Annotated in this window: 51 protein-coding genes (2 of these 51 only partly in view); 26 read left to right on the top strand and 25 right to left on the bottom strand. The window is 66.8% G+C overall.

Going from position 1 to position 55,906, the window contains the following annotated elements:
* On the bottom strand, positions 1–117 hold the 5' end (the start) of the coding sequence (locus J2852_RS10470) for a hypothetical protein (protein ID WP_209874971.1). The gene continues 381 nt to the left of window position 1, outside the view; 117 of the gene's 498 nt are visible here — the first part of the coding sequence; its start codon is at positions 115–117; the stop codon falls past the left edge of the window.
* 201 nt (positions 118–318) lie between these two features.
* Complete coding sequence (locus tag J2852_RS10465) at positions 319–816, bottom strand: helix-turn-helix domain-containing protein (RefSeq protein WP_246499474.1); 498 nt, start codon at positions 814–816, stop codon at positions 319–321.
* A gap of 557 nt (positions 817–1,373) precedes the next feature.
* On the opposite strand from J2852_RS10465, the gene bfr reads away from it, so the two are divergent.
* Positions 1,374–1,850, top strand: a complete 477-nt coding sequence (bfr, locus tag J2852_RS10460) for a bacterioferritin (protein WP_209874965.1) — start codon at positions 1,374–1,376, stop codon at positions 1,848–1,850.
* 43 nt (positions 1,851–1,893) lie between these two features.
* On the opposite strand, the gene dgcN is transcribed toward bfr, so the two are convergent.
* The 3 genes from dgcN to J2852_RS10445 form a co-directional block, all read right to left on the bottom strand.
* Complete coding sequence (gene dgcN / locus J2852_RS10455) at positions 1,894–2,910, bottom strand: N-acetyltransferase DgcN (protein ID WP_209874962.1); 1,017 nt, start codon at positions 2,908–2,910, stop codon at positions 1,894–1,896.
* A 13-nt stretch (positions 2,911–2,923) separates the two neighbouring features.
* On the bottom strand, positions 2,924–5,008 hold the full coding sequence (locus J2852_RS10450) for a TRAP transporter permease (RefSeq protein WP_209874960.1): 2,085 nt from the start codon (positions 5,006–5,008) through the stop codon (positions 2,924–2,926).
* A gap of 69 nt (positions 5,009–5,077) precedes the next feature.
* The gene (locus J2852_RS10445; RefSeq protein WP_246499498.1) at positions 5,078–6,055 is read right to left on the bottom strand and encodes a TAXI family TRAP transporter solute-binding subunit; all 978 of its coding nucleotides are present in this window, start codon (positions 6,053–6,055) and stop codon (positions 5,078–5,080) included.
* 284 nt (positions 6,056–6,339) lie between these two features.
* On the opposite strand from J2852_RS10445, the gene J2852_RS10440 reads away from it, so the two are divergent.
* Positions 6,340–7,380: a hypothetical protein gene (locus tag J2852_RS10440; RefSeq protein WP_209874953.1), complete on the top strand. Its 1,041-nt coding sequence runs from the start codon at positions 6,340–6,342 to the stop codon at positions 7,378–7,380.
* 91 nt (positions 7,381–7,471) lie between these two features.
* Here J2852_RS10440 and J2852_RS10435 read toward each other — a convergent pair whose 3' ends face one another.
* From J2852_RS10435 to J2852_RS10420, 4 genes are all read right to left on the bottom strand, one after another.
* Positions 7,472–8,755 carry a TRAP transporter large permease gene (locus J2852_RS10435; protein WP_209874949.1) on the bottom strand — a complete coding sequence of 428 codons (1,284 nt, stop codon included), beginning with the start codon at positions 8,753–8,755 and terminating at the stop codon, positions 7,472–7,474.
* Positions 8,746–9,285 carry a TRAP transporter small permease gene (locus J2852_RS10430; protein WP_209874947.1) on the bottom strand — a complete coding sequence of 180 codons (540 nt, stop codon included), beginning with the start codon at positions 9,283–9,285 and terminating at the stop codon, positions 8,746–8,748. Before J2852_RS10430 ends, J2852_RS10435 begins: the two co-directional genes overlap by 10 nt.
* A 60-nt stretch (positions 9,286–9,345) precedes the next feature.
* A complete protein-coding gene (locus J2852_RS10425) occupies positions 9,346–10,335 on the bottom strand; it encodes a TRAP transporter substrate-binding protein (protein WP_209874944.1) in 990 nt (329 codons plus the stop codon).
* A 148-nt stretch (positions 10,336–10,483) separates the two neighbouring features.
* On the bottom strand, positions 10,484–10,918 hold the full coding sequence (locus tag J2852_RS10420) for a methylglyoxal synthase (RefSeq protein ID WP_209874941.1): 435 nt from the start codon (positions 10,916–10,918) through the stop codon (positions 10,484–10,486).
* A gap of 57 nt (positions 10,919–10,975) precedes the next feature.
* On the opposite strand from J2852_RS10420, the gene J2852_RS10415 reads away from it, so the two are divergent.
* On the top strand, positions 10,976–11,791 hold the full coding sequence (locus J2852_RS10415; RefSeq protein WP_209874937.1) for a GntR family transcriptional regulator: 816 nt from the start codon (positions 10,976–10,978) through the stop codon (positions 11,789–11,791).
* A gap of 16 nt (positions 11,792–11,807) precedes the next feature.
* Here the strand turns inward: J2852_RS10415 and J2852_RS10410 are convergent, their stop codons facing one another.
* From J2852_RS10410 to J2852_RS10400, 3 genes are all read right to left on the bottom strand, one after another.
* Entirely contained in the window at positions 11,808–12,881 is a 1,074-nt protein-coding gene (locus J2852_RS10410) for an aldose epimerase family protein (protein WP_209874934.1), read from the bottom strand.
* A gap of 101 nt (positions 12,882–12,982) precedes the next feature.
* On the bottom strand, positions 12,983–14,206 hold the full coding sequence (locus J2852_RS10405; RefSeq protein ID WP_209874931.1) for an ATP-dependent DNA helicase: 1,224 nt from the start codon (positions 14,204–14,206) through the stop codon (positions 12,983–12,985).
* Positions 14,207–14,623: 417 nt separating this feature from the next.
* The gene (locus J2852_RS10400) at positions 14,624–15,274 is read right to left on the bottom strand and encodes a MarC family protein (RefSeq protein WP_209874928.1); all 651 of its coding nucleotides are present in this window, start codon (positions 15,272–15,274) and stop codon (positions 14,624–14,626) included.
* Positions 15,275–15,458: 184 nt separating this feature from the next.
* On the opposite strand from J2852_RS10400, the gene J2852_RS10395 reads away from it, so the two are divergent.
* Positions 15,459–15,860, top strand: a complete 402-nt coding sequence (locus tag J2852_RS10395) for a 6,7-dimethyl-8-ribityllumazine synthase (RefSeq protein WP_209874925.1) — start codon at positions 15,459–15,461, stop codon at positions 15,858–15,860.
* A gap of 169 nt (positions 15,861–16,029) precedes the next feature.
* On the opposite strand, the gene J2852_RS10390 is transcribed toward J2852_RS10395, so the two are convergent.
* On the bottom strand, positions 16,030–17,049 hold the full coding sequence (locus J2852_RS10390) for an alcohol dehydrogenase (RefSeq protein WP_209874922.1): 1,020 nt from the start codon (positions 17,047–17,049) through the stop codon (positions 16,030–16,032).
* 136 nt (positions 17,050–17,185) lie between these two features.
* On the opposite strand from J2852_RS10390, the gene J2852_RS10385 reads away from it, so the two are divergent.
* Together J2852_RS10385 and J2852_RS10380 are read left to right on the top strand one after the other, a co-directional pair.
* Positions 17,186–17,656, top strand: a complete 471-nt coding sequence (locus tag J2852_RS10385) for a MarR family winged helix-turn-helix transcriptional regulator (protein ID WP_246499471.1) — start codon at positions 17,186–17,188, stop codon at positions 17,654–17,656.
* The gene (locus J2852_RS10380) at positions 17,653–19,602 is read left to right on the top strand and encodes an FUSC family protein (RefSeq protein ID WP_209874919.1); all 1,950 of its coding nucleotides are present in this window, start codon (positions 17,653–17,655) and stop codon (positions 19,600–19,602) included. The genes J2852_RS10385 and J2852_RS10380 overlap by 4 nt, the downstream gene beginning before the upstream one ends.
* 67 nt (positions 19,603–19,669) lie before the next feature.
* Here J2852_RS10380 and J2852_RS10375 read toward each other — a convergent pair whose 3' ends face one another.
* Entirely contained in the window at positions 19,670–20,506 is an 837-nt protein-coding gene (locus J2852_RS10375) for a MurR/RpiR family transcriptional regulator (RefSeq protein WP_209874916.1), read from the bottom strand.
* A 376-nt stretch (positions 20,507–20,882) separates the two neighbouring features.
* On the opposite strand from J2852_RS10375, the gene pflB reads away from it, so the two are divergent.
* From pflB to J2852_RS10355, 4 genes are all read left to right on the top strand, one after another.
* Positions 20,883–23,165 carry a formate C-acetyltransferase gene (gene pflB / locus J2852_RS10370; protein ID WP_209874913.1) on the top strand — a complete coding sequence of 761 codons (2,283 nt, stop codon included), beginning with the start codon at positions 20,883–20,885 and terminating at the stop codon, positions 23,163–23,165.
* Positions 23,166–23,469: 304 nt separating this feature from the next.
* Positions 23,470–24,915, top strand: coding sequence for a bifunctional enoyl-CoA hydratase/phosphate acetyltransferase (locus J2852_RS10365; RefSeq protein WP_209874909.1), 1,446 nt, complete (start codon positions 23,470–23,472; stop codon positions 24,913–24,915).
* Between the two features lie 10 nt (positions 24,916–24,925).
* Positions 24,926–26,140 carry an acetate/propionate family kinase gene (locus tag J2852_RS10360; protein ID WP_209874906.1) on the top strand — a complete coding sequence of 405 codons (1,215 nt, stop codon included), beginning with the start codon at positions 24,926–24,928 and terminating at the stop codon, positions 26,138–26,140.
* A gap of 193 nt (positions 26,141–26,333) precedes the next feature.
* On the top strand, positions 26,334–26,909 hold the full coding sequence (locus J2852_RS10355; RefSeq protein WP_209874904.1) for a hypothetical protein: 576 nt from the start codon (positions 26,334–26,336) through the stop codon (positions 26,907–26,909).
* A gap of 94 nt (positions 26,910–27,003) precedes the next feature.
* On the opposite strand, the gene J2852_RS10350 is transcribed toward J2852_RS10355, so the two are convergent.
* From J2852_RS10350 to J2852_RS10335, 4 genes are read right to left on the bottom strand one after another with little or no spacing between them, the layout of a single operon-like run.
* Positions 27,004–27,354 carry a cupin domain-containing protein gene (locus tag J2852_RS10350; RefSeq protein ID WP_209874901.1) on the bottom strand — a complete coding sequence of 117 codons (351 nt, stop codon included), beginning with the start codon at positions 27,352–27,354 and terminating at the stop codon, positions 27,004–27,006.
* 17 nt (positions 27,355–27,371) lie between these two features.
* A complete protein-coding gene (gene kduD, locus J2852_RS10345; RefSeq protein WP_209874899.1) occupies positions 27,372–28,136 on the bottom strand; it encodes a 2-dehydro-3-deoxy-D-gluconate 5-dehydrogenase KduD in 765 nt (254 codons plus the stop codon).
* 29 nt (positions 28,137–28,165) lie between these two features.
* Positions 28,166–29,002, bottom strand: a complete 837-nt coding sequence (gene kduI / locus J2852_RS10340; protein WP_209874897.1) for a 5-dehydro-4-deoxy-D-glucuronate isomerase — start codon at positions 29,000–29,002, stop codon at positions 28,166–28,168.
* Between the two features lie 11 nt (positions 29,003–29,013).
* Positions 29,014–29,775: a GntR family transcriptional regulator gene (locus J2852_RS10335; protein WP_209874895.1), complete on the bottom strand. Its 762-nt coding sequence runs from the start codon at positions 29,773–29,775 to the stop codon at positions 29,014–29,016.
* A 436-nt stretch (positions 29,776–30,211) separates the two neighbouring features.
* On the opposite strand from J2852_RS10335, the gene pyk reads away from it, so the two are divergent.
* The 3 genes from pyk to J2852_RS10320 all read left to right on the top strand — a co-directional run bounded on the left by pyk (position 30,212) and on the right by J2852_RS10320 (position 33,605).
* The gene (gene pyk, locus J2852_RS10330) at positions 30,212–31,759 is read left to right on the top strand and encodes a pyruvate kinase (protein ID WP_246499469.1); all 1,548 of its coding nucleotides are present in this window, start codon (positions 30,212–30,214) and stop codon (positions 31,757–31,759) included.
* Between the two features lie 149 nt (positions 31,760–31,908).
* Positions 31,909–32,691, top strand: coding sequence for a pyruvate formate-lyase-activating protein (pflA, locus tag J2852_RS10325; protein WP_209874893.1), 783 nt, complete (start codon positions 31,909–31,911; stop codon positions 32,689–32,691).
* Between the two features lie 11 nt (positions 32,692–32,702).
* The gene (locus J2852_RS10320) at positions 32,703–33,605 is read left to right on the top strand and encodes a formate/nitrite transporter family protein (protein WP_209874890.1); all 903 of its coding nucleotides are present in this window, start codon (positions 32,703–32,705) and stop codon (positions 33,603–33,605) included.
* A 105-nt stretch (positions 33,606–33,710) separates the two neighbouring features.
* Here J2852_RS10320 and J2852_RS10315 read toward each other — a convergent pair whose 3' ends face one another.
* The gene (locus J2852_RS10315) at positions 33,711–33,893 is read right to left on the bottom strand and encodes a hypothetical protein (RefSeq protein WP_209874887.1); all 183 of its coding nucleotides are present in this window, start codon (positions 33,891–33,893) and stop codon (positions 33,711–33,713) included.
* A gap of 439 nt (positions 33,894–34,332) precedes the next feature.
* On the opposite strand from J2852_RS10315, the gene J2852_RS10310 reads away from it, so the two are divergent.
* From J2852_RS10310 to J2852_RS10300, 3 genes are all read left to right on the top strand, one after another.
* On the top strand, positions 34,333–35,013 hold the full coding sequence (locus tag J2852_RS10310) for a TerC family protein (RefSeq protein WP_209874884.1): 681 nt from the start codon (positions 34,333–34,335) through the stop codon (positions 35,011–35,013).
* Positions 35,014–35,419: 406 nt separating this feature from the next.
* Positions 35,420–36,439, top strand: a complete 1,020-nt coding sequence (gene kdgT, locus J2852_RS10305; protein ID WP_209874881.1) for a 2-keto-3-deoxygluconate transporter — start codon at positions 35,420–35,422, stop codon at positions 36,437–36,439.
* A gap of 40 nt (positions 36,440–36,479) precedes the next feature.
* On the top strand, positions 36,480–37,238 hold the full coding sequence (locus tag J2852_RS10300) for a 2-keto-4-pentenoate hydratase (protein WP_209874878.1): 759 nt from the start codon (positions 36,480–36,482) through the stop codon (positions 37,236–37,238).
* Positions 37,239–37,250: 12 nt separating this feature from the next.
* On the opposite strand, the gene J2852_RS10295 is transcribed toward J2852_RS10300, so the two are convergent.
* Positions 37,251–37,658 (bottom strand): PRC-barrel domain-containing protein, encoded by a 408-nt coding sequence (locus J2852_RS10295; RefSeq protein WP_209874867.1) that lies wholly within the window; start codon positions 37,656–37,658, stop codon positions 37,251–37,253.
* Between the two features lie 262 nt (positions 37,659–37,920).
* Here J2852_RS10295 and J2852_RS10290 point away from each other — a divergent pair, with 262 nt between their 5' ends.
* Positions 37,921–38,580 carry an HAD family hydrolase gene (locus J2852_RS10290; protein ID WP_209874864.1) on the top strand — a complete coding sequence of 220 codons (660 nt, stop codon included), beginning with the start codon at positions 37,921–37,923 and terminating at the stop codon, positions 38,578–38,580.
* Here the strand turns inward: J2852_RS10290 and J2852_RS10285 are convergent, their stop codons facing one another.
* Entirely contained in the window at positions 38,581–39,357 is a 777-nt protein-coding gene (locus J2852_RS10285; RefSeq protein WP_425514362.1) for a GntR family transcriptional regulator, read from the bottom strand.
* Between the two features lie 272 nt (positions 39,358–39,629).
* On the opposite strand from J2852_RS10285, the gene uxaC reads away from it, so the two are divergent.
* The 7 genes from uxaC to J2852_RS10250 all read left to right on the top strand — a co-directional run bounded on the left by uxaC (position 39,630) and on the right by J2852_RS10250 (position 48,067).
* Positions 39,630–41,030, top strand: a complete 1,401-nt coding sequence (gene uxaC / locus J2852_RS10280; protein WP_209874858.1) for a glucuronate isomerase — start codon at positions 39,630–39,632, stop codon at positions 41,028–41,030.
* A gap of 66 nt (positions 41,031–41,096) precedes the next feature.
* Positions 41,097–42,620, top strand: a complete 1,524-nt coding sequence (locus J2852_RS10275; RefSeq protein ID WP_209874856.1) for a UxaA family hydrolase — start codon at positions 41,097–41,099, stop codon at positions 42,618–42,620.
* A gap of 455 nt (positions 42,621–43,075) precedes the next feature.
* Positions 43,076–44,023 (top strand): DMT family transporter, encoded by a 948-nt coding sequence (locus J2852_RS10270; protein ID WP_209874853.1) that lies wholly within the window; start codon positions 43,076–43,078, stop codon positions 44,021–44,023.
* Positions 44,024–44,036: 13 nt separating this feature from the next.
* Positions 44,037–45,014: a sugar kinase gene (locus J2852_RS10265; RefSeq protein ID WP_209874850.1), complete on the top strand. Its 978-nt coding sequence runs from the start codon at positions 44,037–44,039 to the stop codon at positions 45,012–45,014.
* 71 nt (positions 45,015–45,085) lie between these two features.
* Positions 45,086–45,847: a GntR family transcriptional regulator gene (locus J2852_RS10260; protein WP_209874847.1), complete on the top strand. Its 762-nt coding sequence runs from the start codon at positions 45,086–45,088 to the stop codon at positions 45,845–45,847.
* A gap of 29 nt (positions 45,848–45,876) precedes the next feature.
* Positions 45,877–46,515 carry a bifunctional 4-hydroxy-2-oxoglutarate aldolase/2-dehydro-3-deoxy-phosphogluconate aldolase gene (gene eda, locus J2852_RS10255; RefSeq protein WP_209874844.1) on the top strand — a complete coding sequence of 213 codons (639 nt, stop codon included), beginning with the start codon at positions 45,877–45,879 and terminating at the stop codon, positions 46,513–46,515.
* Positions 46,516–46,549: 34 nt separating this feature from the next.
* Positions 46,550–48,067, top strand: coding sequence for a tagaturonate reductase (locus J2852_RS10250; RefSeq protein ID WP_209874841.1), 1,518 nt, complete (start codon positions 46,550–46,552; stop codon positions 48,065–48,067).
* A gap of 25 nt (positions 48,068–48,092) precedes the next feature.
* On the opposite strand, the gene J2852_RS10245 is transcribed toward J2852_RS10250, so the two are convergent.
* Positions 48,093–48,827 (bottom strand): response regulator transcription factor, encoded by a 735-nt coding sequence (locus J2852_RS10245; protein WP_209874838.1) that lies wholly within the window; start codon positions 48,825–48,827, stop codon positions 48,093–48,095.
* Positions 48,828–49,837: 1,010 nt separating this feature from the next.
* Here J2852_RS10245 and J2852_RS10240 point away from each other — a divergent pair.
* Together J2852_RS10240 and J2852_RS10235 are read left to right on the top strand one after the other, a co-directional pair.
* Positions 49,838–50,353 carry a response regulator gene (locus J2852_RS10240; RefSeq protein WP_209874835.1) on the top strand — a complete coding sequence of 172 codons (516 nt, stop codon included), beginning with the start codon at positions 49,838–49,840 and terminating at the stop codon, positions 50,351–50,353.
* Positions 50,354–51,052: 699 nt separating this feature from the next.
* Positions 51,053–51,889: a response regulator transcription factor gene (locus tag J2852_RS10235; protein WP_209874832.1), complete on the top strand. Its 837-nt coding sequence runs from the start codon at positions 51,053–51,055 to the stop codon at positions 51,887–51,889.
* Positions 51,890–51,985: 96 nt separating this feature from the next.
* On the opposite strand, the gene J2852_RS10230 is transcribed toward J2852_RS10235, so the two are convergent.
* From J2852_RS10230 to J2852_RS10220, 3 genes are all read right to left on the bottom strand, one after another.
* Positions 51,986–52,255, bottom strand: coding sequence for a hypothetical protein (locus J2852_RS10230; protein ID WP_209874829.1), 270 nt, complete (start codon positions 52,253–52,255; stop codon positions 51,986–51,988).
* 557 nt (positions 52,256–52,812) lie between these two features.
* A complete protein-coding gene (locus tag J2852_RS10225) occupies positions 52,813–54,963 on the bottom strand; it encodes a carbohydrate-binding domain-containing protein (protein ID WP_209874826.1) in 2,151 nt (716 codons plus the stop codon).
* A gap of 316 nt (positions 54,964–55,279) precedes the next feature.
* On the bottom strand, positions 55,280–55,906 hold the 3' portion of the coding sequence (locus J2852_RS10220) for a carboxylate--amine ligase (RefSeq protein WP_209874822.1). 549 nt of this gene lie beyond the right edge of the window; 627 of the gene's 1,176 nt are visible here — the last part of the coding sequence; its start codon lies beyond the right edge, outside the window; the stop codon is at positions 55,280–55,282.

The following is a 55,906-nucleotide window of genomic DNA, read 5'->3' as shown; positions in this document are numbered from 1 at the left end:
CGAATCCGTCAGCGCGCAGGCCGCCAGGGCCAGCGCGGCGCACAACAGGACCGGAACGATCCGGAACGAGGTGCCGGATGCGGCGGCCCCTCCCCTGGGCCACGGCGCGTGGATCACGTTTCTCCCTCTCCCTGCGATGGAAGCCGACCGGAAATTACCCCTCCTTCGGGGCAATCCGATTGGATAGTGCGCAAAGCACTAACGAAGAAACAAGTGCTTATCCATCGGCGCGCGCAATATCACAGCGCCGAAATCCACATTTCAGGAACGATTTTGTCGGCTCGCATACGGCGGCGTGTCGCGTGACTCGCGCCCGACTCACAGGGGGGAGAACTTCCGCAACAACAACTTGATGGAATCGAGCAGACGTTCCCCCAATTTCTTGTGCTGATCCTCGATGTTGGAGACGAGGCGCACTTCAAGATCGGCGATCGCCTGCTTTTGCGCGGCGCTGACGGACGCCAGTTGATCAACCCGCTGCAACAACGCGCGATTTTGAGAGATCAAATGTTCAATGAGGGGTAGCGCCGACTCGGGCTCCGGCAATGCGGACGGCGCATGCACCGACGCCACGGGCGGGCGCGGCGCGGCGATCCGCATCGGCAGGGGGCGGATCGGCAGGGGCTCCAGCGGCGGGCTGGCCGCCTCGGGGCCATCCAGCCAGCGCGCCACGGTCGCGTAGCTGATGTTCAACTCGTCGGAGATGCGGCGGTAGCTCCAGCCCTGGCGGCGCAGGCGTTCGACCAGCGCCCGGCGCTCCTCGCCCTTCAGCCGGCGCCCGGCGCTGGACGGCAGGCGGTCCTTCGAATCGGGCATTCCCGCCACGACCCGCAAGTACCCGGCATCGCCCCGCTCCATGCCCGTCGTTCCCCGCTGTGGCCGCGCTCCGCCCCCGATGCACCGCCACCGGAGGGCGTTCATGGTAACGCGAATTCCCTCAATGGCAAGCCGCCGTGTTGCCCTTGCCTCACACAAGCGAGTCGCCTATCCTTTCACCATCAACGCCAGACCTGCGTCGCACCCCATGCAACACGCCACGAAAAGCTGTTGCGCGGTGTTGCACGTCCTGCGCTTTGCGCATGGCTCATCGATTCGTTTCTACGCGAATCGTTGTGCAGGGCTGCACAATGGGCGTGCACGAACAAAGGTTCGTAAATCGCTGATCCGGCACACGGAAAGAGCGATTTCTTCCATTGTGCAGATTCGCGGACCGGCCAAATCTGCACAACGGTGCACAATCGGCGTCATGCGTCGGCCACATAACCATAAAAGAATTGTGGGTTGATCGTAAGCCGGATTGCCAAGCGGCCCGACATTCGGCATGGTCGCTCTATGCGCGATAGACGCCAAACACAACCGACGGGAGAGTGAGCATGAAGGGCGACCCTCAGGTCATTTCGCATCTCAACAAGATTCTGACGAACGAGCTGACCGCGATCAACCAGTACTTTCTGCACGCCCGCATCCTGAAGAACTGGGGATTGAAGCGGATCGCGCACAAGCTCTACGAAGAATCCATCGACGAGATGAAGCACGCCGACAAGATGATCGAGCGCATCCTGTTCCTTGAGGGCCTTCCCAACCTTCAGGATCTGGGCAAGCTGGCGATCGGCGAGGACGTGCCGGAGATCCTGAACAACGACCTGAAGGTGGAGCACACCGCCCGCGCCGACGTGATCGCCGCCATCACCGTCTGCGAGCAGGTCCGCGACTACGAATCCCGCGAGATCCTGGAGGATCTGCTGGAGGACACCGAAGAGCACATCGACTGGATCGAAACCCAGCTCGACCTGATCCAGCGCGTGGGCCTGACCGCCTACCAGCAGGAGCAGATTTACGGCGACAGCTGATTGAAAAAGCCCCTCTCCCACGATTGGGAGAGGGGCTTCCTGTTTATCCCGCGTTCGGGAAATCGTTCAGCAGACGCTCGACGATCGGCCCGACGCCGAAACGGATCGGGTCGGTCGCCGGCAGATCGTGGGCCTTGGCCGCCGCCTCCAGACAGGCCCGCGCCTCGTCCTCCCCATAAGCCTGCGTGTTGATGGAAATGCCGACCGGCCGGATGTCCGGGTTGGTCAGCCGCCCGCAGCGCAACGTCAGGTCGATCACCTCCGCGATGGACGGCAGCGGATGCTGAACGCCGCGCATGCGGGTGCGGGTCGGCTCATGGCAGACCACGACGGCGTCCGGCTGGGCGCCGTGCAGCAGGCCCAGCGACACCCCGGCGAAGGACGGGTGGAACAGCGACCCCTGCCCCTCGATCAGGTCCCAATGGTTGGGTTCCGCCGCCGGGGACAGCCACTCCACCGCACCGGAGATGAAGTCGGCCACAACCGCGTCGATGGCCACACCCCGGCCGGAGATGAACACCCCCGTCTGCCCGGTGGCGCGGAAATCGGCGTCGAGGCCGCGGGCGCGCATTTCCCGCTCCAGGGCGAGCGCGGTGTATTTCTTGCCGACCGAACAGTCGGTCCCGACGGTCAGCAGCCGCCGCCCCGGCCGCTTGGTTCCCTTGCCCGTGGCGAAGCGCTGGTCGGAATGGCGGGCGTTGAACAGCTGCCGGCCATGATTCACGGCCGCCTCGCGGATGGCCGGGACGCTCTCCAGCCGGGTGTGCAGGCCGCTGGCGACATCCATGCCGGCGGCGATGGCCTGGACGATGACCTCGGTCCAATGCTCCGGCAGCACGCCCCCGGCGTTCGCCACGCCGATGAGGAAGGTCCGGGCGCCGCGCGCCGTGGCCTCCTCGATCGTCAGGTCCCCGATGCCCAGATCGGCCTTGCAGCCCGGCAGGCGGAGCTGGCCCAGGCACCAGTCCGGCCGCCAATCGACGATGCCCTGCGCCGTCTTCGCGGCCAGCTGGTCCGGAACGTCGCCGAGGAACATGAGGTAGGGATGAGCGATGTCCATAAGGTGAATCCTCTCAAGCGGCTCGGGTCGCCGCGACCTGCCGGACCAGCACCGGCACGATCAACGCCAGACCGATCAGGGACGAATACAGTTCCGGCGCCACCAGCAGCACGGCGGCGAGACCGAGCAGCAGCCGCTCCCACCCCTGCGTGCGGGTCAGGAGCCAGCCGGTCAGGGCGGCACCCAGGCAGGTGATGCCGATGATGCAGCCGACGAAGGCGATGATGAAGTCCGTCCAGGTGAAGCCCGGCACCACCAGCAGCAACGAGGGCGAGAAGACGAAGACGAAAGGCACCAGCGCCTTGCCCAACCCCAGCCGGAAGGCGGTGTTGCCGGTCTTGAACGGGTCGGCTCCGGCCATGCCGGCGGCGGCGTAGGCGGCGAGCGCCACCGGTGGCGTGATGTCCGCCAGCACGCCGTAATAGAAGACGAAGAAATGCGCGACGATCGGCGCCACCCCCAGCAGACCCAGCGCCGGGGCGGCGATGGTCGCCATGATGATGTAGTTGGCCGTGGTCGGGATGCCGCAGCCCATGAGGATGCAGACCACGCCGGTCATGACCAGCGTGAACAGCAGGGTCAGTCCCTTGGCGTCGGCGAGCCAGGCCGGCAGCACCGCCCCCACCCAGGACGCCATGTCCGCCGCCGTTGAGGTGACGATGTAGGAGATCTTGAAGCCCACGCCGGTCAGGGTAACGACGCCGACGATGATGCCCACCGTCGCCGCCGCCGCGCCCACGGCCAGCGCGTACTTGGCCCCGTCCCGCAGGCCGTCCAGCACCTCCCGCACGCTCATGCGCTTGCGCGGGTTCAGCAAGCCGACCGCGATGCACAGGGTGATGCCCCAGAAGGCCGCCAGATAAGGAGTGTAGCCGGCGATCAGAACGCCGATCAGCACGACCAGCGGGATGACCGTCGGCCAGTCGCGCCGGAAGGCGGCCTTCAGGTCGGGCATCTCGTCCGGGCGCAGGCCGCGTAGGCCGTTGCGCTTGGCCTCGAAATGCACCTGCACCAGCACTCCGAAGAAATGCATGAAGGCCGGCACGATGGCCGCCAGGATGATGGTGGTGTAGGGCAGGCCCAGGAACTCGATCATCAGAAAGGCAGCGGCGCCCATGATCGGCGGCGTGATCTGCCCGCCGGTCGAGGCCGTGGACTCCACAGCCGCCGCGAAGTGCCGCTTGTAGCCCAGCCGGATCATCGCCGGGATGGTCAGCGACCCCACCGTCACCGTGTTGGCGACCGACGAGCCGGAGATCATGCCGAACAGGGCCGAGCCGAAGATCGCGACCTTCGCCGGACCACCGGCGAAGCGCCCCGCCACCCAAGCCGCGCAGTCCAAGAACAGCTGCCCCAGCCCGATCCGGGTGGCGAAGACGCCGAACAGGACGAAGTGGAACACATAGGTCGCCACCACCCCCAGCGCGATGCCGTAGACGCCCTGCGTGGTCAGGTAGAGGTGGTCGATCAGCTGCGCGGGCGTGGCGCCGGGATGCTGCAACAGCCCCGGCATCGACGGTCCCCAGATCGCGTAGCTCATGAAGATCAGCGCGATGATCGGCAATGGCCAGCCGACCGACCGCCGCGTCGCTTCCAGCAGCACGAGGATCAGCGTGCCGCCCAGGATCACGTCGGTGGTCGTCGGGTTGCCGACCCGGAAGGCCAAATCGTCCAGCGGGATCAGCGGCACGTGCAGCACCGCCGCCACCGCCCCGGCGGCCAGCAGCCAGTCGAGCCAGCCGATGCCGAGCGGCCGCAGCAGGCTGCCCTCCGCCGGCCGGTCGTAACCGCGCCGCGTGAAGGGAAAGACGAGGAAAACCAGCCCCAGCACGAAGGCCAGGTGGATGCCGCGATGGACCATCTCCGACAGAAGGCCGAATCCGGCCGTGTAGTAATGGAACAGCGACAGCGCGATCAGCAGCCCGCCGACCAGCCGCGCGGCGAGCGGAGCCAGGGGCCGGAAGCGGATCTCGGAATCGAACTTTTCTTCCAGCTCCCGCGCCTTGGCCTCGTCCAGTTCCAGGGTGGCCGGGTCGATGGAAGCCTGGTTGGCGGCAGGGCCGGAGGTCGGCTGCGGGTTGCGCAACGCGTCGGTCATGGATGCACCCGAATCGAAATGCCCCTGCTCCCGCCCATGGCGGAAGCAGGGGATAAGGCCGTTGGCCGCTTACTTCAGGACGCCTTTTTCGCGATAGAACTTCTCGGCCCCCGGATGCAGCGGGATGCCGAGACCGCTCGTCGCCGTGTCCAGCTTGATCAGCTTGCCCTTGGCGTGGCCGGCGTCCAGCGCCGCGCGGGCGTTGTCGCTCCACAGCGCCTTGACGATGTTGTAGACCAGATCATCCGGTTGCTTGGCGCTGGTGATCCACTGCGCGTTGACCGAGATGGTCTGGGTCTCGCCCACGTCCTTGTAGGTGCCGGTCGGGACGGTGTCCTTGGCGAAGAACTGATACTGGCCCAGCAGCTTGTCCACCTCCGGCCCGCTGATCGGAACCAGCGAGATGCCGCTGGAGGTGGCGAGTTCGGAAATGGCGCCGGTCGGGTAGCCGCCGACGAAGAAGAAGGCGTCCAGCGCCCCGTCGCGCAGCCGGTCGCCGGCCGGTCCCGGCTTCAGATACTCGGCCTTCACGTCCTTCTCGGTCAGGCCGAAGGCGCCCAGCACGATGCGGGCGTCCACCAGCGTGCCCGAGCCCGGCTCGTCCAGCGAGACGCGCTTGCCCTTCAGGTCGGCGACCGACTTGATGTTGGCGTCCTTGCGGGCGACGAGATGGATGGTCTCCGGATACAGCGTCGCGATGGCGCGCAGGTTCTCGACCTTGCCCTTGCCCTCGAACAGGCCCGTGCCGGTGTAGGCCCAATAGGCGACGTCAGACTGCGAGAAGCCCGACTCCGACGCCCCGCCGTTGATGGCGTTGATGTTGGCGACGGAACCGTTGGAGGCAACCGCCGTCGCGACGAGGCCCGGAACGCCGCCGTTGGCGCCGGAGATGACGTTGGCGATCAGACCGCCGACCGGATAATAGGTGCCCGCGGTGCCGCCGGTCCCGATGCGGAAGAACGCCGGCGTCTGCGCCACGGCCAGCGTCGCACCGACGGCGACCGCCCCGATGACCGCACCCAACGCCATTCGGCGGGTTATCGACATGAAGCTCACGACCCTCTCCCTTATTATTTGGTGTCGTAACCAAATCATGAGGGTATGGAAGCAGATTGTCGACAGCTATGGTTGGTTAAGAAGCACCGCCCTCACCACAGCAGCACGAGGATCTGCGGAGCCAGGAACCGGCCGGCAGGCCGGAGATCGAGGCGTTGCGCGTCGGCATGCGCAAACCCCGAGAACCCGAGTTGCAAAGGTGACGAGGCGCGTTCCTTTGACTTGCAACAGGAGCTTGGCTATGCCTTTGCGATGGCATTTTGGAGGCTCGGCCTATGCGATCGGGAGTAGCGTTCTGGTGCGCCATGCTGATGGCGACGGTTTCGGGCACGGCGCTGGCGCAACGCGTCGAGCCGGTGGCGATTGACGGCCTGAAGGCCGAGCGCGAGCAGGGCTGGAGCGGCACCCGCAGCGTCGATTCCGACGGCCGGCTGGCGCGTTGCACCGTCGCCCGGACCTCCGCCGACGGCGGCGTCCTGAAGCTCTCCCAGGACCGGACCCGTGCTCTGTCGCTCAGCGCCACGCACCCGAGATGGACGCTGCCCGCCGATGGAGGCAAGGCCACGGTTCGCGCGTCCATCGACCGGGGCTACGGCCCGCCGGTCGAAGCGCCCGTGGTCGCCGGTGACGGCGTCGTCCTCGACCTGTCCAAGGGCGCCGAACTGATCGAAGGCCTGCGCGCCGGCCGCGAGCTGTACCTGAGGGTGGACTCCGCGAAGGCCGCCTTCCCACTGGGCGGCATCCGCAAAGCGCTGTCCGCCCTCTCCGCCTGCGTGGATGCGGCCCTGGCTGCCGAAGCTGCCGCACCCCCGCCGCTGGCTGTTGCTCCGGCGCCGGAACCGACACCTGCTCCGGCGGCGCCCCCTGTGGCGGAGCCCGCGCCGGCTTCAGCCCCCGCTCCTGAACCCACTCCGGTTCCGCCCCCGGCGGCTTCGGCTCCCGCGACTCCGGAACCGGCACCGGCCGCTGAACCGGCCGCCACCACGCCGCCAACGGACGCTCCGCCCGCATCCGATCCCGCAGCTCCCGCCACAGTCCCGGCCACCCAGGAAGCCGCGCCGGCTCCAGCACCTGTGGATGCTCCGCCTGCGGAAACGCCCCCGGCAGCACCGGCGGTTCCGGACGCTCCCGCCACCGAAGCGGCGCCGCCCGCGCCCGAGGCCCCTCCAGCACCGGCGGCTGAGCCGGCACCGGCTTCCGAACCGGCGCCCGCTCCGGCGGAGCCGCCGACTGCACCGGAGGCGGCACCCGCCCCGGCTTCGGACACGGCTCCCGACGCTCCGGCGTCACCTCCGGCGGCCACGGAAGCCAAGTAGAGGGCTTTGATTCCGCACCCTGCATTCCGCCCATGAAAAAAGCCCGTGATGCTCAGGGCATCACGGGCTTTTTCGTCCTCGGAACCGCCGTTCAGTGCATGAGGAGGCGGGGAAGCCAGAGGGAGAAGGCGGGAACGTAGGTGACCAGCAGCAAGGTGGCGAACAGAGCGCCGTAGAAGGGCGTGATCGACCGCATCACCTCGCCCACCGACACCTCGCCGATGGCGCAGCCGATGAACTGCGTGGTGCCGACCGGCGGCGTGTTCAGGCCCAGCGCACAGTTGACCAGCATCACGATGCCGAACTGCACCGGGTCCATGCCGTACTGCATGGCGATCGGCAGGAAGATCGGCGTGCAGATCAGGATCGTGCTCGCCATGTCCATGAAGGTGCCGAGCAGGAACAGGATGATGTTGATCAGCAGGAAGATGACCAGCGGGTTCGTGGACACGCCGGCCAGCAGCTCGCCGGTCAGGTCGGCCACCGAATAGAGGCCCATGATGTACTGGAACATCGTGGACACGCCGATCAGCAGCAGCACGACGCCCGTCGTCTTCACCGTCTTGGCGGCGGCGGCCACGAAATGGTCCCAGCTCAGCGTGCGGTAGACGAAGGTGGTCAGCAGCAGCGCGTAGATCACCGCGATGGACGCCGACTCGGTCGCCGTGAACACGCCCGACAGGATGCCCGTCAGGATGATCGCCACGATCAGCAGACCCGGTGCCGCCGCGGCCAGCGAGCGCCATACGATGTCCCAGCCCGGGAACGAACCCGCCGGGTAGCCGCGCTTCACGGCCACGAAATAGGCAGCGCCCAGGTTGCAGAGCATCAGCAGCAGCGCCGGCACCAGCCCGGCGGCGATCAGCGCGCCGACAGACGCCTTGCCGCCCGCGGCCAGCGCGTAGATGATCATGTTGTGGCTGGTCGGCATCAGCGCGCCGACCAGGGCGGCGTGGGTGGTGACGTTGACCGCGTAGTCGGCGTGGTAGCCTTCCCGCTTCATCATCGGGATCATCACCGCGCCCATCGCCGACACGTCGGCCACCGGCGAGCCCGCGACGCCGCCGAACAGCGTGCAGGCGACCACGTTGGACATACCGAGACCGCCCCGGACATGCCCCACCATGTTCTTGGCGGCGCGGACGATCTTGTCGGCGACGCCGCCGTGCAGCATCAGCTCGCCGCTGAAGACGAAGAAGGGAATGGCCAGGAACGAGAAGATGTTCATCCCCGACATCATCTGCTGGAAGATGACGGCGACGGGCAGGCCTTCGTACAGGATGGTGCACAGCGCCGACAGGCCGATGGCGAAGGCGACCGGCACGCCGAGGATGAGGAAGCCGAAGAAGGTGACGGCGAGGATGGTCAGTTCCATGACGGCTCCACTTCCTCGCCGCGGACGAGGGCGACGATGTGCTCAATGGAGAACAGGACGGTCAGCACGCCCGAAAGGACGAGCGGAACGTAGCGGACGGCTTCGGAAACGTGCAGGTTGGGGATGTAGTAGGGGGCGACCGAACTGCCGAGCAGCCAGCCGTTGTAGGCCATCCCGGCACCGAAGCTGCCAACCAGCAGGTAGATGATGATCTCAAGCTTGTGGCGGGCCGCGTCGGGCAGCATCACCAGCAGGGATTCCAGGCCGATGTGCCCGGCGTCTCGAACGCCGATGGCGGCGCCGATCAGGGTGACGTAGAGAACCAGAACGATGGCCAGGCTCTCCGCCCAGGTCGGCGAGTCGTTGAGCACGTAGCGCCCGAACACCTGGTAGAAGACGACCGCAACGATCGTCATCAGGCCGATCATCGCCACGATCATTCCGACGCGCGCCAAGGCCCGGTTCATCCGCGTCAACCAGCCGGCGCTGCGCGGCGGGCTGACGTCCATTGCTTGCAATTCGATATCCATGAGGACCGTTCCCCGGGCCGGCGCGGCGCCGCGACAGGGCGGGCCGCGCCATCCCGCGCGTTATTTGGTTGCCTGGATCCGCTGGACGAGACCTTGCAGCTTCGGCGTGTTGGCGAACTTGTCGTAAACCGGCTTCATCGCGTCGATGAATTCCTGCTTGTTCGCCACCTCGACGATCTGCGCGCCGCCCTTGAGCACGATGTCCTTGGACTTCATCTCGCGCTCGTCCCACAGCTTGCGCATGTAGGCGACGGAGTCCTTGGCGGCCTTGCGGATCAGCGTCTGGTCGTCCTTCGACAGGCGGTCCCAGACGACCTTGGAAAAGACCAGAACCTCCGGCGCCATCGCATGCTCGGTCAGCGTGAAGTACTTCGCGGCCTCGAAATGGCGGGACGATTCATAGGACGGGTAGTTGTTTTCGGCCGCGTCCACGATGCCGGTCTTCAGCGCGGTGTAGACCTCGCCGAAAGGCATCGGCGTGGCGTTGGCGCCCAGCGCCTGGATCATCGCCACAAAGAGATCCGACTGCTGCACGCGGATCTTGGCGCCCTTGATGTCGGCCAGCGTCTTGTACGGCTTGGCGACCGAGTACATGGAGCGCGAACCGCTGTCGTAGAAGGCCAGACCGACCATGCCCTGGCTTTCCATCGCGGCCAGGATCTCATCGCCGATGGGGCCGTCCAGCACGGTGCGCATGTGCTCGGTCGAACGGAAAATAAAGGGGAGCGCCGTGACCATCGTCTCCGGAACGACGTTGTTCAGCGGAGCGACGTTGATGCGCATCATCTCCAGCCCGCCGATCTTGAGCTGTTCGATGGTGTCCTTTTCGTTGCCCAGCGCGCCGTTGGGGAAAACCTTGATGCCGAGGCGGCCGTTGGTCTGCTCGGAAAGCTGCTTGCCGACGAAGCGGACCGCTTCCACGGTCGGGTAGTCGGTGGGGTGGATGTCGGCCGAGCGGAAGTCCCGCGCCGCCGCCGGCGAGGCGATCATCGCGCACGCGGCGCATGCCGCCAGGAGCATGGAGCGGGTGCGGCCAATGGTAAGCTTCATTGGGTTGTCCTCCGGTTATCTTTGTAAGCGAGGATATTAATATATCAGTCCGAAACGCAAGCTCAAAATCATGGGGAAGCCAGAATCTTGAAGGGGCAAGCGATCGCGCTGAAGACGCCGGAGGATGCCGCGTCGGGCGCTGGCCGCTTCAGATCCTGCGCCCCTCGTAGGATTGGAAATCGGTGGGTTGCGGCGTATAGCCGCCGGTGAACAGGGGCGAGGCGACGAGCAGATCGGCGGTCGCTTCGTTGCAGGCCATGGGGACGTTGTAGAGGGTCGCCAGACGGGTCAGCGCCTTCACGTCCACGTCGTGCGGCTGCGAGGTCATCGGATCAACGAAGAACACCAACAGGTCCAGCCGCCCTTCGGCGATCATCGCGCCGATCTGCTGGTCACCGCCGAGCGGGCCGCTCTTCAGCATGGTGACGTCCAGACGCGGATGCGACTCCGCGACCAGCCGTCCGGTCGTTCCGGTCGCCCAAAAGGCGTGGCCAGCCAGCGGCGCGATGTTGGCCCCGATCCAGTCGATCAGAGCCCTCTTGCGGGCGTCATGAGCGACGAGGGCGATTCGCTTTTGTTCCATTTTGCCTGTCCTTTGCGATATATCAGATCCAGTGGGTCGGTTTTAACCAACAAAGCGATGGAGCCGGTGGTGGCGAAGAAGATGGGGACCCCAAACCCGGACAAGGGCCCGGATGGGGATGCGGGAGCCGCCAAACGGAGCCGGCGGCGCGTTGCGGCACCGGCTCCGGTGAGCCGTCCGGCAGCGCGCGCGGCGACGGTGTCGGCGACCATCCACCGCGACCTGCGCGCGGCCATCGTGTCGCTGCGCCGCAAGCCCGGCGAGCCGATCGCCGAGAAGCTGATCGCCCAGGATTACGGGGTCAGCCGCACGCCGGTGCGCGAGGCCATCCTGAAGCTGGCCGACGAGGGGCTGGTCGAGATCTTCCCGCAGTCGGGCACCTTCGTCGCGCGCATCCCGCTCGGCGCCCTGCCGGAAGCCTTCGCCATCCGCAAGGCGCTGGAGGAGGCGACCGTGCGCTACGCCGCCGCGCGCGCCACGCGCAGCCAGATCGCGCTGCTGCGCGCCAACCTGGAACTGCAGCGCGAGCGCGCCGCGGCCGGCGACTTCGAGGGCTTCCACCTGGCCGACGAGGCGTTCCACGCGCTGGTCGCCGAGGCCGCCGGCTACCCCGGCTTCTGGGCCTTGACGCAGCAGGTCAAGGTGCAGATCGACCGCTTCCGCCGGCTGACCCTGCCGGTGATGGGGCGCATGCCGGTGGTCATCGCCGAGCATGAGGCCATCCTCGACGCCATCGCGGCGCACGACCCGGCCGCCGCCGCCCGCGCCCTCGACAGCCACCTCGACGACCTCCAGGTCACCATCGCCGACGCGCAAAAGGCCAACCCCCTCTACTTCACAACCCCAGAGGGCACGGAGGCCGTGCCGGCCTGAGCGGGCCACGCGCCCATCAGGCGACACCGAAACGGTATTCGATGCGGCCCGAAAACCACTGGCCGGGCCGCAGCACCGTGGAGGGGAAGTCCGGCACATTGACCGCGTTCGGAAAATGCGACGGCTCCAGGCAGAAGGCGCTGTGCTTGGTGTAGAGCGTGTCGCCCTTGCCGAGGTCGCGCGGGGCTTTGCCTTCCAGGAAATTGCCCGTGTAGACCTGAACGCCGGGCTCGCTGGACCAGACCTCCAGCGAACGGCCGCTGCCCGGATGCAGGACGCGGGCATGGAAGCCAAACTGCCGCGCCGGCTTGTCCACGACATAGTGCAGGTCGTAACCGTTGCCGAGTTTCAGCCAAGGGTCGTCAAAGCCGATCCGCGCGCCGAAGGACGTTGGTGTGCGGAAATCCTGCGGCGTGCCGGCCACGTCGATCATGACGCCGGTCGGCACACCGGTTTCGCTCAGCGCCAGGAACCGTGCGCCGTTGACCGTCGCCACATGGTCGAGGATGGAGGAACCGGCGTCGCCCGACAGGTTGAAAAAGGTGTGGTCGGTGAAGTTGGCGACGGTCATCTTGTCGGCGGCCACGGCGTCCCAGGAAATCGACAGGGCGTTGTCGTCGGACAGGGCGTAAACGAGACGGACCGGCAAGGTGCCGGGGAACCCTTCCTCCCCGTCCTGAAAGACGTAGGAAAGCTCCAGCCTTGACTTGTCCAACTGGCGGGCGTCGAAGACGCGGAAGCGGGAACCGCGCTTCCCGCCGTGCAGGGTGTTGGGTGGGGCGTTCACCTCGGTCCGGTGCTCCACCCCGTCCAGCGTGAAGCGGCCCCGGTCGATGCGCCCGCAGTACCGCCCGATGAAGGAGCCCATGGAGGGCTGGCCGTTCATCGCCCGCTCGATGGTATCATAGCCCTGCACCACGTCGCCGAGGGCGCCGTCCCGGTCGGGGACCAGAATCTGCTCGATCTTCGCGCCGTAATTGGTGATCCGAACCACCATCCCGTTGCGGTTCCGCAGGGTGAACAGATCGACGGGCTTGCCGTCCACGGTGGTCTGGAAAGCCTCGCGAGCGAGATCGCTGTAGGTCGGCATCGGCCCTATCCCCTTCCTGAAAGCGCGTCGGCTAAGGAATGGATATTAATATATCAGTTTAGCGCGCCGATTGTAAACCGGGGAATGGGAATTGACGGGTCTCAGGCCGAACCGTCGAAGCTCGGCATCCGCCAGGGGCCGCCCAGGTCAATGTCGCGTAGGAGCAGCACCAACTCGTCCCGCGACCGGGTCACCGCCGTGTAAAGCCACCGCCAGCGGTGTTCCCGGAAGGCGAATGAGTCGTCCAGCACGGTGACCGACGGAAACTCCGATCCCTGGGCGGCGTGGCAGGTGATCAACCACGCCCAGTCGAACTGCTGGATGTCCTTGTCCACGCGCTGCTGGGTGGTGTCGCCGCTGTAGTGGGCCTGGAACATCCAGGGATGGACCATCACCTTTCCGCGCGGCCGAACTTCGTCCTCCATATGGACGCCCAGCGACCAGAGGTCGGCGTGACGGCCGCGCCCTTCGACCGCCGGCCGGGTCAGCGTGCCGATCATGCCGTTGAACAGGCCCTCTTCCTTCTGGTTGCGGCGGCAGATCACCCGCTCGCCCGCCTGGGGCATCGGCGATTCATGGCCGCTCGCCGCGCGGATGCGCCGGGTGAAGGCGGTGCGCACACGGTGGGTGCCGCAGATCGCCTGGGTCGCCCCGCGCAGCACCAGTTTCTCCGTCGCCCGGTTCAGCGGCAGGACATGGGCGTTGCCGGCCGACCCGAAGCGCCGGGGCAGCTCCTGCCGGCGCAGCAGGTGAGCCAGCCGGATCACCGGGCTTTCCTTGGCCGTGCGGTGCGGCTCGACCAGCCGGAAGTCCGGCTGGCCGCTGGTGAACATGCCTTGGCCAGACACCGGCGGCAGCTGGTAGTCGTCCGCAATCACCAGGATCTTCTTGCCGGAGCGGATCAGATCGTTGGCAACGTCGTCGCCGACCATGGAGCCCTCGTCGCAGACGATCAGGTCGGCCTCGGCGAAGGCACCCTCGGCGCGGCGTGCAAAGAACAGCTCGCCCGTGTCGTCGTCCTGGCGCGGGGCGTAGAGCAGCGAATGCAGCGTCGCCGCCTTCTCGATCCCCTTGCGGCGCAGCACCTGCGCGGCCTTGCCCGTGGGGGCGCCGACCACGAAATTGGTCAGGTTGCAGCGTTCCTGAAGATGCTCCAACGCAAAGGCGGTGGTCTTGGTCTTGCCCGTCCCGGCCTCCCCCGCCAGCCAGAAGACCTGCGGCGAATCCGGGTTTGCGTACCACGCGTCAATGGCCTGAATGGCGCGGTACTGCTCATCGGTGGGGGAACCGGAGGCAACGGGTTTGGAAGGCGGCAGGATGGACATGGTGGGCTCCGAAGGACGGCGCGCAGATTACCCCTTGCCGCCGCCCTTCGGAAACCCCGCGTGCTCACCATCACCAGCCGCGCGGCCATGCATACCCCTGAGGTTGACGCCATGGATCGCGGGGCCATTGCGGACGCTGGGAGTAGCCCCATTCCCGCCGGGCTTCCCGGCGCTGTTCGATCTCTCGGCCCAGGCGGACGCAGGCCCGGCGGTTGCCCCAGTCGCAGGCCTCCCGCAATTCATGCATGAAGGAGCGATCACGCTCCCACGGCCCATGAGCCTGCACGGAAACGGGAACGCACGTCATGAACAGCACGGCAACGGCCCCCAGCGTTCGGATACGCATCGCATCGCTCCAGAAAAGCCTTGCGACCGACGAACGCCGCCGTTCCGGACTTTATTCCGTGCACAACATCATCATGTCTTCGGAAACAGCGGGCCGAGCGCGTCGAGAACACCGTTCAGCAGGATCTGGACACCGACGCAAAGCAGCAGAAATGCGAACAGCCGGGTGAGCGTGCGGGCGCGCGTCTTGCCGAGCAGCGCAACCAGCCGGTCGGCGGACCGGTAGGACAGCCAGATCAGCACGGCGATGGCGAGCGCCGCCGTGGACAGGCCGAGAAAGAACTCTTCCAAAGCGGCGGGATTGGCCGGACGGGTCGCGCCCAGCGCGATGCAGACGGAAATCGTGCCGGGGCCCGTCGTGAAGGGAATGGTCAGGGGAAAGAAGGCGGATTCCTCGATGTTCTCCGCCGGGGCGGCCTGTTCCTGCTTTCGGGCCTCCTGGACTTCGGGGGCGGTCAGGAGCACCCACGCCCGTTCCGCGACGACGAAGCCGCCGGCGATGCGCAGGGCCGCCAGGGAAATTCCGAAGAAATTCAGGACATAGCTGCCGGCCCAGAGCGCCGTCAGCATCACCAGGGCGGAATAGACTCCGACCAGCTTGGCGAGTTGGGCGCGCTCCTTCGGGCTGCGATCGGCGGTGACCTGACTGAAGATCAAGGCCATGGCGATCGGGTTGACGATGGAAAACAGCGCCGTGAACGCGAGCAGAAAGCTGTCGAGCATGCGGGGCCATCGTCCAACGGCAAGGGCGAATGCCGTGGTACACGCACATCACCGTGTTGGCAAGGCGTGCCGAGGTGTTGCCCCGCCTCCCCGCTCCCGTCCTGCCCAATCGCTTTGCGGAACGGCGAACCTTCCTTACAGTGGCCGCACGCAACGAAGGTTCGGTTTAAAGGAGCGAAGGGTTATGGCGCAGATTGGTTTGGTGCTCGGCCGCTTTCATCGCAAGGAAGCGGAGGAGATGCAGGCGGAAGCGCGCGACACGGCGGCGCGCCTGGGTCTGCAGGTCGTCGCCGAGACGTGGGTTCCGGGCTCCATGGAAACGCCGCTGGCGGTGAAGCGGCTGCTGCTGCGCCCCGACATCGCCGGCGTCGCCACGTTGGGCATCATCGAGCGGGGCGAGACCGAACATGGTCTGGTCATGGGCCATGCGGTGATCAAGAGCCTGATCGACCTCCAGCTTGAGTTCCTGAAGCCGGTCGGCGTCGGCATTCTGGGGCCTGGCATCCATCCCTCGCAGATCCCCAGCCGCGTGCGCCCCTACGCGGCGGCGGCGGTCGAGGCGATCGCGGCAATGCTGGCGGAGTGATCCGCCAGCGTCCCAGTCGAACCAGCGTCCCAGTCGAAGAGGTCACGCCGCGCCATCAGCCGTCACAATGTGATTTGGGAAAAGGCCGGGACCGCGCCGTTTCCCCGATCCATGATGGGCGTGACCATCGACCGGCATGCCATGCGGCCGGCTGACCGCCGGAACCCGCCTAAAACCCTGTTGTCAGGACCATGCGGAAACGAGCCTTGCCGCTCATCATCCGTTCATAGGCTTCGGCGGCGCGTTCGAGCGGCGTGGTCTCGATCATCGGGCGCACGCCGGTCAGCGCGCTGAACGACATGGTGTCGAAGGAGTCCATCGCCGTCCCCGACGGCCAGCCGAGGATTGAGCGCCGACCGGAGATCAACTGGAAGGGCGTGACCTCGATGGGGTCGGCCGTGGCGCCGACGATCACCATCTTCCCATCGATATCGAGCCCGTCAATCACGGCCGTCATGGCCTTGGAACTGGTGGCGGTGGCGAGGATCATGCGGGCGCCGCCCAGCTTGGTCAGTTCCTCCGCGGGATTTTGCGCCTGACTGTCGATGTAGCGATGGGCGCCCAACTGACGGGCGAGCGGTTCCTTGTCGGTGCCCCGCGCGATGGCGACGGTGTGGAAGCCCATCTTCACCGCGAACTGCACGCCGAGGTGCCCCAGCCCGCCGATGCCCAGAACACCGACCACGTCGCCCGGCCGGGCGCCGCTGTTGCGCAGCGCGTTGAAGGTGGTGATGCCGGCGCACAGCAGCGGCGCGGCGTCCGCCGACGACAGATCCTCCGGCACCAGGGCCAGGGCTTCGGACGGGGCGACCATATAGTCGGCATAGCCGCCGTCGTAATTGACGCCGGGCGTCAGCGCATAGCGGCAGGTGATGAAGTCGCCGCGACGGCACCGGTCGCAGTGGCCGCAATGGCCGCCATGCCAGCCGACCCCAACGCGCTGCCCAACCGTCCAGTGCTCGGCCCCCGCCCCCACCGCATCGACCAGACCGACCACCTCGTGCCCCGGCACGCGCGGGTACTGGATGTGGGGGAAGCTGCCCTCCACGGTGAAGGCGTCGCTGTGGCAGATGCCGCAGGCCTGGACCTTGATGCGCACCTGACCGGGGCCGGGTTCGGGAATGTCGCGCTCGACCAGTTCGAGCGCGCCTTTGGGCTTGGCGACCTGCACGGCGCGCATTTTGGCCATCTCTGAGCCTCCGGTGATTGTGTGGCGACGCGGGATCGGGACCTTCCGCCATCAACCGCCCGGCCCCCCTCATCGTCTCGGCGCTTCCGCCGGAGAATAATTGACATGTCAATAAATGCCATGCCATGAAAACGGCATGCACGAGAACACGATGTCCGACCAGCGCCGCGCCTTCGGCTTCCGGCTGGTGTTGATTGCCCGCCGCTGGCGTCAGGCCATCGACGCGGAATTGCAGGCGGCCGGCCTGTCCGATGCCACGTGGCGTCCGCTCATCCATCTGCACAAACGCGGGGACGGCATGCGGCAGAAGGATTTGGCCGCGTCCTTGGGCATGGATGGATCGGGCCTTGTCCGCCTTCTTGATGTCCTGGCCGAACGCGGCCTGCTGGAACGCCGGGAGGATCCGGCGGACGGCCGCGCCAAGACCCTGCACCTGACGGGCGACGGGCACCGGCTGGTGGAGCATGTGCAGCAACTCATCACCGCCTTCGAGGGAGAGTTGCTGAGCGGCTTCACCGATGCGGAGGTCGTGGCGCTGATGCAGGCCTTCGACCGCATTGAGGATCAAATCGGCCTCGCCCGCGCTCAAGAACGGGACCGGACATGAGCGCCGCGGCCGTTCTGACCCGGATGGGGTTCGACCGGGCGCGTCTGCCCGCATGCCTGCGAACCGCCGTGACCAGCTGGCTGGCGCTCGTGGTCGCCACGCTGCTGCACATCGACAGCCCGCATTGGGCGGCCATGACCGTGTGGGTGGTGGCGCAGCCGACACGAAGCCTGCTGCTGGAAAAAAGCCTCTACCGCGTCGCCGGCACCGTCATCGGGTCCGTCGCGGCCGTGGCCCTGATCCAGCTGACCGGCGGCAGCCCGGCCCCGCTGGTCGTCGGGCTCGCCTTGTGGCTCGGCCTCTGCGCCATGGTCGGCAACGTGCTGCGGCACTTCCGGGCCTATGGCGCGCTCATGGCCGGGGCCACGGCGGCGATGGTCGCCCTGACCGACCTGCCACACCCCGATCATGTGTTCGCGGTGGCCTTCGCGCGGGTCGCCTGCATCTGCGTGGGCATCGCCGTGTCCGCCCTGGTCATCGGCCTGCTAACCCCGCCCGCGCCGGAATCGGACGTGATGCATCGCCTGCGCCGGGTCAGCGGCGACACGGTGCGCTGGGTGGCGCTCACCCTGTCCGCCCCGCCCGGAGACCGGCTGCTACGTGAACGCGCTCTGCTGTCGGAAATGGCAGCGATCGAGGAATTGCTCGACCTGGAGAAATCCGGACCGGGCGACCGCCATCAACGCGCCCGGCGCGTTCGCGGCCTTCTCGCCGCGCTTCTGGCCTTCATGAGCGCCGCGCGCACCCTGTCAGCCCGCCTGTCCCGAGCCGGAACGCCGGACGCTGGCACCGCCCGGTGGGCGTCTCTGGTCGACCATCTGGAACGTGCTGCCTCCGCCCTAGAAAGCACGACGCCCGCCGGCATCCCCATGGACGCGTTGCGCGCGGCCGCGAACGACAGCGCATCGGACGCCATCCTGCATGCCGCGCTTGTCGAGCTGATCGCGGCCCTGGAGGCCGTCGTCGCAGATCGTCAGGCCTTGGACATGGATGGCGCGATGTGGCGCCCCGCGAGCGAACTTCTGTTTCATCGCGATTGGATCGGCGCCCGCGCGGCGGGGCTGCGCAGCGCCGTGGCGGTTCTGGGCGTCGGGGCGCTGTGGATCGCGACCGGTTGGAGCTTCGGGCCCTTCATGCTGATGGGCACCTGCATCATGGCGACCTTGTTCTCCACCTTCGACAACCCGGTGATGATCCTGCGCCTGGTGCTGATGGGCGCGGCGGCCGGGGCGGTGGCGGCCACCCTGTGCCGGCTGTTCCTGTTGCCCATGGCGGCCGACGAGACGTGGGTGCTGTTTCTGGTCGCGCCCTTCATGCTGGCCGGCGGCATCGCCCTGTCGAACCGCATCACGGTGATGCCCGCGCTCGACTACAACATGTGCTTCCTGCTGCTCGTTCAGCCGACGTTCCCGGTGCACGCGACGCCGGCCGCCGCCCTGAACGCCGGTGCCTCGGTGCTGCTCGGGATCGGGGCGGCGCTCCTGGCCTATCGTTTCGTCATGCCGGTCGATTCCTCGCGGCGGCTGCAAGCCCTGGTGACGATGATCATCCACGACCTGGAAAGCATGGCACGAAGCCGCAAGACACCCGACGCGCGCCGGTGGCGGGCCCGCTTCCACCACCGGATCCTCCGCGTGGCAAGACGCGTCGAAGCGGCCGGCGACCATGACCTGCCCGCTCTGCGTGGCGCCATGGCCGCGCTCGAGGTCGGGCGGGCGGTCATCGTCGCGCACGGCCTGCGGACGCGGGACGACGTGCCGGCCGGAACGCGGCGGCGCATGGACATGGTTCTGCGGCGCCTGGGCACCCTGTCGCAACGCCCGGACGCCGCCGCGTCCTCGCTGGCCCGCGCGGCCGCCGTGGTGCGGCAACCGGACGCGGCGATCCTGCTCGACGCGGCCGAGGCCCTGCAAGCCAACGGAGCGTTCTTTGCCTCGCCTCGCTGATCGACCGAGGCCCAATCGGAAACCGCCCTCGGGAGAGAGCTTGGGCTGTAATTGATATTCTAGAATATCAACCCTCGACGGGATGCTTCTTCAGAGCCTGCTTGTGGTGCTCAAGCCTGTCCCGCAGGGCGTCGCCTTTGCGCAGCGCCACGGCAATGGACAGTATGTCGCCGAGGACCAGATGGCTGACCCGCGACGTCATGGGCGAGTAGATGTCGAAGTCCTCCACGACGTCGGCAAGCAGACTCACCGTCGCCATCTGCGCCAGCGGCGACCCGGATCGCGTCAGCGCGACCACATCGGCCCCGGCCGCCAGGGCGTTCTGCACGCTTTCCAGAATGTCGCGCGTGCTGCCGGAACTGGACACGGCGACCACCACGTCGCCGGGCGCCAGCGACAGGGCCGAGACGAAATACACATGCGCGTCGCTGTAGGCGACCGTGGGCGTGCCCAGCCGGAAGAACTTGCGCTGGATGTCCTCGGCGATCGTGCCGGAGTTGCCGGACCCGTAGAACTCGATCCGGCGCGCCTTGGCGAGCAGATCGGCGGCGCGCTCCACCGCTTCGGCGGACAGGTTGTTGCGCACCTGCATCAGCGTGGCGATGGTCCGGTCGAACACCTTGCCGGCGATGCCGACGGCGCGGTCGTCGTAGCTGACCTCCTGGTCGATGAAGGGCATGCCGCCGGCAATGTCCTGCGCCAGCTTGATCTTGAACTCCCGGAAGCCGGAACAGCCGAGGGCGGAGCAGAAGCGCGCGATGGTCGGCTCGCTGACCCCGGCGCGCTCCGCCATGTCGGCCATGGACAGGGAGATGACCTCACCCGGCTGGGCCAGCACGCAGTCGGCCAGTTTTCGTTCCGATGGGCGGAGTTGGTCACGCACCGCCATGATTCTCGCCAGCATCGGCTATCCCTCGTTTCGCACCCACGGGAAAAGCATAGCACATATAGGAAAACTACATACACACAGTCGTGACGGATTGTTGAAAGCCGCGCGCCCTGTGGCAATCGGTGACAAGCATGCGTCACTACGCCGCAGTAAACAGCGCCAAAACGACTGGAGCGGCTGAGTTTCCTTCTTGCACCACCTTGCATTCAGCAGTACGTAGCAAAACTACATAGACACGGAGCCCTGAAGGCTTCACCAACCGCCTCGCAACGCTACCGCCCCGCCATAAAACAGCGTCAACGGCATGGCGGTCCCGAAATCCGAGGCCGAAGACAGGGTTGATCAACGACGCGGCCGATGCCGCGCAGACGCCCTTTCGTGAGGAGAGATTATGGACACCCTGTTAATGGACGGCCTCGTCGAAGTACAGGAACAGTCGGCCGCCCGCCCCTGGCGGCACTTCGCCGCGGGCGTCTGGCAGAGCGAGGTCAACGTCCGCGACTTCATCGTCAAGAATGTGCGGCCCTACGAGGGCGACAGCGCCTTCCTCGCCGGCCCAACCGGCAAGACCAAGCAGCTGTGGGACAAGGTCACCGCCCTGCTGAAGCGGGAGCGTGCCTCGAAAGGCGGCGTGCTCGACGCCGACACCGAGGTCTTCTCCTCCATCGTCAGCCACGCTCCGGGCTACATCGACCAGGAGCTGGAGCTGATCGTCGGCCTGCAGACCGACCAGCCCCTGAAGCGCGCCATCATGCCGTTCGGCGGCTGGCGCATGGTCAAGAACGGCCTGGAGGCCTACGGCTACACCCCCTCCCCCAAGCTGGAGGAGACCTTCCCGCGCCTGCGCAAGACCCACAACGACGGCGTCTTCGACGTCTACACCGACGAGATGCTGCGCTGCCGCAAGTCCGGCGTCATCACCGGCCTGCCCGACGCCTACGGGCGCGGCCGCATCATCGGCGACTACCGCCGCCTCGCCCTGTACGGCGCCACCTTCCTGATCGCCGACAAGAAGGCGCAGCTGAAGTCCCTCGACCTCGACCAGATCACCGAGGAGACTCTGCGCCTGCGCGAGGAGATCAACGAGCAGATCCGCGCGCTCGGCGAATTGGTCGAGATGGCCCGCTCCTACGGCTTCGACGTGACCCGCCCGGCCGCCACCGCGCAGGAGGCGGTGCAGTGGACCTATCTGGCTTATCTGGCGGCGGTGAAGGAGGCCAATGGCGCGGCGATGTCGCTGGGCCGCGTCTCCAGCTTCCTCGACGTCTACATCGAGCGCGACCTCGCCGAGGGCACGCTGTGCGAGGTCGAGGCCCAGGCCCTGATCGACCAGTTCGTCACCAAGCTGCGCCTCGTGCGCTTCCTGCGCACGCCGGAGTACGACCAGCTGTTCTCCGGCGACCCGACCTGGGTGACCGAGTGCATCGGCGGCATGGGCCTGGACGGCCGCCCGCTGGTCACCAAGAACAGCTTCCGCGTCCTGCAGACCCTGCACAACCTCGGCCCGGCGCCCGAGCCGAACCTGACCGTGCTGTGGTCGGAGCGGCTGCCCGACGGCTTCAAGGCGTTCTGCGCCGAGACCTCGATCACGACCTGCTCGGTGCAGTACGAGAACGACGACCTGATGCGGCCGTACTGGGGCGACGACTACGCCATCGCCTGCTGCGTGTCGGCGATGCGCATCGGCAAGCAGATGCAGTTCTTTGGCGCCCGCGCCAACCTCGCCAAGACGCTGCTGTACGCCATCAACGGCGGCAAGGACGAGGTTTCGGGCGAGCAGGTCGGCCCGGCCTTCGCGCCGGTCACCGGCGACGTGCTGGACTACGACACGGTGATGGCCCGGTTCCTGCCGATGATGGAGTGGCTGTCCAAGGCGTACATGAACACGCTGAACGCCATCCACTTCATGCACGACAAGTACATGTACGAGCGGCTGGAGATGGCGCTGCACGACCGCGACGTGCTGCGCACCATGGCCTGCGGCATCGCCGGCCTGAGCGTGGTGGCCGACAGCCTGTCGGCGATCAAGCACGCCAAGGTGTCGGTGATCCGCGACGAGCGCGGCCTGGCCACCGACTTCGTCATCGAAGGCGACTACCCGGCGTTCGGCAACAACGACGCGCGGGTCGATGACATTGCGGTGTGGCTGGTCGAGACCTTCATGGGCCTGCTGCGCAAGCAGAAGACCTACCGCGACGCGGTGCCCACCCAGTCGGTGCTGACCATCACCTCGAACGTGGTGTACGGCAAGAAGACCGGCAACACGCCGGACGGCCGCAAGGCCGGCCAGCCGTTCGCGCCGGGCGCCAACCCGATGCATGGGCGCGACAGGAAGGGCGCCATCGCTTCGATGGCCAGCGTGTCCAGGCTGCCCTACGCGCACGCGCAGGACGGCATCAGCTACACCTTCACCATCGTGCCCGGCGCCTTGGGCCCGACCGCGGGCGAGCGGGTGGCCAATCTGGTCGGGCTGCTCGACGGCTACTTCGGGCAGGGCGGGCACCACATCAACGTCAACGTGTTCGACCGCGAGACGCTGCTGCACGCCATGGACCATCCGGAGCTGTACCCGCAGCTGACCATCCGGGTCTCCGGCTACGCGGTGAACTTCATCAAGCTCACCCGCGAGCAGCAGATGGACGTCATCAACCGCACCTTCCATGCAAAGCACTGAAGCATGAACGTCGCCCGCCCTCTCTATCATTGAGGGGGCGGGCGCCCTGCGGTTCCGTTCCCAAACACGTCCCATCGGGGCGGGCGACGCCTCGCTCCACCGCACTGCGACATAGTGTCCAGAGCCTGTCCCGGACGGCCCGCCGCGCTTGATCGTGCTCTTGATATACTAATATATGGTCCGCGTAGAGACCGTGCGACGCGCCCTCCACACTCCGGACCATACCGGAACCAAGGCGCGCACCGGGGGGGAAACGGCTGAAACGGGCAGTTGCCCAACGTCTTTTCATCCGGAGTATTCCGCAATGAACCCCAATGGTGAACTCGGCGGCGAAGGCCACGCGGCCCCGATCGAGAACGTCACCTTCGACGAGATCGCGATCGGCCAATCGGCGAGCCTGTCTCGCCAGCTGACGGTGATGGATGTCGAGCTGTTCGCCACCGTGTCGGGCAACATCGATCCGGTGCATCTGGACGCCAAGTTCGCCGCCGACAGCCGTTTCCAGAAGGTCATCGGCCACGGCATGTGGTCGGGTGCTCTCCTTTCCGGTGTGCTCGGCACCCGCCTGCCCGGTGCTGGCACCGTCTACGTCGGCCAGGATCTCCGCTTCACCCGCCCGGTCGGCCTGGGCGACGTCGTCACCGCCACCGTCACCGTGCGCGAGAAGCACGCCGACAAGAACATCGTCGTCTTCGACTGCCGGTGCACCAACCAGCTTGGCGAGACCGTCGTGACCGGCACCGCCGAGGTCGTCGCCCCTACCCGCAAGGTGTGCCGCGCCGCGCACACGCTGCCGCAGATCCAGATGATCCGGCACGACAAGCACGACGCGCTGCTGCACAAGTGCGACAGCCTGCCCCCGGTGCCCACCGCCGTGGCGCATCCGTGCGACGAAAGCTCCCTGCGCGGCGCCGTCGAGGCCGCCGAGGCCGGCCTGATCGACCCCATCCTGATCGGCCCGGCCGCCAAGATCCGCTCCCTCGCCGTCACCCACGGCCTGGACATCGCCCGCTTCCGTCTGGTGGACGTGGAGCACAGCCACGCCGCCGCCGCCACAGCCGTGGCGCTCGCCCGCGCTGGCGAGGCCGAGGCGGTCATGAAGGGCTCGCTGCACACCGACGAGCTGATGGCCGAGGTGGTCCGCAAGGAGACCGGGCTGCGCACGTCGCGCCGCATCAGCCACGTCTTCGTGATGAACGTGCCCACCTACCCGCGCGCCCTGCTGATCACCGACGCGGCGATCAACATCTACCCGACGCTGGAAGACAAGGTTCACATCGTCCAGAACGCCATCGACCTCGCCAAGGTCCTGGGCGTCGAGACGCCGAAGGTCGCCATCCTGTCGGCGGTCGAGACGCTCAACCCCAAGATCGCCACGACGCTGGAGGCGGCGGCGCTGTGCAAGATGGCCGACCGCGGCCAGATCACCGGCGGCATCCTCGACGGTCCGCTCGCCTTCGACAACGCCATCTCGGCGGAAGCGGCGCGCATCAAGGGCATCGCCTCCCCCGTCTCGGGGCAGGCCGACATCCTGCTGGTGCCCGACCTGGAGGCCGGCAACATGCTGGCCAAGCAGCTGTCCTTCCTGGCCAACGCCGACGCCGCCGGCATCGTGCTCGGCGCCCGCGTGCCGATCATCCTGACCAGCCGCGCCGACAACGTGCGCACCCGCCTCGCCTCCTGCGCGGTGGCGGCACTGGTCGCGGCGTCGCGCCGGCCCCGCATCCCCACCGCTCTGGCCGCCGAGTGAGGGCCGATCCATGTTGCAGCGTGACGCCTGTCTCATCATCAACGCGGGCTCGTCGAGCCTGAAGTTTTCCGTGTTCCTGGGGTCCGGGAAGGCCGAGCTGGAGGCGGTCATCAACGGCCAGATTTCCGGCATCGGCACCGAGCCGCGCTTTCTCGCCAAGGACGCGTCCAAGCGCGTTCTTGCCGACCAGGCGCTGGAACAGTCCGACCGCGCGGCCCTGCTCGGCTTCCTGCTGCGCTGGATCGAGCGCGAGGCCGAAGGGGTGCGCCTTGTCGCAGCCGGGCACCGGGTGGTGCACGGCGGCACCCGCTTCGCTGCGCCGGTGCGGCTGACGCCCGAGGTGCTGGCCGAGTTGGAAGGGCTGATTCCGCTGGCCCCCCTGCACCAGCCGCACAATCTGGCGGCGATGAAGGCGCTGGCCGAGGTGTTTCCGGCGCTGCCGCAGGTGGCCTGCTTCGACACCGCCTTCCACCAGACCCAGCCCTGGCAGTCGCAGACCTTCGCCATCCCGCGTGAGCTGACCGAGGAGGGCGTGCGCCGCTACGGCTTCCACGGCCTGTCCTACGAGTACATCGCCCAGCGCCTTCCCCAGGTGGCGCCGGAGCTGGCCGAGGCGCGGGTGCTGGTCTGCCATCTCGGCAGCGGGGCCAGCCTGTGCGCGATGCGGGCGGGCAAGAGCGTGGACACCAGCATGGGCTTCACCGCGCTGGACGGCGTGCCGATGGGCACGCGGCCGGGCAGCATCGATCCCGGCGTTCTGATCTACCTGATGCGCCAGAAGGGCATGGGCGCGGACGAGATCGAGAGGCTGCTCTACCACAAGTCGGGCCTGCTGGGGGTGTCGGGCATCTCCAACGATATGCGCGATCTGGAGAACTCCGACGCTCCGGCGGCGGCGGAAGCGCTGGAGCTGTTCTGCCACGGCGTGGCCAAGCAGGGTGCGGCGCTGGCCGGTTCGATGGGCGGGCTGGACGCGGTGGTGTTCACCGCCGGCGTCGGCGAGAACTCGACGCTGGTGCGGAGCCGGGTGTCGGAGAAGCTGGGCTGGCTGGGCGTGACGCTCGACGCGGCGGCCAACCGGGCCAAGGCGACGCGGATCTCCGCCGCCGACAGCCGCATCCCGGTCTTCGTCATCCCGACCGACGAAGAGCGCATGATCGCCAGCCACACGCTGGACACACTGGCGCACGGCACCGCTCGGCACGCGCTTCTCGCCGCCGAGTGATACCGAAGGCGTTTGATGGCTTCCATCAAACGCCTTCGGTTTAAACCCGACAGCACTTTGCGCAGCAAAGTGCGAGAGGAGCATACGGCCGGCCGAACATGAAGCAATCATGCGCCGGCCGTATGACGGAGCCATCGGCGCGGGTCCCGCCCCGCGCCGCCCCGCCGGTTGCCATCGAGACCCGGAGCACACCATGGACGATCACGATGCCATCCCCTACGCTGGCCTGACCTCCATCCGCGCCTGCACGCTGGCGGAGGGGCACCGCCTCGGCCTGCCGCATGACTGGCTGGAAAATCTGCCGCATGCGCCCCAGCTTCCTGGTTCCGGCGCGGTCGCCCCGCACGCCATGGACACCTTCCTGGCTTGGAAGCGCCAGGAGATGCTCGCCCGGCTCGGCCGGATGGACGAGCTGGCGCCGGCCCTCGTCATCGAAGCGCTGGAGGAGGTGGCGACCGCCGACGGCCCCGATTGGGTCCGGGACGCGGCGGAGCGGATCATGTTCGCCCTCGTCTGGCCCAAGCGGACGGAGGGCATGCGCCTTCAACTGCTCACCGCCACGGCGGATCTGGAGCATTGCCTGCGGGAATCCCCGTCGATGCACCTGTTCGCCGATCTGGCGGGCTGCTGGCGCGCGACGCGGGACGGGGTGCTGCGGCTCGACGACACGATGCGCCTGCCGGAGGAATGCCCTTGGGTGTCCCTGGCGGACCTGATCGAAGCCGCCGAAAACAGCCTCGCCGAACGGCGCTATCTGCCGGCGGCATGACGGTCGCCCGGAGCGTACCAAGCGACACCGGTTATGAAAAAGGCCGAACAGGGGAAGCTGTCCGGCCTTTTCCTTGCAACCGAGAGACTGTGCCTTACGACAGGAAGTCCTCGCGGATCGGGGTGAAAATGTCGAGCAGGACGCCGGGCTCCAGGGCCACGACGCCGTGCAGCGCGTTGGACGGCACCATGTAGCCGTCGCCGACGCCGAGCCGCTGGGTGCGGCCCTCAATGGTCACGTCGAAGGAGCCCTTCTCCACCACCGCGCACTGGACGTGCGGGTGGCGGTGGAGGGGGCCGATGGCGCCGGTCTCGAACTCGACCCGCACCATCATCATAGCATCGTTGTAGCCCAGGATCTTGCGGCGCACGCCGTCGCCCAGATCAGTCCATTCGACGGCGGCGTCCGTCACGAAGACGTCCGTCGTGGTCTTGGCGGTGGTCATGATCCCCCTCCCGGTGCTCAGCGGGCCAGCCAACCGCCGTCCACCGGCAGGATCGTGCCGTGGACGTAGTCGGAGGCGTCGGAGGCCAGGAACACGGCCGGCCCGCCGAGGTCCGACGGAAGGCTCCAGCGGCCGGCCGGGATGCGGCCGAGGATCTCGGCGGAACGCTGTTCGTCGGCGCGCAGGGCGGCGGTGTTGTTGGTCGCCACATAGCCGGGCGCGAGGGCGTTCACGTTGATGCCCTTGCCCGCCCATTCGCAGGCCAGCAGCTTCGTGATGCCGGCGACGCCGCTCTTGGAGGCCGTGTAGGACGGCACGCGGATGCCGCCCTGGAAGGACAGCATGGAGGCGATGTTGATGATCTTGCCCTTGCGGCCTTCGGCAATGGCGTAGCGGCCGAAGGCCTGGCAGAGGAAGAACACCGTCTTGATGTTGATGTTCATCACCAGGTCCCAGTCGGCCTCGGTGAAGTCCACCGCGTCGGCGCGGCGGATCAGGCCGGCGTTGTTGACCAGGATGTCCAGCTTACCGAACGTCCCGACCGCCTCTTCCACGAGGCCCTGGACCGGCGCGATGCTGGTCAGGTCGGCCTTGATGGCGTGGAACTTGCGGCCGGCGGCCTCGACGAGGCCCTTGGTCTCGTCCAGCGGGACGATGTCCACCGCCACGATGTCGGCGCCCGCCTGGGCGAGCGCCACGGCGATGCCCTGACCGATGCCGGTGTTGGCACCGGTGACCAGCGCCACCTTGCCGGAAAGATCGAAGGGATGTGCCTGGGTCATGGTCGTTTCCTCAAATCCCGTGTCTCAAATCAGCGCAGGTTTTCCATGGCGACGAAGTCCATGTCGGTGAAATCCTGATTGTCGCCGGCCATGGCCCAGATGAAGGTGTAGTTGTGGGTGCCCACGCCGCTGTGGATCGACCAGCTGGGGGAGATCACCGCCTGCTCGTTGGCGACCACGATGTGACGGGTCTGGTCCGGCTCGCCCATGAAGTGGAAGACGCGCGCCGACTCCGGCAGGTCGAAGTAGAAATACACCTCGCAACGCCGGTCGTGGGTGTGGCACGGCATGGTGTTCCACATGTTGTTCGGCTTCAGCACCGTCATGCCGAGCACGAGCTGCGCGGTCTTGCAGACGTCCGGGTGGATCATCTGGAAGATGGTGCGCTCGTTCGACTGCGCCGGGTCGCCGAGGTGGACCTGCTTGGCCTGGGCGGCCGAGATCTTCATGGTCTCGAAGCGGGCGTGGGCGGGCGCGCTGTTCAGATAGAACTTGGCCGGGTTCTTGCGGTCCAGGCTTTCGAAGCGCACGTCCTCGCTGCCCATGGTGATGTAGAGGCAGTCGCGCGTGTCCAGATCGAACACCGCGCCGTCCACCGTCACGCGGCCGGGGCCGCCGACGTTGACCGCGCCCAGCTCACGACGCTCCAGGAAGGTCTTGGAGCCGATGGCCTTGGCCGATTCCAGCTTCAGCGGGCCGGCGACCGGCATGGCGCCGCCGACGACGAAGCGGTCGATGTGGCTGTAGGTCAGCACGACCTCGTCGGCCTCGAACAGGGCGGGGACCAGGAAATGGTCGCGCAGCTTCTGGGTGTCGTAGGAGCGGACGTCATCCTGGTGGGAGGCGTGCCGAACGTCGATCTTCATGGATGGTTTCCTCACAAGGTCGTTGAAGCCGGCGAACCGGCAAAGAAAACGGGATTCGATCCCTGGGCGTGCGGAATGGAGGTCAGCAGACCTTCGAGATGCGCGCTCATGCGGGCCTCGGCGCGCTCGGCGTCACCATCGGCGATGGCGTCGACGATGGCCGCGTGTTCCGCGATGACGTGGCCGACACGGCCCGGCTCGGGCAGCGTCAGACGGCGATAACGGTCAACCTGAACCTTCACCTGCTGGGCGAAGCTCCACAGGCCGGGGTAGCCGGCCATTTCGGCGATCAGGCCGTGGAAGACCTCATCGGCCTCGTGGAAGGCGTTCAGGTCGCCGGCCGCCTCGGACTCCTGCTGCAAGACCAGATTGGCGCGAAGTGTGGCGATCTGGCTGCCGGTGGCGCGCCGGGCGGCGTGGCGCACGGCGCTGCCCTCCAGCGCGGAACGGATCACGATGGCTTCCGGCAGGGCGTCCACCGGAATGCGGGAGACAAAGGTGCCGGACTGCGGAAAGATTTCCACCAGCCCGTCGTCGGCCAGCCGCAGCAGCGCCTCCCGCACCGGGGTGCGGCTGACGCCGTAGCGATCGGCGATGAGCTTTTCCACGATGGCCTCGCCGGGCTTGCGCCGCATCTCGACGATGTCGGCGCGCAGTTCCCGGTAGATGGCCGCCGTGGCGGTCGCCCCCCGCGTCGGCGCCCGAGCGGCGTCCGGGATGGCGCGCGAGGGCGATCGGGTGGTGGCGGGTCTTGGCCTTACCGATGGAATCATGATGCACCTTGTTGCCGGACGCCCCGCAGGCGGAGACCCAGGGGAGAACGCGCCGGTTCATCTCACCAAAAACAGCATACTAATATATTAGTGAGCCGCGCAAGCCAGAAGATGGCTCCTGCCCCGACATTTTCAAGATGCCGGGGCATGGGCGCGTTGGAATTGGGGACGCCGCACCGCACACCCGATCTTTCGCGGTGCGGCATTTTGTGCACAAACGGCCTCCACGGCCGATTGGGCTTGATTCCAATCTGATATATTTGTAGTTTTCCTACCGAGACAATCAGCGCTGACCGGCAGCGCACGGACGGGCCCCCCTTCGCCAAGGCTTGGATGCGGCACATCGGGTTCCGCCGCTTTCCGACGGAAACGACCGCCGGCTTTTCGGCCACCGAAATCCGCCGCCCGCCCTTCTTCTTGCGGAGCTTGCTTCGATATGACCACGGGATCCCCCATCCGCCGCTACCGGCAGACCAAGGTCGTCGCCACACTTGGGCCGTCCTCCTCCTCGCCGGAGATGATCCGCGCCCTGTTCGACGCCGGCGTGGACGTCTTCCGCCTGAACTTCAGCCACGGCAGCCACGAGGACCACGGCGAGCGCGTGCGTGCGCTGCGCGCGCTGGAGCGCGCCACCGGCCGCCCCATCGCCATCATGGCCGATTTGCAGGGGCCGAAGCTGCGCCTGGGCAAATTCGCCAACGGCCCCGTCGAGCTGAAGGCCGGACAGCGCTTCCGCCTCGACCTCTCCACCGAACCCGGTGACGAAAGCCGGGTCGGCATGCCGCACCCGGAGATCTTCGCCGCCCTGATGCCGGAGACGGACCTGCTGCTGGACGACGGCAAGGTCCGCCTGCGCGTGGTCGACTGCGGCCCCGATTTCGCGGAGACCGTTGTCGTGTCCGGCACCCGGCTGTCCGACCGCAAGGGCGTGAACGTGCCCGACGTGGTCCTACCGCTGTCGCCGCTGACCGCGAAGGACCGCGCCGACCTTGCCTTCGCGCTCGACCAGGGCGTGGACTGGGTCGCCCTTTCCTTCGTGCAGCGGCCGGAGGACGTGGCCGAAGCGCGCAAGCTGATCGACGGGCGCGCGGCACTGCTGTCCAAAATGGAGAAGCCCCAGGCCATCCAGCATCTGGAGCGCATCGTCGAGTTGTCGGACGGCGTCATGGTGGCGCGCGGCGATCTCGGCGTCGAACTGCCGCCGGAGGACGTGCCGACCATCCAGAAGCGCATCGTCCGGGAGGCGCGCCGCGCCGGAAAGCCGGTGATCGTCGCCACGCAGATGCTGGAGTCGATGATCTCCGCCCCGGCCCCGACCCGCGCCGAGGCGTCCGACGTGGCGACCGCCATCTTCGACGGCGCCGACGCGGTGATGCTCTCCGCCGAGACGGCGTCCGGCGCATACCCCATCGAAGCGGTATCGATCATGGACCGCATCGCGCGGCGCGTGGAGCATGACCCGCTCTACCGCACCATGATGGACGCCCAGCACCCCGACCCGCAGGAGACGGCGGCTGACGCCATCACCGCGGCGGCCCGGCAGGTGGCGCACACCATCCATGCGGCGGCGATCGTCACCTACACCACCAGCGGCTCCACCACGCTGCGCGCCGCGCGCGAGCGGCCGGAGGTGCCGATCCTCTGCCTGACCGCCACGGTGGCCGCCTCGCGCCGCCTCGTGCTCGCCTACGGCGTGCACAGCGTGCTGACCGAGGACATCCAGAACTTCTCCGACATGGTGCACAAGGCGACGCGCATCGCCTACGCGCACGGGCTGGCCGAGGACGGGCAGCGCCTCGTTATCACAGCCGGGGTGCCCTTCGGCATGCCAGGGTCCACCAACATCCTGCGCATCGCCTGGGTCGAACGCCCCAGCCTGCCCGCCGGCCAGCAAGACCGCACCGCACAGGAACAGCCGCAAAGCCCGGCCGATTTGCAACAAGCCGACCTGTTCCATGCCGACGCGGCCCTGGCCGACGCCTAATGCGCGGAAGGCGGGTGCCGACGGCACCCGCCGAGAGCCGGCGAAGGAGGCCATATAAGCCGAAAGCGGGTGCAAATTCGCTTCCGGCCACACATATCGGCAATTCGCCTGTTTGAGCATCCGTCGTCCACCAACAGCAGCACACCGCCATGACACACATCTCCCCCACACACGCGCCCGCCGGCCCGCTCGCCGGAGCGTCCGTCCGTGGCTGGGTCCATTCGGTCGAAACGGGTGGCACGGTGGACGGGCCGGGCATCCGCTACGTGCTGTTCCTGGCCGGCTGCCCGCTGCGCTGCCAGTACTGCCACAACCCCGACACCCGCCACATGCACGACGGCACGCCGACCGTCTCGACTGAGGTGCTGGCGGAGCTTGCCTCCTACGCCCCCTTCCTGAAGCGCGCCCACGGCGGCCTGACCATCAGCGGCGGCGAGCCGCTGGTCCAGCCGGAGTTCTGCGCCGCCCTGTTCCGCGGGGCCAAGGACCTAGGCCTGCACACCGCGCTCGACACCTCCGGCTTCCTCGGCAGCCACGCCGACGACCACCTGCTCGCCGACGTCGATCTCGTCCTGCTCGACATCAAGGCCTTCAAAGAGGCCACCTATCGCAAGCTGACCAGCGTGCCGCTGCGCCCCACCCTGGAGTTCGCCGAGCGCCTGTCGCTGCTGCGCAAGCCGATCTGGCTGCGCTACGTCCTCGTCCCCGGCCTGACCGACGACCTGACGGAGATCGAAGGGCTGGCCGAGTTCGCCGCCGGGCTGGAGGTGGTCGAGCGCGTCGACGTGCTGCCCTTCCACAAGATGGGCGAGTTCAAGTGGCGCGAGCTGGGCCTGCCCTACACGCTGGCCAACACCGAACCACCCTCGGCCGAACTGACCGGGCAAGTGCGCGAGCTGTTCCGGGCGCGCGGCCTGACCGTGGCCTCGTAAGGACCACCACCATGGACACGCATCGCACCCCCGTGCCGGAAGGCCCCGTCTCGCCAAGCCCCGTCCCGCCGCTGGCGCTGGACGCCCGCCTGCCCGACGCCATCGCGCTGGCCGCCGAGGAGCTGGGCGTCAAGAAGGCGCACTACGACACCGCCACGCTGTTCGCCCTTGCGATGCTGGCCGGCGCCTTCGTGGCGCTGGGCGGGCTGTTCGCCACGGTCACCATGTCGGGCGCGGAGGGGATGCTGCCCTACGGCCTGACCCGGCTGCTCGGAGGGCTGGTCTTCTCGCTGGGGCTGGTGCTGGTCATCGTCGGCGGGGCGCAGCTGTTCACCGGCGACGCGCTGATGGTGATGGCCTGGGCGAGCGGGCGGCTGACGACCGGCGCGATGCTGCGGGTGTGGACGACCGTGTGGGTCGGCAACTTCGTCGGCGCGGCCGGGACGGCGCTGCTGGTGTTCCTGTCCGGCCAGTACACGTTCGGGCACGGGGCGGTGGGGGCGCAGGCGCTCTATTTCGCCACGGCCAAGGCGTCGCTGCCCATGGGGCAGGCCTTTTTCCTGGGCATTCTGTGCAACGTGCTGGTCTGTCTGGCGGTGTGGCTGGCGCTGGGCGCGCGCAGCGTGTCGGACAAGATTCTGGCGATCGTGTTCCCGGTCAGCGCCTTCGTGGCGGCGGGCTTTGAGCACTGCGTGGCGAACATGTACTTCGTGCCGCTGGGGCTGCTCATCCAGTGGGGCGCCCCGGACGCCTTCTGGGCCGACCTCGGCCGCGCAGCGCCGGTGATCCCGGTCGGCGGGTTCCTGCTGAACCTCGCGGCGGTGACGCTGGGCAACTGGATCGGCGGCGCGCTGCTCGTCGGCGGCATCTACTGGTTCATCTACCGCCGCCCAAGCCGCCGCACACATCACTGACATCGAGCGCCTTCGGTTCAAACCGCCAGAAGGCAGAGCACGAAAAGGGCGCCGGAATCGATCCGGCGCCCTTTTCGTTCGACGGGACAGTGCGGACGTCGAGGCTTACGCCCCCATGCCCGACAGCCGACCGCCGGTCGGGCGGGAATGACCGGCACCGGCGGAGAAGAGGCGGCGGAACAGCGTCTTCAGATACTGAGCGCGCATCTCCTCGGCTTGACGGCGAATGGCCCTCATGTCCTGCGACGCGTTGAGGGACCACGAAGAAAACGGGAAGTCATCGTGCATGGCTTGCTCCTGGCATTCCGGTTGGCGCGGCAATCCATCCGGTTTGGAAACATGCCGCTGTCTGAAAGAAAGTATTGTTCCTAAGTGTCTTCAGAACAACGGGCAGCCTTTGCATGGCTGAGTTCGCGCTGTTGCAATGCAGCATAGCGCTATTATGAAACACTCGCAGCGCTATTACAGATTCATCGTAGCGCTGTTACATGCTTGGCGGGGCAAATCATTGCCCGGAACAGTCCCTTCCGGTGGGCATTGCGACGTCTCAGCGTACGTGCGGGAAAGACGGCGATTGGGGCTTGCACCGGCATCTGATATACTAGTATAACCTCGTATACGGCCCCGCTCTGGGGTCTTCCTTTTTTGACGGCGCAATGACAGCGCCGCGACAGGGCGGCGGGGCGCGCCTGATCGAACAATGCCCCGGCTTTAAGGAGGCATGCTCATGATGTCCGTTGATCTCTGGGCCGAGCTCGCCGCGCTTGGGCAGGTGGTCGCCATCGACCTCGTGCTGGCCGGCGACAACGCCATCGTGGTCGGCATGGCCGCCGCCGCCGTTCCGGCGGAACAGCGGAAGAAGGTCATCCTCTGGGGCATCAGCGCGGCCATCGTTCTGCGCATCCTGTTCGCCCTGATGACCACCCAGCTGCTGGCGATCATCGGCCTGACACTGGCCGGCGGCGTGCTGCTGCTTTGGGTCTGCTGGAAGATGTTCCGCGAACTGCACGCCGGTGGAGAGGACGAGGTCACCCCTGATGAGGCCATGAACGCCCCCGACGTCCTGCCGGAAGCCGCCACCATGAACAACACCGCCGCTGTTGCGGCGGCGGCCGGTGCGACGACGGTCGGTGCGGCGGTCTGGCAGATCGTCGTGGCCGACGTGTCGATGTCGCTCGACAACGTGCTGGCGGTGGCTGGGGCCGCCAAGGAGCATCCGACCATCCTGGTGATCGGGCTCCTGCTGTCCGTGGCGCTGATGGGTGCTGCGGCCAACTTCATCGCGCGCCTGCTTCACAAGCATCGCTGGATCGGCTGGATCGGCCTCGCGATCATCACTTACGTGGCGCTCGACATGATCTGGCGGGGCTCCAACGAAGTCCTCGCCCACACCGCCTGGCTCCACTGACCCAAGCATCGCACTTGGCGGGGCCAAACGCCTCGCCAAGGTTGGGTTCCGATAGAAATCGAAAGAGGTGCGACATTGTGTCGAGCGTCCGCGCAGACACGGGAATCGCTTGCTTAACCATGCTAATATATTAGTATCCAACCCACGGGAAGACATGGCGCGACGACCGTACCGCCTTCCCGTCAGGCCCCGATCCGCCACGCGGAAATCGCTTCGACCTGCGATCGGGGAAGGAGCTTCACCATGATTTGGCTCATGATACGGACGGTTTCCGAACGGTTTGCGCACGGACACCGGAAGCGACGAAGGGACCGCTTCTAAAGCTTTCGAGTCCTGCCTTCCGAACACATCCCCACGACGGCTTCCCGACACAGACAAGGTCTTGGCCGTCCAAGGAGCACCGACGATGAAAATCAAGTCCCAGATCGACCGCATTCCCGGCGGAATGATGATCCTTCCCCTGTTCCTCGGCGCCTGCCTGAACACCTTCGCTCCCGGTACCGGCAAGTTCTTCGGCTCCTTCACCAACGGGCTGATCACCGGAACGCTGCCGATCCTGTCCGTGTGGTTCTTCTGCATCGGCGCCAGCATCAGCCTGAAGGCCACCCCGCTGGTTCTGCGCAAGAGCGGCGTCCTTGTCTCGGTCAAGATCCTCACCGCCGCCACGATGGGCATCATTGCGTCCTGGTTCATCCCGTCGGAGGGCATCACCGCCGGCTTCTTCTCCGGCCTGTCGGTGCTGGCGATCATCGCCGCCATGAACGACACCAACGGCGGCATGTACATGGCGCTGATGCAGCAGTACGGCACCAAGGAGGAATCCGGCGCCTTCTGCCTGATGTGCCTGGAATCCGGTCCCTTCATGACCATGGCAACGCTGGGTCTGGCCGGTCTGGCCGCCTTCCCGTGGCAGACCATGGTCGGCGCGCTGCTGCCCTTCGTCATCGGCTTCGCGCTCGGCAACCTTGACAAGGATCTGCGCCAGTTCTTCCGTCAGGCCGTGCCGGTGATGGTGCCCTTCTTCGCCTTTGCGCTCGGCAACAACCTGAACTTCGGCGTCATCCTGAACACTGGCCTGCTGGGCATCGTCCTCGGCCTCGCGGTCATCGCCATCACCGGCTTCACGCTGGTCATCGCCGACATCTTCCTGGCCAAGGGCAACGGCACGGCCGGCATCGGCGCCGCCTCGACCGCCGGGGCCGCCGTCACCGTTCCGCCGATCATCGCTTCCATCGAGCCGAGCTTCGCGCCGAGCGCCCCGGCCGCCACCGCCCTGGTCGCCACCTGCGTCGTCGTCACCTCGCTGCTGACTCCGATCCTGACCGCTTGGTGGGCCCGCCGGTTCGGCATCCTGTCGCCGCGCTATCAGGCCGCCCAAGCGGAAGCCGAGGCGCCAGCCGGCGTCACGGCGATCCCAGCCGAGTGACCCGCCATACTTTGCCGGCCATACCTTGAAGGACGTGCCCATGAACACCGCCACCATCTCCCAAGCGGTCGAGACGCTGGTCGCCGCGCGCCAGAACCGGATGCTTCTCCCGGAACTTCCGCCCTCCGCCCGCCCCTCGTCCAAGGAAGAGGCCTACGCGATCCAGAACGAGGTCGCCCGCCGCATCGGCGCCGTCACCGCCTGGAAGGTCGGCGCCCCCGCCCCGGACGCGGAACCGAGCTGCGCGCCAATCAATCAGGCCACGGTCTTCTTCGGGGTGGACCGGCTGCCGGCCGACCTGTTCCACGTCATCGGCATCGAGGCGGAGATCGTCTACCGCCTCGGCCGCGACCTGCCGGCTCGTGACGAGCCCTGGACGCGGGAGGAGGTGCTGGACGCCGTCGCCTCCGTCCATCCGGCCTTCGAGATCTGCGACACGCGCTTCGCCACCTACGGGTCCCAGGACGCGCTGAGTCATCTGGCCGATCAGGCGAACCACGGGGCCCTGATCATCGGCGCCGCCGTCCCGAACTGGCGGTCCATCGATCCGGTGAAGCAGCCGATCACGCTGGACATCGATGGCAAGCGCGCGGCCGACGTGGTCGGCGGCAACTCCGCCGGCGACCCGGTCCGTCTGCTGACGTGGCTCGCCAACGTCGGCGCCAAGCCGTTCGGCGGCCTGCACGCCGGGGACGCGGTGACCACCGGCTCCTGCACCGGTACGATCTTCGTCCAGCCGGGAAGCCGCAGCGTCGCCACCTATCCGGGCTTCGGCACGATCGAACTGACCGTCCAGTAAGCACGCATCACGTCAACGAGGCGGCGCGTTTTCTCTTCCCAAAGAGGTGACCGCCGCCTCGCGGTCGTAGGAGGGCAGCGCGTGCATTGCGGCGACGGTCATATCGGAGAGCTGAAGTTCATCCTCGCCAACCTCGGCCCGGATGAGCTGGACCGGGATCGCCACCGCCCGGCCGGAGCTGCCTTCACTGACGATGATGTCTTTCGGGGTCCGGCAGTCGTCGAGCGTCACGTCCTCCACCGTCCCCAGCCGCCGGCCGTCGCTGCCGACGACGACGCGGTCTATCAGATCGTCCAGATCGGACAGCGGCTGCCCGCCGATCACCGCCAGTTCATCCGGGCTCGGGCAGGCCACGGCGGGTGCGGGCAGGATGGCGGCGCCAAGCAGGGTCGCCAGCGCTCCGGCAGCGAGTGCGCGCATGGGTTCAACTCCCGTAATGTTGCCCCTCTGCAACATCAACGGAAGAGGGACGGCTGGAGTTGCGCTTCTCACCCGGATGCCCCACGGCGCAGATCGCGCTTGCGCCACTATATATATTAGTATACTTTCGGTACATCTGTTGCGGGATGGTCGGTCCCTGCAACTTTGAACTGGACGTTTCCTCTAAAACTCAGGCCACAGGGGTTAACCTCGGTGGCCTTTTTGCTGTGTAAGCCACGCAACGAAACGGAAAGGCTCAGACATGCCCCTGCCCTGCCGCGCGGTCATCTTCGATTTCGATGGCGTCATCGTCGATTCCAACCCCATCAAGATCGGCGCGTTCATCGAGATGTACCGCGATCACGGCGAGGCGTTCTGCGCCGAAATCGCCGCCTATTATCGCCTTTACGCGGGCATTTCGCGTATCAGCAAGCTCCGCCACATCGAGGAGACGATGCTCGGCCGCACCGTCGATGACGAGCGGATCGCCGAACTCGCGCAGCGCTTCTCCGAACTGGTGGAGGATGCGGTGACCGCCTGCCCGTCCATTCCCGGCGCGCTGGAGTTCGTCCGCGCCCACGCCGACGCCCTGCCGCTGTTCGTGGCGTCCGGCACGCCGGAGGTGGAATTGCAGCGGATCGTCGCCCGGCGCGGCTGGGCTCCCCTGTTCGTGGAAGTACGCGGTTCGCCGACGCACAAGACCGAGGTGGTGCGGGACATCATCGCCGCGAATGGCCTGTCCCCGGCCGAAACCGTGATGGTCGGCGACGCGCTGACGGACATGGAGGCGGCACGGGAGAACGGGTTGCCCTTCATCGGCGTCGTGCTGCCCGGCCAGGACAACATCTTCCCCGAAGGCACGCGCACCGAACCCGACCTGACCGGACTGAAAGCGGCCATCGCGGCGGTGACCCGCGTGTGATTACCCCTGATCCTCTGGGGTTGTGAAGTAGAGGGGGTTGGCCTTTTGCGCGTCGGCGATGGTGACCTGGAGGTCGTCGAGGTGGCTGTCGAGGGCGCGGGCGGCGGCGGCCGGGTCGTGCGCCGCGATGGCGTCGAGGATGGCCTCGTGCTCGGCGATGACCACCGGCATGCGCCCCATCACCGGCAGGGTCAGGCGGCGGAAGCGGTCGATCTGCACCTTGACCTGCTGCGTCAAGGCCCAGAAGCCGGGGTAGCCGGCGGCCTCGGCGACCAGCGCGTGGAACGCCTCGTCGGCCAGGTGGAAGCCCTCGAAGTCGCCGGCCGCGGCGCGCTCGCGCTGCAGCTCCAGGTTGGCGCGCAGCAGCGCGATCTGGCTGCGCGTGGCGCGCGCGGCGGCGTAGCGCACGGTCGCCTCCTCCAGCGCCTTGCGGATGGCGAAGGCTTCCGGCAGGGCGCCCAGCGGGATGCGCGCGACGAAGGTGCCCGACTGCGGGAAGATCTCGACCAGCCCCTCGTCGGCCAGCTTCAGGATGGCCTCGCGCACCGGCGTGCGGCTGACCCCGTAGTCCTGGGCGATCAGCTTCTCGGCGATCGGCTCGCCGGGCTTGCGGCGCAGCGACACGATGGCCGCGCGCAGGTCGCGGTGGATGGTCGCCGACACCGTCGCCGCGCGCGCCGCCGGACGGGTCACCGGAGCCGGCGCCGCAACACGGCGCTTGGTCCGCGTGGTCACGCCCTGCTCCGTATCCGTGGCCCGTGCCGCCTTGCTCACCACCCGCTCCCCTTTGGAAAATTTGCTGCTCCTAATATATCGGGGCGTTGCGGCGGGGGTCAAACAGGATCGGCAAAAGGTGATAGTCCGTCGCAGGGGATAACAAGGCCCTTGCAATCTGAACTGATATATTAATATTGTCCCAGCAAGACGGAAGGTCGGCCAGCGCCCGCCGTTCGCCACCCTTCTCAAGGCTTATTGGCCCAAGGCTTATTGGCCCAAAACCGATTGGTCGAAACGACCGGCTTCCCGATTTCCCGCAGCGGAGAGGAACGATGCTCCACCCCGACCGCCTTTTCCCGAGCGACGCCACGCAGCGCGCCATCGCGCGCCGGCTGTACGCGGAGGTGAGCGACCTGCCCATCATCAGCCCGCACGGCCACACCGATCCGTCCTGGTTCGCGAAGGACGAGGCGTTCCCGGATCCGGCGACGCTGTTCGTCGTGCCCGACCATTACGCCTTCCGCATGCTGTACAGCCAGGGCGTGTCGATCGAGAGCCTGGGCGTGCGCCGCAAGGACGGCGCGCCGGTGGAGACGGATTCCCGCAAGATCTGGCGGCTGCTGGCCGAGCACTGGTACCTGTTCCGTGGCACGCCGACCCGCATGTGGCTGGAGCACGCGTTCGAGACCGTCTTCGGCATCACCGAGCGCCTGAGTCCGGCTACCGCCGACGCGATCTACGACCAGATCGACGCCTGCCTGCGCACGCCGGAATTCCGCCCGCGCGCCCTGTTCGAGCGCTTCAACATCGAACTGCTGGCGACCACCGAGTCCCCGCTCGACACGCTGGAGCATCACCGCGCCATCCGCGAGAGCGGCTGGAAGGGCCGGGTCATCACCGCCTTCCGCCCCGACCCCGTCGTCGATCCGGAGTTCGAGGGCTTCCAGGGCAACGTCAAGGCGCTGGGCGCCCTGACGGGTGAGAACACCGCGACCTGGGCCGGCTACCTCGCCGCGCTGAAGAACCGCCGCCAGTACTTCAAGGAGTTCGGCGCCACCTCCACCGACCACGGCCATCCGACCGCCGCCACGGCCGACCTGTCGACCGCCGACGCCGAACGCCTGTTCGAAAAGGCCCTGCGCGGCACCGTCACACCGGCGGAGGCGGAGCTGTTCCGTGGACAGATGCTGACGGAAATGGCGAAGATGAGCCTGGAGGACGGTCTGGTCATGCAGATCCACCCCGGCTCCTTCCGCAACCACAACCCGCTGGTGTTTGAGCGGTTCGGCCGCGACAAGGGCGCCGACATCCCGAGCCAGACCGAGTATGTACGCTCGTTGAAGCCGCTGCTCGACCGCGTCGGCAACGAGCGCGACCTGACCATCATCCTCTTCACCCTGGACGAGACCAGCTACAGCCGCGAACTGGCGCCGCTGGCCGGTCATTACCCTGCCCTGCGCCTGGGGCCGGCCTGGTGGTTCCACGACAGCCCCGAGGGCATGCGCCGCTTCCGCGAGATGGTCACCGAGACGGCCGGCTTCTACAACACGGTCGGCTTCAACGACGACACGCGCGCCTTCTGCTCGATCCCCGCGCGTCACGACGTGGCGCGGCGCGTGGATTGCGCCTTCCTCGCCCGTCTGGTCGCCGAACACCGGCTGGACGAGGACGAAGCCAAGGAGCTGGCGGTGGACCTCGCCTACAACCTCGCCAAGAAGGCCTACAAGCTCTAGCGGAAATGTCCCCCTCTCCCGGCAGGGCTGGGAGAGGGAGTTCTACAGGGAAAGGAAGGACACCCCATGGCATCGCTGACCATCCGCCTGCATCCCGCGGACAACGTCGTCGTTGCCGGCGTCGATCTGCTGCCGGGCACCGCGATCCCCGGCACGTCGGTGGAGGCGCGGGCCGCCATCCCCTCCGGCCACAAGGTCGCGGTGCAGGCCATCGCCACCGGTGAGCCGGTGCGCAAGTACAACCAGGTCATCGGCTTCGCCACCGCCGACATCGCGCCGGGCGACCACGTCCACGTCCACAATCTGGGCATGGGCGACAGCTTCGAGCGCGACCACGCCTTCGGCGCCGACGCCAAGCCGACCGACCACGTGCCGGAATCGGAACGCGCCACCTTCCAGGGCATCGTCCGCCCGGACGGCCGCGTCGCGACCCGCAACTACATCGGCGTGCTGACCAGCGTGAACTGCTCCGCCACCGCCGCGCGGATGATCGCCGACCAGTTCCGGGGCGCCGCGCTGGCCGACTATCCCAACATCGACGGCGTCGTCGCGCTGACCCATGGCTCCGGCTGCGGCATGGGTGCCCAGGGCGAGCCCATCGACCTGCTGCGCCGGACCATCGGCGGCTATGCCCGTCACCCGAACTTCGCCGCCGTCATCATCCTGGGCCTCGGCTGCGAGGTGAACCAGATCGACAAGCTGGTCGAGGCCGAGGGACTGGCCCCGACCGAGCGCCTGCACACGATCAGCATCCAAGACATCGGCGGTACGGCGGCGGCGGTCCGCGAGGGCGTCCGCCTGATCCAGTCCCTTCTGCCGCAGATCAACGACGTCAAGCGCGAGACCCTGCCGGCCAGCCACCTGACGCTGGCGCTCCAGTGCGGCGGCTCCGACGGCTATTCGGGCATCACCGCCAACCCGGCGCTGGGCTACGCCGTCGATCTGCTGATCCGCAACGGCGGCACCGCCGTGCTGAGCGAGACGCCGGAGGTCTATGGCGCCGAGCATCTGCTGACCCGCCGCGCCGTAACGCCGGAGATCGGCCGCAAGCTGGTCGAGCGCATCGGCTGGTGGGAGGAATACACCAGCCGCACCGGCGGCGAGATGAACAACAACCCGTCGCCCGGCAACAAGAAGGGCGGCCTGACCACCATCCTGGAGAAGTCGCTGGGCGCCGTCGCCAAGGCCGGCACCACCAACCTCGTGGACGTGGTTCGCTACGCCGAGCCGATCCAGGGGCCGGGCCTCGTCTTCATGGACACGCCGGGCTACGACCCGGTGTCGGCGACCGGTCAGGTGGCCGGCGGCGCCAACGTGCTGTGCTTCACGACGGGCCGTGGTTCGGTGTTCGGCTCCAAGCCGACGCCCAGCCTGAAGCTGGCGACCAACACGCCGCTCTACCGGCGCATGACCGACGACATGGACATCGACTGCGGCACCATCGCCACCGGCGACGCCACCATCGAGGAGGTCGGCCGGCAAATCTTCGAACTGGTGCTGGCGACCGCGTCGGGCCGCAAGACCAAGAGCGAGGAGTTGGGCTTCGGCGCCGACGAGTTCGCCCCCTGGCAGATGGGCGCCGTGATGTAAGGCCCATACCCCTCCCTCCCGCCCCGGCGGGGGAGAGGGGGCGGCCTACAGGACCTGCCTTAACCCCGCTTGATCGTTGCCGGCCGGCAACCACCCACCCTCCTCGTCATCCCCGCGCAGGCGGGAATCCAGAAAACTCCGCACATAAGTACTCGAATGGGCTGGATTCCCGCCTTCGCGGGAATGACGAAATGGGCAAGGGCGGGAAACTCGGGTCAGCCAACGCAAAAGGGCTTGCGCCCGAATTGGTATACTAGTATAAATGCATTCGTTCGATCATCCTGTTGCCCTGTCGGGCGGCCGCGCACGCTGACGCGGATTTCCTCCCGGCTGGCGATTCTCTGTGAAAGCACTTCAAGGCCATCGGGGACGTACCGGTGGCCTTTTTCTTGCGCTCTCCGCACAAGTGATATATTAATATTCTGAACCGCAGCCAACGCACCCCAACCCGGTCCATGCCCGACTGCACCAGCCGCCCGGAAACCCAAGACACCGACGGGACGCCCCGCGCCCCGCTTGTCGGCGCTCGCCGGGACGATCCGGTGCGCGGCATCCTGCTTGTCATGCTGGCGATGGCGTTCTTCTCGTGCTCGGACGCGGCGGCGAAATATCTGGGCCAGACGCTTCCGCCCATCGAGATCGCCTGGATGCGCTACGCCAGCTTCGCGCTGCTGATGCTTCCGCTGGTGCTGCGCCACGGCCCTGCGGTCGTCCGCACGGAACGGCCGGTTCTGCAGATCGTGCGCGGTCTCGGCATGCTGGGCTCGGCGCTGTTCTTCATCATGGCCATGCGCACCCTGCCAATGGCGGAGGCCGCGGCGATCAGCTACGTGTCGCCCGTCTTCATCACCCTCCTGTCGATCGTCTTCCTGCGTGAGGACATCGGCCTGCGGCGCTGGGCGGCGGTCCTGTTCGGGCTGGCGGGCGTGCTGATCGTCATCCGGCCCGGTGGCGCTACCTTCCAGGCCGCGGCGATCTTCCCGATCCTGTCGGCGGCCAGCTGGGCCTGCGGCATCGTCGCGACGCGCAAGATGACCGGGGAGCAAAGCGCCGCCACGACGCTGATCTGGAGCGCCCTGACCGGCCTTGCGGTGCTGAGCGTGCTCCTGCCCTTCGACGCGGTGATGCCGGACGGCTGGCAGATCGCGGTGGGCGTCTTCATCGGCGTCATGTCAACCGTGGCGCAAGGAATTCTCGTGGTGGCCTACCGGTACGGCGACGCGTCGGTGCTGGCCTCCTATGCGTACATACAGCTGATCTGGTCGTCGGGGCTGGGCTATCTCGTGTTCGGCGCGGTTCCCGATGTGTGGACCTTCGTCGGATCGGCCGTGATCGTCGCGAGCGGGCTCTACACCGCCCATCGCGAACGGATCAGGGTTCGGCGACTGGCTGCGGCGGAATAGAGGAGTTCTCGACATGTTGGATTTCACGCCGCGCGTAGCGGCACCAGAAACCGCCGCTCCCAAGGTTGCCGCCTTGGGCGAATGCATGCTGGAGCTGGTGCGCCGCCCGGACGGCACCTTCACCATGGGCTTCGGCGGCGACACGCTGAACACCGCCGTCTATCTGGCACGTCTGGGCGCCCCGGTGGACTATGTCACCGCGCTCGGCGACGATCCGCACAGCGCGTCCATGCTGGCCGCCTGGACCGCCGAAGGGGTCGGCACGGCCCAGGTGCTGCGCGTGCCCGGCCGCGTGCCCGGCCTCTACATGATCGAGACCGACGACAAGGGCGAACGCCGCTTCCTTTACTGGCGCGACACCGCCCCGGCCCGCGAGCTGTTCGTGCTGCCGCAATCGCCCGCCCTGATCGCGGCGCTGGAAGGCTACGACCTGCTCTACCTCTCCGGCATCAGCCTGGCGATCTGGGGGGAAAAGGGCCGCGAAGTGCTGTTCCCGCTGCTCGACCGCATGCGTGAGCGTGGCGGGCGCGTTGCCTTCGACACCAACTGGCGGCCGCGCCTGTGGCCGAACAAGGAGACGGCGCAGGCTGCCTACGACGCCATGCTCCGGCGCACCGACATCGCCTTGCCCGGCGTTGAGGACCTGAGCGCGCTCTACGGCGATCCCGACGCCGGCACGGTGCTGGAGCGCGTTCGCTCGGCCGGTGTGCCCGAAATCGTGCTGAAGCTGGAAAAGCCCGGCTGCATCGTCGCCGGTGCCGACGGCGACGTGGAAGTCCCGTCCGAGCGGGTCGCCACGGTCGTGGACACCACGGCGGCGGGCGACAGCTTCAGCGCCGGTTACCTCGCCGGACGGCTGGCGGGGCGGACGCCGGTCGAAGCCGCCAGGCTGGCCCACAAGCTGGCCGCCATCGTCATCCAGCATCGCGGCGCCATCATCCCCCGCGAAGCCACGGCCGGCCTGTCCGCGCTCGGAGAGGTGAAGGCCTGAGGGGAAAGCGCTTGAACTCTAAATTGATATATTAGTATGATAGGACGACGTCACTGAGGAGGCTGGCACACATGGCATCCAGCATTCCGCCAAAGGTTTCGGGGGCTGCGGTTGCTGGCAAGCCCCTGTCTCGCACCGCCCAGCGTGGTCCGACGACCGCGACCACCATCTACCGCGACTTGCGCGCCGCGATCGTCTCGCTGCATCGCAAGCCGGGGGAGGCCGTGGCGGAAAAGCTGATTGCGCAGGACTACGGCGTCAGCCGCACGCCGGTGCGCGAAGCCATCCTCCGGCTGGCCGACGAGGGGCTGGTCGAGATTTTCCCGCAGTCGGGCACCTTCGTGTCGCGCATCCCGCTCGGCGTTCTGCCGGAGGCCAGCGTCATCCGCAAGGCGTTGGAGCAGGCCACGGTCCGCTATGCCGCCGAGCGCGCGACCCGCAGCCAGATCGTCACGTTGCGCGCCTGCGTGGAGCGCCAGAAGGAGGTCGATGCTGCCGGGGACCGTGACGGATTCCATCAGGCCGACGAGGCGTTCCACACGCTGATCGCGGAGATCGCCGGCTATCCCGGATTCTGGACGGTCATCCAGCAGGTCAAGGTGCAGGTGGACCGCTGCCGCCGCCTGACCCTGCCGGTGACGGGACGCATGGGCGTGGTGATCGCCGAACACGAGGCCATCGTGGACGCGATATCCAGCCATGACCCCGACCGCGCCGAACGCGCCATCGCCGACCATCTCGACAATCTTCAGATCACCATCGACGACATCCGCCACGCCACGCCCCTGTACTTTTCCGGCTCCCTGATGGATGGCCGCGAAGCACAGGGATGAACGACCAATACGAGAGGGTAGGACCGACCATGACTCTTCCGCTTCTTGAACCGTCCCTGTCCGGCCCGCGCATCGTTCCGGTGCTGGTGCTGGACGATCCGGCCGAAGCCGTGCCGCTGGCCCAGGCGCTGGTCGCCGGCGGCCTGACCACGCTGGAGGTGACGCTGCGCACGCCGAAGGCGCTCGCCTGCGCCGAGGCCATCGCGGCCAAGGTGCCGGAGGCCCTCGTCGGCTTCGGCACGCTGATCCGGCCGGAGCAGTTCGCCCAGGCCCGCGACGCCGGAGCCCGCTTTCTCGTCAGCCCCGGCCTGACCGACAAGCTCGCCGCCGCCGCCAAGGCCACCGGCCTGCCGTACCTGCCGGGCATCGCCACGGTGTCGGAGGCGCTGATGGCCTGGGAGCACGGCTTTCGCGAGCTGAAGTTCTTCCCTGCCATGCTGAACGGCGGCGCCCCGGCGCTGAAGGGCATGGCCCCGCTGATCCCCGAGGTGCGCTTCTGCCCGACCGGCGGCATCAAGGCGGAGAACGTCCGCGAGATTCTGTCGCTGCCCAACGTCTTCGCGCTCGGCGGCACGTGGCTGACCCCGGCCGACGCCGTCAAGGAGCGGCGCTGGAGCGAGATCGAGCGTCTGGCCCGCGAGGCCTCCGCCCTCTGCCCGCAGGCCTGACTCGTACGCGCCCCTTTGCCCTAGGATTCCTCCCATGTCCCTTCTGACCCGTGAACGGCTTTCCAGCGGCGCGCTCGACGTGGCGCACACCGCAGGCGCGCCGGTGCTCCCCGTCACCATCCTTCAGGTGGGCGACGGCAACTTCCTGCGCGGCTTCGTCGATTGGATGGTGGACGTCGCCAACGGCCAGGGCCTGATGACGGCCGGCGTCGCGGTGGCGCAGCCGCTCGACCAGGGCATCGCCGGCCTGCTGAAGGGGCAGGAGGGACTCTACACCGTCCTGCTGCGCGGCATCGAGCAGGGCCGCGAGGTCGAGGCGCGGCGGGTCGTCAGCTGCGTGTCCGACGCGCTGAACCCCTATGCGGACTGGGAGCGGATGCTGGGCCACGCCACCTCGCCCGCGCTCCGCTTCTTCGTCTCCAACACCACCGAAGCCGGCATCGCCGACGCCGAGGAGCCCTACACCCCCGGCGCCTGCCAGACCAGCTTCCCGGCCAAGGTCGCGGCGCTGCTGCATGCCCGCTACAAGGCGCTGGGCGGCACGGCCGAAAGCGGCCTCGTCTTCCTGCCCTGCGAGCTGATCGAGGCGAACGGCACCAACCTGAAGCGCATCGTTCTGGCGCACGCCAAACGCTGGGGCCTGGAGGCGGGCTTCGCCGCGTGGGTGGAGCAGCACAACCACTTCCTGAACACGCTGGTGGACCGCATCGTCCCCGGCTACCCGCGCGACGAGGCGGCGGCACTGGCGGCCAAGTGGGGCTATGAGGATCCGCTGGCCGTCGCCGGAGAGCCCTTCCATGTCTGGGTGATCGAAGCCCCGGCGGCGCTCGCCCCCAAACTCGCCGACGAATTCCCGCTGCATAAGGCGGGGCTGAACGTGGTGTGGACCGACGACCTCCAGCCCTACCGCACCCGCAAGGTGCGCATCCTGAACGGCGCCCACACCGCCAGCGCGCTGGCCGCCTATGGCGCGGGGCTGGACACCGTGAAGTCGATGATGGACGACCCGACCGTCTCGGCCTACCTGAACAGGGTGATGTTCGACGAGATCGTTCCCTTCGTCCCCCTGCCGGAGGCCGAGCGGCAGCAGTACGCCGCGACGATCATGGAGCGCTTCGGCAACCCGTACATCCGGCACGAGCTGATCTCCATCGCGCTGAATTCCGTGTCCAAGTGGCAGGTGCGCGTTCTGCCCAGCCTGAAGGACTTCGTCGCCAAGCACGGCGAGGCTCCCTCCGGCCTATCCTTCTCCCTGGCGGCGCTGCTGCGCTTCTATCAAGGCGAGACGGTGAACGGCGCCTACACCGGCACGCGCGACGCCGGCCCCTACCCCATTCAGGACAACGCCGCGGTCATCGCCACGCTCAGCGCCGCCTGGGCGACGCACGGCAAGGATCCGAAGGCGCTGGTGGACACGGTGCTGGCCGACGCCGCGCTGTGGGGCGAGGATCTGACCCGCATCCCCGGCCTCGCCCACCGCACGGCCCACCATCTAGCCACCATTCTGGGCAAGGGCATGAAGGTTGCCATGGCCGAGGTCGCCGGAACGTAAGTGGCCGGCATCCGCGAACAGCGTCTCAATGCTGTTTGCTGCTCGGCGGCGTGCCGCCCATCTGGTGGGTGTGCGCCAGATAGGCCGCCTCGGTGCGGTTGGTCGCGCCCAGCTTCTTTAGGACATTGCGGACATGGGCCTTCGCCGTGTTCTCGCACATGCCCAGCTGGTAGGCGATGATCTTGTTCGACTTGCCCTCGCGCAGGCAGTTCAGCACGGCCATTTCGCGCGGCGTCAGGCCGCCGATGCTGTCCTGCGGCAACGGCGGCGCGCCGGCTGAACCGTTGCGGTGCACTGCCGGTTGGGAAAGCTTATGCAGCGAGGTGGCCGGCACGAAGGTCCCCCCGGCCGCGACCAGCCGGATTGCCTCCAGCGTCACGCCCAGGCCGAGGCTGGACACGATGTAGCCGCGCACGCCAAGGCGCAGGCTTTCCAAAATCATGTCGATGTCGTCGCGGTCGGAGATGATGACCAGCGGCAGCGGGTGCAGCGCCGACACGGCCGCCTTGACGTCGGCCGCGACGGTGCCCTGAAGCGGTTCGGAACCGATGTTGTACAGAACGACCTCGCCCCCTTCGGCGCGACCGACCGCCATGCCCACGTCCTTCAGGGACGGGACGGGATGCACGGCCATGTCCTCGCACAGGGTGCCGAGGCTGAGCGCGAAGCAGTCCCGCGTCAGGCTGTTCGGATCCGCCAGGACGATGGACAAGGTTGAATTCGGGGACAGCGCGGGGTGGGGCATGCCGTTGCTGGTCATTCTGTTCCCTCCATGTGGCACCGACGCCTTAGTGGCAGCGGGCTATCGCTGCACGGCAATCCTCGTTCCAGCCGCTACGCGGCAGTGTTCGCTCCAGCGTCGTGGACAGTTTTCCGTCCGCCTTAGAAACGGCGGTGGAGTTACGCACAACAGAGGCTTTGATGCTTTGAAGATGTGATCGGGCGGTGCAGCACGGACGGCTGCCTTTGTCGGCGACTTTCCTCCAGCAGCAATATCCGCTTCTACGCACTTGGCGCGGCCTTGTGGTGGCCCTGGTCACGGATGCTTGCGCACATCGCATTAAGTGCTCTGAATGTACCAGAAACAAGCAGTTCGTAAATGCACACTTAGGGGCAACGCCGCACGGGAAGGAGAACCCCCGCGTACCGATTCCGATGGCGGTTGGAATGGCCCGATTGCCGCCTACCACCCGTCATGGTCAATTGTGAGGAGGGAATGGATATCCCGTCCTTCCAAAGACTCCACCAGCGGGCGTGACCGTTGGAGGCGTCAGGAGCCCTCGTCCTTTTGTCGGATGGGCCGGGGTTGCGGCCTATCCTCTTCGGCAGGGGTGGTGAGGCGCCGGCGCGCCAGGACGCCCATCACGACACTGTAAGGAAGCGCCACGGGCCACAGCACCGCGCCCAGTGCGCGCCAAGCCAGAGGCGAGTTTCGTCCATGCAGCGTGTCATCGGCAAAAAAGCCGACCGTGAAGATCAGACATACCCCAAGCAGATAGAAAATGAGCATTCCAAGGAGCATTGCCCGCTTTCACTGTGATGTCCTGCCCCGAACCGGAGCCCGCAGCAGATTGGCAGGAAACAGGCCCCATCTCCAACTATTTTTCCTATAAACATTGGGTGCGCCGCACACGGTATCTCTTGTAATCCAAATTAATACCTGCCTGAAGTCCGGAAAAGACTTATAATCCAGCGTGCGTCCCGCCAAAATCGCGGAAGGAACCTTCCGGCAAGCCTTCCTGCCCACGCAATCGTCCGGTGGTCATGAATATGGTTGGCTTTGGAGTGCCGGCCAACATCCGCCGCAGAAGCCCGGCGACCGCTCCGGAACGGGAGGGCGCCGAGCCGAAGGCGCGCTCGGGGGGACGGCCGAACGGCGTTGAGCGCATCGCGGTGCTGGTGATCGACGACCGGACGATGCTTGGCCAGAGCCTCGCCGCCGCGATCAACGCCAGCACGCCCGATATTTCCGTCACCCATCGGACAACCGAACAGGCGCTGGCCGATCTTCCCGCAGCGTTTGGGCAGGCTGACGTCGTCCTAGTCTGTGTCGGGCGGGCCGGCCTTGTCCGTGGCGCCGTGGCCCGGATGCTGAAACGGCTGCTCGCCGAACAGCCGCATCCGCCCATCGCCATCCTTGCCGACCGGACCGAGCCCAGTGCGGTGGACACGGCGATGCGCCTGAATTTGCGCGGCATCGTGTCCAGCACGGCCCCCCTCTCCACCGTCATCGACTCCCTGCGCCGCATTCATCAAGGCGCGACGGTCGTTCCCGGCCGCACCTGACGGGGACCGTCCGGGGCCCCACCCTTCAATGGATCTTTTAAAATGGATCGGCCGTTCGCGCCCGTGCGGATGGGGGCGCCAGCTTTATCGATCGCGCGAGCTTCGCCTTGTTGACTATGCGTCCTGGCCTATGCGGGTGGAACACTCCATTGAGAGTAATTCAGAACGATAATTTTGCAACGCTCACCTATTAAGAGGTATACGACTAATAATTACATGCATCGGTCTGGGCTTGTTTGCTATTGACGATGGTGTATGCGTCAGGTGCTATACGAGCCTTCTAAATTTTCCAAGAGCGCAAACTGGAAGGCCGTTAATGCTCGGACACGGATTAAGAACGAAGAATCCGAAGAACGATGCAACTGCGCCGAAGTCTTGCGCATACTGAGGGAACCGAAGCTTCTCTATTGGTATTGGACATTATTGATGCATGAGTTCGGCGCCTGAATTGGTATCGGGAACGACGTTGCGCGGGCACGGCACGCCTGCGCGGTTTGCAAGCCACTGCACGTGAACACGAAGGACATACCGGCTAAGCGACATCGCGCTTGATCGAGGGATCAAAACAAAGGGAAAGAGCCAAGGAAACAGGCTGAACTTTCCCACTCCGGGCAAGGAAAGACCATCGTCACCAGCGACGAAAACGCAAGCCCCGCGCGTCAAGCGGCGGAAAAAGGGGCGAACAGCTAGGGAGGTCTCATGTTCTCGTACAGGAAGGCACTGCCGGTGCCCCCGGCGTTCGACCCCAACGCCATCGCGCCGCTGTCCTACAGCAACCCGCGCACCGGCCAGCAGGGCGAAGCGACGCGAACGGGCGGCGGGATGAAAAAGACTTACGGTCAGGAAATCACGGCGCTTCTCCTGGATGACACGCCGCTGACGCGCGAATGCCTGTCGATCAGCCTTAACCTGTGCGATCGGGGCCTGCATGTCCTGACCGCTGCGTCGGTCGCCGACGTGGAAGCCATGCTCGGCGGTGCGCCCGCTCCCGATGTGGTGCTGTGCCATTTCAGCGGGACGGCGTCGACGGACCCGCATTTTCATTCAAAACTGAGCGGGCTGATCGCCCTGCTCGAAGACACGCCGCTGATCATCCTGGCGGACCGCGAGGAGGCGGGCGCCGCGCTCGACGCCTTCCGCCTCGGCGTGCGCGGCTACATCCCCACGACCGTGGGGCTTTCAGTCGCGCTGGAGGCGATCCGCTTGGTGGGGGCCGGCGGGACCTTCATCCCCACGACCTTCCTGCAACGGATCATGCAGGGCGAGACGACCGCGCCGGAACTGTCGAATGGTGCCGAGCGGGCGGCCTCCGAGCGGGCGGTTTGCGGCGACGACCGCAAGAATGGGCTGACCCCGCGTCAGATCGCCGTGCTGAAATGCCTGCGCGAGGGCAAGGCCAACAAGATCATCGCCCACGAACTCGGCATGTGCGAAAGCACGGTCAAGGTGCATGTCCGCAACATCCTGAAAAAGCTGGGCGCGACCAACCGCACGCAAGCCGTTTATCTGACCTTCAACGAACATCCATTGAACTAAGTCGCCAGGGCGTCTTACGGAATCGCGCCGCCGCTGGCTTCATCCAGCGGGTGGCGCTTTCCGTGCTGGCTCAAGGTCGCTCTCGGCTTGGCTCCCTCAACTGGGTGGAGCCATGGGATCCGGCGCGTGGATGGAGGCGGCCTTTCGGTGGTCCCGGCCGTCCGTGTCCGTGGTCAGCCCGTTCAAGACGAGCGCCGCGATCACCGGATCCGTGAACGACAGCTGGATGTTGATGCTTCCGTCGCGGTGAAAGTCGAACTGCATCCGCGGCGCGTCGGCGCCATATTCCTCGACGCGGTGCCAGATGTTGGCCAGGACACATTCGGCCTCCGACACGGATATTCCGCGCAGGCTGGCGTTCACCATGCCGTTGCTCCAGATGCCGTCGGAATTATGGTGCTGTGATCGCATCGCATTCGTCATCTGCATTACAGCTTCTCCGGATCGGCGCCGCCGCCCCCCATCCACCGGAAAGGCCTTTTGGCGGCGCGGCAAAAGTTTCCATAAATGCGTGCCTTGGCGGGCTATGGCGACGGACAAAGGCGGACGGACAAAGGCGATGGTTATCCTTGCAAATCATCGCGAGCGCGCATGCGCGCAAAGAGTTTTGGACGGCAGTGTAGCGGTCTCACCATCACAGAGTTTGATTGCTTAATTTTTTGCCATTCTATGAAAGGGCGGCCGCAAGGAACAGTTCACAATGTGGCGGATCGGTGCGCGGGGAAACAGTAAGTGCTTGTACCTATTCTCGGGCGGGCTCCTCACCATTTCCGGTCGGGAATGATGCCTTCTCACCGGAAAGGATGACCCCCACCCCAGACTCTACGCCGAAGGGACGCTGTCGCCGGCCCCCCCATAAAGCAAAACGGGGAGCGCCCGAAGGCGCTCCCCGCATGCAGGTCCGTTGTACAGTCAGCCGGGCCTTAAGCGGCGTCGAGCTGGTGGTGCAGCGGATCGATCGCATGATCGGCCGCGGCGGCGTAGGCGCTGAAGTCGACGCCATGGGCCATGACGTCGGCCGAGGTTGCGGACAGGACGTCGGTGCCTTCGACCGACTGCCCCTGGGCCACGAGGTGGCTGTAGACGTTCAGCTGATCGGCTTCACCCAGCGGAGTGGCCGCCGTGGTGGCCGTCGTCGGGAAGAAGCTCTTGTCGGCATTGACGACGAGCGTTCCGTTCCACCACAGCCCCGACTGGCCGGCCGAGACGTTCTTGCCGTCCAGCGCACCCTTGTCGTAGGTGACGATGCTGTCGGTCGGCAGGACGCTCTTACCGTTGATTGTGATCTTGTTGACGATCAGGTTGCGGTCCTGACCGCTGATGTGGGTGTCGTTGTCGTACTGGATCTGCACCTTGTGCCCGGTGCCGGACGCGATGTCGGCGTTGAAGGTAAAATCCTTGGCCGTCGTGCCCGTGACGCCCTCGCCGACCTTCTTGCCGTCCACCAGCAGGTTGAAGTGCGCGTTCACGCCACCCGCCGGGTTGCCGAGCGCGTTGATCACGATGGTCGACGCGCCGGCCGGCGTCGGCGTCGGGGTCGTGCCGGTGCCCGCCGGGAAGTAGCTCTTGTCGGCGCCGACGACCAGGGTGCCATCCCACCACATGCCGGACTGGCCCTTGATCACATCCTGACCGTCCAGCGCGCCCTTGTCGTAGGTGACGATGCTGTCGGTCGGCAGGACGCCCTTGCCGTTGATGGTGATCTTGTTGACGATCAGGTTGCGGTCCTGGCCGTTGATGTAGGCGTCGTTGTCGAACTGCACCTGCACCTTGTGCGCCGTGTCGGCGGTCACGCTGGTGTCGAAGGAATAGTCCTTGGCCGTCGTGCCCGTGACGCCCTCGCCAACCTTCTTGCCGTCCACCAGCAGGTTGAAGTGCGCGTTCACGCCGCCCGCCGGGGTGCCCTGCGCGTTCACGATGATCTTGGTCATGCCCGTGGTGGGCGTCGGGGTCGGGGTCGGAGTGGGCGTGGGCGTCGGGGTGGGCGTGGGCTCCGGAGTCGGGGCCGGGGTCGTGGTGGACTTGTACTCGTAGGCGCCGATGTCGTAGCCGGCACCCTGGGTGCGCGACACGCCGTCGAGGTCGGTGGTCACCTGCGTCAGGGTCTTGCCCGCGTCGATCGCCGGCGAACCGGCCGCGAGGCGGTAGTCACCACCGCCGGTGGCGATGTAGTTCACGAACTTCGGATCGGCGGAGATGGTGCCGGTGTGGGTCTTGCCGGCGTCCAGATCCCAGTTGTTGCCGTTCCCGTAGACGAGGTTGTTGATGTAGGTGTTGTGCGAGCCGGTGGTGCCCTGCTCGGTGATGCCGTTGTACGCGTTCTTGTAGACGATGTTGTTGACGACGTTCACATAGTCGGCCGGGGCGTTGCCCGTGACGTAGTCGCCTGCGCCGACCAGGATGCCGGCACCATTGTTGAACACCGTGTTGTTCATGATGTCGACGTGGTGGGCGTCGTGCCACAGGTGGATGCCGACACCGGGGACCCCGTAGACGAGGTTGTTTTCGACCGTGCCCGGCGCGGAGATGTAGATGCCGTGGATGAGGCCGTTGGTCGTGTTGGCCGGACCGACGTTGTAGACGATGTTGTTGCTGAGGTCGAAGTTGGTGCCACCGTAGTAGCCGTCGCCCTGGATGCCGGCGCCGCCGTTGGAATCACCCAGCGCGGCCGCGTTGCGGGCGATGTCGTGCACCTTGCTGTTCACGATGCCGGAATGGGTGCCGCCCGTGAAAATGCCCCAGCGCCACTGCGTGCCGCCGTAGCTGCCCGAGCCGTCCACCTCGAACCCGTCGATGGTGACGTAGGCGCCGCGGTTGTCCCAGGCGGTGTTGGACGAGGAGGTGCTGGGCGGAACGATCTTGGCGCCCCACTTCACGTCCGACACATAGTTGATCGGAGCCGAGGCCGTGCCGCTCGCGTAGGTCTTGAAGCCGCCCTGATAGGTGCCGGGGGCGACGTGCACCGTCGTGCCGGCCGTGGCGACCTGGGAGGCCTTGAGGATCGTCTTGAACGGCGAAGCCTGAGTGCCGGCGTTGGAATCCGAGCCGGTCATCGAGACGTAAATGTCGGCCATAGCTGTGCTTTCCTACTTTGTGCGTGCGTATAAACCTTTGGAACCCGCGTCGGGTTTTCGTGGCGGAGCCCCCGGACAGCGTCGCCAGACGGCGCCGGCAGCAGCGGGCTTTTCAGCATCGGCCAGAGGATCGGCCAACCCACCGCCACTCCGACGCGGTTCCATTTGCACGCGGACTATAGGTCGGCGTAATAGGGCCAAAGTCAGACATGTTTGCGAAAAATTCTATACAATAGCGGCAAATTAGCCACACGTTGCAGCCGCATCACAGGCGCACCACCGCTCGAAGCGGCGGCGCGCCTGGAGTTTCCGGCCCCTAAGCCGTCCTGTGGAAAGCGTGGCCGGACTCGTTCGAGGCGGAGAAGCGGCGATGCCACAACCCAAGCAGCAGCGGCATGGGATCGTCCCAGGAGACGGCCACCTTGGCCTCGCAGCCGAGCGCCCAAGGCAACCAAGCCGACATGGGAATCCCCGACTCCTGAGCGGCCAACCGGTCGTTCAGCAAATGGACCCAGCGGGTTCCGGCCTTTGCCTGGGGCATCGCCGCGGGACGGGGCAGGCCGACCAGGTCGCCGTAGATCAGCCCCGGTAGGTTCACGCCGGCCACGGCACCGGGATGGTGCCACAGGTTGAAGCGTGGATTGACCTCCAGCAGGTGAAGCCGTCCATCCGGCGCCCGCTTGAAATCGAATTTGGCGACGCCGTGCAAGCCCAGCCGGTCCGTCAGCGAACGCCCCAGCGCCAAGACGTCGGCCTCGTCGGTGATCGTCAGGGAGGTGGTGTGCCCATACACCGTTGGATAGGTGCGGATCTTGCGCCCGGTGAACTCCCCAACAATTGAGCCGCGCTCGTCCACATAGACGTGATAGCTCTCGATGGCGGATTCCGGACCGGGGATCATTTCCTGAACCAGGAGATCCTGACGCCCCGCCGCCAGCTGTGG

Origin of the sequence: Azospirillum soli, from assembly GCF_017876165.1 — a bacterium.
In the GTDB taxonomy this organism is placed as follows: domain Bacteria; phylum Pseudomonadota; class Alphaproteobacteria; order Azospirillales; family Azospirillaceae; genus Azospirillum; species Azospirillum soli.
The sequence above is the reverse complement of the archived record's forward strand: the minus strand, read 5'-3'. Positions and strand labels throughout refer to the sequence as shown.

What these genes read in the sequence shown, in the direction of transcription:
- J2852_RS10365 (WP_209874909.1), top strand. Translation starts at nt 23,470, where the DNA reads ATGAACCCCAATGGTGAACTCGGCGGCGAAGGCCACGCGGCCCCGATC.
- uxaC (WP_209874858.1), top strand. Translation starts at nt 39,630, where the DNA reads ATGCTCCACCCCGACCGCCTTTTCCCGAGCGACGCCACGCAGCGCGCC.
- J2852_RS10350 (WP_209874901.1), bottom strand. Translation starts at nt 27,354, where the DNA reads ATGACCACCGCCAAGACCACGACGGACGTCTTCGTGACGGACGCCGCC.
- J2852_RS10240 (WP_209874835.1), top strand. Translation starts at nt 49,838, where the DNA reads ATGGTTGGCTTTGGAGTGCCGGCCAACATCCGCCGCAGAAGCCCGGCG.
- J2852_RS10385 (WP_246499471.1), top strand. Translation starts at nt 17,186, where the DNA reads ATGCACGAGAACACGATGTCCGACCAGCGCCGCGCCTTCGGCTTCCGG.
- J2852_RS10270 (WP_209874853.1), top strand. Translation starts at nt 43,076, where the DNA reads ATGCCCGACTGCACCAGCCGCCCGGAAACCCAAGACACCGACGGGACG.
- kduD (WP_209874899.1), bottom strand. Translation starts at nt 28,136, where the DNA reads ATGACCCAGGCACATCCCTTCGATCTTTCCGGCAAGGTGGCGCTGGTC.
- J2852_RS10245 (WP_209874838.1), bottom strand. Translation starts at nt 48,827, where the DNA reads ATGACCAGCAACGGCATGCCCCACCCCGCGCTGTCCCCGAATTCAACC.
- J2852_RS10395 (WP_209874925.1), top strand. Translation starts at nt 15,459, where the DNA reads ATGGCGCAGATTGGTTTGGTGCTCGGCCGCTTTCATCGCAAGGAAGCG.
- J2852_RS10335 (WP_209874895.1), bottom strand. Translation starts at nt 29,775, where the DNA reads ATGATTCCATCGGTAAGGCCAAGACCCGCCACCACCCGATCGCCCTCG.
- J2852_RS10235 (WP_209874832.1), top strand. Translation starts at nt 51,053, where the DNA reads ATGTTCTCGTACAGGAAGGCACTGCCGGTGCCCCCGGCGTTCGACCCC.
- J2852_RS10450 (WP_209874960.1), bottom strand. Translation starts at nt 5,008, where the DNA reads ATGACCGACGCGTTGCGCAACCCGCAGCCGACCTCCGGCCCTGCCGCC.
- kdgT (WP_209874881.1), top strand. Translation starts at nt 35,420, where the DNA reads ATGAAAATCAAGTCCCAGATCGACCGCATTCCCGGCGGAATGATGATC.
- eda (WP_209874844.1), top strand. Translation starts at nt 45,877, where the DNA reads ATGACTCTTCCGCTTCTTGAACCGTCCCTGTCCGGCCCGCGCATCGTT.
- J2852_RS10430 (WP_209874947.1), bottom strand. Translation starts at nt 9,285, where the DNA reads ATGGATATCGAATTGCAAGCAATGGACGTCAGCCCGCCGCGCAGCGCC.
- J2852_RS10230 (WP_209874829.1), bottom strand. Translation starts at nt 52,255, where the DNA reads ATGGTGAACGCCAGCCTGCGCGGAATATCCGTGTCGGAGGCCGAATGT.
- J2852_RS10440 (WP_209874953.1), top strand. Translation starts at nt 6,340, where the DNA reads ATGCGATCGGGAGTAGCGTTCTGGTGCGCCATGCTGATGGCGACGGTT.
- J2852_RS10390 (WP_209874922.1), bottom strand. Translation starts at nt 17,049, where the DNA reads ATGGCCAAAATGCGCGCCGTGCAGGTCGCCAAGCCCAAAGGCGCGCTC.
- J2852_RS10310 (WP_209874884.1), top strand. Translation starts at nt 34,333, where the DNA reads ATGATGTCCGTTGATCTCTGGGCCGAGCTCGCCGCGCTTGGGCAGGTG.
- pflA (WP_209874893.1), top strand. Translation starts at nt 31,909, where the DNA reads ATGACACACATCTCCCCCACACACGCGCCCGCCGGCCCGCTCGCCGGA.
- J2852_RS10295 (WP_209874867.1), bottom strand. Translation starts at nt 37,658, where the DNA reads ATGCGCGCACTCGCTGCCGGAGCGCTGGCGACCCTGCTTGGCGCCGCC.
- J2852_RS10380 (WP_209874919.1), top strand. Translation starts at nt 17,653, where the DNA reads ATGAGCGCCGCGGCCGTTCTGACCCGGATGGGGTTCGACCGGGCGCGT.
- J2852_RS10425 (WP_209874944.1), bottom strand. Translation starts at nt 10,335, where the DNA reads ATGAAGCTTACCATTGGCCGCACCCGCTCCATGCTCCTGGCGGCATGC.
- J2852_RS10275 (WP_209874856.1), top strand. Translation starts at nt 41,097, where the DNA reads ATGGCATCGCTGACCATCCGCCTGCATCCCGCGGACAACGTCGTCGTT.
- pflB (WP_209874913.1), top strand. Translation starts at nt 20,883, where the DNA reads ATGGACACCCTGTTAATGGACGGCCTCGTCGAAGTACAGGAACAGTCG.
- J2852_RS10260 (WP_209874847.1), top strand. Translation starts at nt 45,086, where the DNA reads ATGGCATCCAGCATTCCGCCAAAGGTTTCGGGGGCTGCGGTTGCTGGC.
- pyk (WP_246499469.1), top strand. Translation starts at nt 30,212, where the DNA reads ATGACCACGGGATCCCCCATCCGCCGCTACCGGCAGACCAAGGTCGTC.
- J2852_RS10420 (WP_209874941.1), bottom strand. Translation starts at nt 10,918, where the DNA reads ATGGAACAAAAGCGAATCGCCCTCGTCGCTCATGACGCCCGCAAGAGG.
- J2852_RS10265 (WP_209874850.1), top strand. Translation starts at nt 44,037, where the DNA reads ATGTTGGATTTCACGCCGCGCGTAGCGGCACCAGAAACCGCCGCTCCC.
- J2852_RS10465 (WP_246499474.1), bottom strand. Translation starts at nt 816, where the DNA reads ATGCCCGATTCGAAGGACCGCCTGCCGTCCAGCGCCGGGCGCCGGCTG.
- J2852_RS10410 (WP_209874934.1), bottom strand. Translation starts at nt 12,881, where the DNA reads ATGCCGACCTACAGCGATCTCGCTCGCGAGGCTTTCCAGACCACCGTG.
- J2852_RS10355 (WP_209874904.1), top strand. Translation starts at nt 26,334, where the DNA reads ATGGACGATCACGATGCCATCCCCTACGCTGGCCTGACCTCCATCCGC.
- J2852_RS10300 (WP_209874878.1), top strand. Translation starts at nt 36,480, where the DNA reads ATGAACACCGCCACCATCTCCCAAGCGGTCGAGACGCTGGTCGCCGCG.
- J2852_RS10400 (WP_209874928.1), bottom strand. Translation starts at nt 15,274, where the DNA reads ATGCTCGACAGCTTTCTGCTCGCGTTCACGGCGCTGTTTTCCATCGTC.
- J2852_RS10405 (WP_209874931.1), bottom strand. Translation starts at nt 14,206, where the DNA reads ATGTCCATCCTGCCGCCTTCCAAACCCGTTGCCTCCGGTTCCCCCACC.
- J2852_RS10435 (WP_209874949.1), bottom strand. Translation starts at nt 8,755, where the DNA reads ATGGAACTGACCATCCTCGCCGTCACCTTCTTCGGCTTCCTCATCCTC.
- J2852_RS10225 (WP_209874826.1), bottom strand. Translation starts at nt 54,963, where the DNA reads ATGGCCGACATTTACGTCTCGATGACCGGCTCGGATTCCAACGCCGGC.
- J2852_RS10415 (WP_209874937.1), top strand. Translation starts at nt 10,976, where the DNA reads ATGGAGCCGGTGGTGGCGAAGAAGATGGGGACCCCAAACCCGGACAAG.
- J2852_RS10360 (WP_209874906.1), top strand. Translation starts at nt 24,926, where the DNA reads ATGTTGCAGCGTGACGCCTGTCTCATCATCAACGCGGGCTCGTCGAGC.
- kduI (WP_209874897.1), bottom strand. Translation starts at nt 29,002, where the DNA reads ATGAAGATCGACGTTCGGCACGCCTCCCACCAGGATGACGTCCGCTCC.
- J2852_RS10445 (WP_246499498.1), bottom strand. Translation starts at nt 6,055, where the DNA reads ATGTCGATAACCCGCCGAATGGCGTTGGGTGCGGTCATCGGGGCGGTC.
- J2852_RS10315 (WP_209874887.1), bottom strand. Translation starts at nt 33,893, where the DNA reads ATGCACGATGACTTCCCGTTTTCTTCGTGGTCCCTCAACGCGTCGCAG.
- J2852_RS10290 (WP_209874864.1), top strand. Translation starts at nt 37,921, where the DNA reads ATGCCCCTGCCCTGCCGCGCGGTCATCTTCGATTTCGATGGCGTCATC.
- J2852_RS10320 (WP_209874890.1), top strand. Translation starts at nt 32,703, where the DNA reads ATGGACACGCATCGCACCCCCGTGCCGGAAGGCCCCGTCTCGCCAAGC.
- J2852_RS10250 (WP_209874841.1), top strand. Translation starts at nt 46,550, where the DNA reads ATGTCCCTTCTGACCCGTGAACGGCTTTCCAGCGGCGCGCTCGACGTG.
- J2852_RS10375 (WP_209874916.1), bottom strand. Translation starts at nt 20,506, where the DNA reads ATGCTGGCGAGAATCATGGCGGTGCGTGACCAACTCCGCCCATCGGAA.
- bfr (WP_209874965.1), top strand. Translation starts at nt 1,374, where the DNA reads ATGAAGGGCGACCCTCAGGTCATTTCGCATCTCAACAAGATTCTGACG.
- dgcN (WP_209874962.1), bottom strand. Translation starts at nt 2,910, where the DNA reads ATGGACATCGCTCATCCCTACCTCATGTTCCTCGGCGACGTTCCGGAC.